This window comes from Alkaliphilus transvaalensis ATCC 700919 (assembly GCF_000621485.1).
Classification (GTDB): domain Bacteria; phylum Bacillota; class Clostridia; order Peptostreptococcales; family Natronincolaceae; genus Alkaliphilus; species Alkaliphilus transvaalensis.
This window is the reverse complement of the sequence record NZ_KK211288.1, coordinates 183,822-241,492: the sequence shown is the minus strand read 5'-3', so window position 1 is coordinate 241,492 and position 57,671 is coordinate 183,822. Positions and strand designations below refer to the sequence as shown.

Genomic DNA, 57,671 nt, shown 5'->3' with positions numbered 1-57,671 from the left:
TATAAGAGGGCTAAGTGGTGAACTTAGAGGTTTACTAGATCTAAGGGACGGTGACTCCGATAGTAGAAAGGGGGTCCCCTTCTATATTGGTGAATTAAACAAGTTTGTTACAAAATTTGCAGAAGAAATTAATGATATCCATAGAAGTGCCTATGGGTTAAATGGAGAATTTATTGCTGGAATAGGGAATGACACCGATGGGGGAGGATATCTGCTATTTACCAGTGGCAAGAAGTTTTCTTCTGAGATGTATGATGGGGGCGTTTTACAGAGCCATCTAATTACAGCAAAAAATATTCAAATTTCCCTAGACATCGATGCTGACTCAAATAAAATTGCCAGTGCAGCTAGAATAGATCTTTTGCCAGGTGATGGGTCTGTAGCATTAAAATTAGGGGAATTAAGACATAAGTCTAGTATGTTTGAACAAGGAAAACCAGAAGATTTCATTAAATCTTTAATATCAAACTTAGGGGTAGATACCCAAGAAGCTATTCGTATGACTACTAATCAGCAGTTTATGCTTCAACAAATAGATAATCAAAGACAATCAGTTTCAGGGGTGTCTATTGATGAAGAAATGTCTAATATGGTTAGATTCCAACATGCCTATAATGCTTCGGCAAGGATGATTACAACAATGGATGAAATGCTAGATGTAGTAATCAATCGAATTGGCTTAGTTGGTAGATAAGGGGTGTAAGAGATGAGAATAACAAACAATATGATGATTAATAAGATGATGCGAAATCTGAATGCTAATATTAATCGAATGGATAAATACCAGATGCAGGTAGCTACTTCAAAAAGAATTCATGCTCCTTCAGATGATCCTATTGGTATATCAAAGAGCATGAAAATTAGGGCTGACTTAAGTGAGTTAAAACAGTTTAAAGCCAACGTAGATGATGCAACATCTTTTTTAGAAACTACAGAATTAGCAGTTAAAAACATTGGTGATGCCCTACAAAGATTGAGGGAACTGACAGTGCAAGCCTCTAATGGGGTGCTAACTGATGAAGATACCCAGAAGATTATGGGAGAAGTTAAAGAGTTAAAAGAGCAAGTTATTAGTTTAGGAAACACCACTTATGCAGGAAAATATATATTCTCTGGTAAAAAGACAAACGAACCATTATTTAAATTTGATACCACTTTAGTGCCACCAGACTATGTGTATAATGTCTCTTTAAAGGATGAAGTAGACCCAAGTCTTGTTGATGATAAAATACAGTTTGAAGTGGGAATAAACGAAAAATTAGAAATTAATACCCTAGGCTTTGAAGCCTTTGATGATGTTGCAGGTAAAGAAGTAGGTGCTGATGATTCAATAGGCATGATAGAGATGATCAATAATATTATGATGCACCTAGAGGCAGGAGACACCGAAGCTTTATCCGCAGCTATTGGGGATGTTGACCATTACTTAAATCTTAACTTAACTGTACGTTCAGAAATTGGTGCTAAAGTAAACCGAATGGATTTAGTACAAAATCGTATCGCTGATGATACCATTAATTTTACTGATCTATTGACGAAGTTAGAAGGTGCAGACATGGGAGAGGCAATCATGAAACTTTTAAATGAAGAAAATATTTATCAGGCCTCCCTATCGGTTGGGGCAAGGATTATACAACCAACGCTGCTAGACCACTTAAGATAGGATAAAATTTTATAAACTAGTGAAGGTGGTGTTGGAGATGATTCGTATTGAAAGTCAAAATGCCTTAATTGGTATTGAACAGAGGGCAGGACAGCTAAATATTAGGCAAAATCATTCACCAATGAGACTTAACCAGACTTCGCCAAAGTTACAACTAGATCTAAAAGAAGCCGTTATTTATATAGACCAGCGTCAATGTTTTTCTGAGGCTGGTCTTAAAAGTAATTCAGAACTTTCAAGGTTAGCAGCTCAACGGGGAATCAGGGCAGCCCAACAGGCAACCGCCCGTATTGCAAGGGATGGTAGCGACATGACCAAAATCCATAGAGGTACAATTATTAGTATGCTTTCAAAAAGGCGTTCTAAACCTAAAATAAAACAATTCAATTTTGATATGGTTCCAAAGAGTAGGCCTAAAATTGATGTGGTGGAAGGTAAATTTTCTAGCTATCTAGAAAAAGGCAACATCAATATACACGTAGAGGATTTTTCACCTAAAATTGATTATAATCCTACAAAGGTGGATATTTATCTAAGACAGAAGAACAATATCCATATAGAATACATAGGTAATCATTTAGATTTATATGGCGGATAGAAGAATTGGAGGGTTTTAGATGATTTTGAACACAAAGAACTTTGGTGAAATACAAGTGAAGGAAGAAGAAATTATTCATTTTCCCGATGGTATACCTGGTTTTGAAGAATTAAATCAATATATCATTATTGAAAATCCAGATAAAGAAGTTCCCTTCCATTGGCTTCAGTCGGTGGAAGAAACAGATTTAGCCTTTGTTATCATTAATCCTTTTATATTCAAAAAAGATTATGATTTTAAAATTTCTCAAAATACAATTGATAAATTAGATATTAAAAAAACCGAAGATGTAACTGTCTATACTATTGTTGTTGTTCCAGAGGATCTTAGTAAGATGACGGCTAACTTAAGGGCTCCCCTTATCATTAATAGTCAAAACCGAAAAGGTAAACAAATTCTATTAGATAACGAGGAATACAAAGCTAGACATTATATTTTAGACGAAATGAAACAGGTCGGTTAGGGGGGAAGGCAATGCTGGTACTAACGAGAAAAACCGATGAGAGTATCATTTTAGGTAAGAATATAGAAGTTAAGATATTAGGAATTGAAGAAGGTAAAGTAAAGATAGGTATCGCTGCACCAAAGGATATAGAGATTTATCGTAAGGAGATCTACTTAGAGATTCAAGAAGAAAATAAGGTAGCAACTTCTTCAAAGGCCGATTTAGGAGGAATTAAAAATTTCTTCAAAAAAGAATAAAAAAAATTAAATTTCCCTATAAAGTTACATCTAAATCTACCGATATATTTAGTGTAGACAAAAAACATCAAAATCCTTAGGCCGGCGATGGGACAAGATGTTTTTCATATTAAAATTTTTCTAACCTAGACAAGGATGTCAAAGGTTAAATAAAAATTCAAGGAGGAATTTACAATGAGAATTAATAACAACATGATGGCTATGAATACCCACAGACAATTAGGTTTAGCTAATGCTGGTGGAGCAAAATCTATGGAGAAATTATCTTCAGGTTTTAGAATTAATAGAGCAGGAGATGATGCTGCTGGTCTTTCTATCTCTGAAAAAATGAGAGGACAAATTAGAGGTCTTAACCAAGCTTCTAGAAATGCTCAAGATGGTATTTCTTTAGTTCAAACTGCTGAGGGAGCATTAACTGAAACTCATGCGATGCTTCAAAGAATGAGAGAACTAGTTGTTCAAGCTGCAAATGATACAAATACTCCAGAAGATAGAGCTACTCTAAGAGATGAGTTAAATCAATTATCTGAAGAAATCACTGCAATTACAGAAAAAACTGAGTTCAACACTAAGAAATTACTTAATGGTGACTTTGCAGCAAGTACGACGAAAATCACACTACAAGTAGGTGCTAACTCAGCTCAATTTATCGAGTTTAATATTGGAGATATGTCTGCATCAGCTTTAGGTGTTACAACAGCATCTATTGGTGAAGTTGTAGCTAACTCTACTTCAACTGCAGCAGACATCAGTGCTTTACTAGATACTGTTGATAACGCTTTGAAGGCAGTTTCAGATCAAAGATCATTACTAGGAGCTACTCAAAACAGATTAGAGCATACTATTAAGAACTTAGATAATACATCTGAGAACTTACAAGCAGCTGAGTCTAGAATAAGAGACGTAGATATGGCTAAAGAAATGATGGAAATGACTCGCCAAAATATCTTACAGCAAGCATCTACTGCTATGTTAGCTCAAGCTAACCAAGCGCCACAAAATGTTCTTCAATTATTAAGATAATTGAGTTCATAAGGTAAAAAAATTGGCATAACATATTTCATCTAAACTTTTAGTAAATGAGAGGGTTGGCGGGATTATCCCCCAGCCCTTTTTGTTATTTTATACGCAAGGGATTAATATTGACTATTGACATTAATTCCTTGCCTATAAAATAAAAATACTAGCAATAAAAATGCAAGTTAAATCAAATAGATAAGGAGTTTTTTAGATGAAGTATAAAAAGAAGTTAAGTGTTTGTATGATGGTAAAAAATGAAGAAAAATATCTAGAACAATCATTGTTAAGTCTACAACCTCTATTTGATAGTATCGATGCAGAATTAATTATTGTAGATACAGGATCTGAAGATAATACAGTAGAGATTGCTAAGAAGTTTACACAACAGGTGTATTTCCATGGGTGGAATAATCATTTTGGAGACATGAGAAATAAAACTATTAATTATGCTAAAGGTGAATGGATTCTTGTTCTAGATGGAGATGAGGTTTTTCAAAATATTACTCCATTAATTAATTTTTTGAAGTCCAAAGGCAGCTCAAAATATAAAACTGGAACAATCACAATTAAGAGTATTACTAATGAGAAGGATACAGATATCCATCAATCAGTTGATATTTTACGTCTTTTTAAAAACTCAAAAGGTTTTTATTACAAAGGGTCTATTCATGAGCAACCACACTTTCAATTACCTGTATTCTTTACAAATGCCGAAGTCATTCACTATGGCTATGTTTCCACAGATAAAGAGTTAATGGAATATAAATTTAGAAGGAATGTTGAATTACTTGAAAAAGAACTGGAAGAAAATCCGAATGATATCTATAACTTATTTCAGTTGGCTCAATCCTATGGTATGTATAAAGACTTTAAAAAGTCTTTAGAATATATTTCTAAAGCCTATGAACTTGTTGAAAAATATAATATGGACCGTAAAGCTCATCTGTATGTATATAACTATTTAGCCCGTGCTTATCTTAATAATAATAAATTCTTTCAATTGGAAACGATTTGCTTAGAGGCTATTGAACTTGAAAAGGACTTTATTGATTTTTATTATTATTTAGGGGTAGCACAAAGTCGTATTAATAAGGATGAAGAGGCGCTAGAAAGTTTTCATAAATATCTTGAGTTGCTAGTAAAATATCAAAATGCTACTGAAGAAAAGTTTTTAACTTTAACGAAAGTTACTTTAGGCTTATACGAAGAGGTTTACTTCAATTTATGTATTTTATATAATAGGCTTGGTAATAAAGAAGTAGCGATAAATTTTGCTAATAAAATAACTAAAGATCATATGGAAAAAAGAAAGATTCCTATATTGGTTGAACTTTATTTAGGTTTAGAAAAGTATGAGGAACTAAAAATATTTTATAGAGAAACCTCTGATGATAACAAGGAAGTATTAAATATATTTTGGAATTCCCTTGAAAATATTATTGAAATGGATGAGTATTCAGAAAAGAAAGAAGAAGTTTTTCGTTTATTCAGCCAAGGTAGTTGTCAATATTCTTTATTAAACAAAGCAAGGTTAATTATTTTAGAAAATTGGTCTGATATTCCTCCTCAGTTGATTGAAGAAGCAAAAAGTTTAAAATATAATTCGTTGCCAATTTTCTTTGCAGATATGATATATCTTTTGTTAAAAAATAGAACAGTTAATATAGGAGAGTTATTTAGCCGTGTCAGAGAAGAGCTAATAGAAGGTTATATCCAATATCTAATTAAAAAGTACGATGATATTGTAACTGTGATGGATATCTATTTAAATAATATGGATCAAGAGCTTAGAAGCTTACAGGAAATTAAGTTTCAGAGATTGTTAAAGAAAAATATATTATTTTCAGATGATATTCAATCACCAAAGTATGAGGAGACATGGCATAGTTACTTAGTAGATGGCATTTATTATATTTCACAAGTTTATAAGGATGAAATAATTAAAAATGAAATGATATATGACGTAAAAAACGATGAGCACGCCTTTTTGCTTTATATGCTTATCGCTGATAAAAATAAGAAAAACAATACATTAGAATACGTCAAATATTTAAGGAAAGCACTAAAAATATATTACCCAATGAAAAAGGGGATAGAGATACTATTACAAGAAGTAAAAGATATTGAAAACAACAAGAATAACCAGTTAGATCAATATAAAAAGCAAGTTAAGAAAAATATAAAAGAGTTAATCAATAACGCATATTTAGAACAGGCATTGGAATTAATAAATGAATATGATTTGACTTTACCAGGGGATATAGAAGTTATCTCTATGAAAGCTGTTATTTTTATAATGCAAGGCAATTATAATGAGGCCCATAATGTATTATTGCAGGGTTTGGAAATCAAACCTAATCATTATGATCTCTTATACAACTTAAAATATGTCTATGAAATTCTTGGAGAAAGAAAAAAAGCCTTAGAAACAGAACGAAAGTTAGCTTTTTCAATGAATACCATGAGATATATTAATCCTGAAATCAGCATAGTTGAATTTTTTAGTGCTTTGAAAGAAGAAGGGATTAGGTACGTTGTATTGAGAGGGTTTGAAAATCTACCTACGATGAAGGAGGGTGAAGACTTAGATATATTAGTACATGATGAGGATATTGTAAAAATAAGTAAGTACTTCATCCCAAATAATGAAAAAGGTGCAGTACAGTGTGATATGTATACCCCTACTCCTTATTCTTGTAGTAGTTATGCAGGGTTGCCATATTATCCAAGAAAACTTGCTGACAAGATTTTAGCGAATAGGGTTATCTACAATGATATTGTTTATGTACCTTCTATGGAAGTGCATTTCTATAGCTTAATTTTCCATGTGGTATTTCATAAGGCTGAACGATCAATGATACCAGTTGATAGACAAAGTGCGTTAGGGGTTGATTTAAAGAATAATAAGTATTATAAAACTCTTTCTGCATTAGCGAAAGACTTAAATATAAAGGTTAATATTAACTTACAAGACTTAAAGATATTGCTAGACCAGAAGGATTGGAAGGCAGGCGTGGACCTAACTAGAAAGTTTAGTCTAGTTAATCGAAGTCCTTGGCTTCGTAAATTATATCAACCCAAAGGAATTGAAGAAATCAAAGATGGAGAATTGAACGTATTTTTCATTAGAGAGTGGGTTTACAAAAGAGGGATGAAGGATTATATAGTAAAATGGCTAGATGAATTTGGGTACGATATTATTCTTGTAAAAGAATTAGATGAACATCAACAAGAAGTAGGCACTCGTGATATAAGGGGCGGTAATTGGGATGAAGGAGTCATCTATCAAACGGGAGGAAAGCCTTGTGTTATGGTAGTCGTATACGACCACAATCCACAAAAACGCAGCGAAGATAAGAAATTACAATATCCCTTTGTTACTAATGGTAATGTGTTTAGAAAAGATGCTCTTAGAGCAGAAGTAAACAGAAATTTTAACAGCACCAACATTACTAATCCCGTTCACTCTGCAGATGATGAGATAGAAGCTTGGGAGTATATTGAGATTTTAGACAAGTCTTTAGTTCCAATAGTAAAAGAGAAAATCAAAACAAAAGTTGATAAATACAAGACAAAAGAGAAAATAATAGGCTCTCTTGGGGGCTTTAGACATAGAGCTAAAGCTGAAATCATTGAATATAAAGGAAAATGGGCTGTAAAAAAGACATTTAGAGAAGGTAAAGAACGTTTTTTAGAAAGAGAAAAGTTTGCTTATGGAATATTAAGTAAAGAAAATAGTTTGATTCCCCATTTAATAGAAGCAGGTGATAACTATATTATAACACCCTATTATAAAGATCTTCTTAGAGATAATGAGGCAGTTCGAAGTAAAGTGCTGAAAGAACATATTAAAGAAATAGGGTCATTTCTAAAGTATTTATATGATAGAGGATATGCTCATTTAGACTTCCACCCTGGTAATTTTATTTTTACAGAAGAGGAAGGCTTAAAGGCCATTGATTTTGAATATCTGTATCGATATGATAAAAAACCAAAAGATTTTTTAAAGAGTTATGATATAGTTGGAAAACCTTCTAAGTTTAATTCGGATTTTCCTAATTATGTTGGAGAAGGTCTGTTAAAAGCCTATGATAATCTTTGGAAGAATACAACCGGTTATAGTCTTTTAGAGATTGCCAAGCTAGCTCTTAAATAAGAATACATCTAGTTATAAACTATTAGCTAATATTATTTATAGAGGAGTTGAATAACATTAAAGATATCATCCCAGTAATTAACCACATTTTACCTTTACTAAGCACTATTGATGAAGCTATCCTTCATGTACAAAATCAGTTAGTAGAATTAAGGTATGAAGAATCCTTGACAATGTTATATGATGTATTAGAGGGGATAGCTAGTATAGAGACTGCGCTACATCTTATGGAAGAAAAATTCCAAATGAGCAGAATTAATGAAGAACTTGAATGTCTCAAAAATGGTTTGAGAAAGGTATTAAATAGTTATGAAAATAAGGAGCAAGCTAAATTAGAAAACTTAGTCGTAAAAGATGTATATCCCACTTTTAGTAGTTGGAAGGAAGAAATTGAAAGGTTGCTAAAGCCTTATGTTACCTCATAGGCTATTTCAATAATAAAAGTATAGATCGATAGACAAATTATATGGTTTGAAAGCAATTTAAGGGCTGTCTCAAAAATGATTCTTACAATCATTATAGGACAGCACCTTTTTGCATTCTAGAATTATGATAATTTAAAACTCTTATTTTGCTTTTTTAAGTAATTAAGAAAAACTCTTACATTTTTATTTTTTTTACCTTTTACAGCAGGAAAAAGCCAAAAATGGTAGAATTAAAACGTGATAGTTAATTTTTTGTATATATTTGTAAAATATAGGGGAAATAGAAATATTGATCCATTTTGGGGGAGAGTTTAGTTTATGGAGCACGTACTTAAGCATCAAATTGAAGAAATGGAAAGAACATTAAACTGCATACCAAGTGTGCTATACACAAAAATTGAAGCGATAGAACTTCAAGATGCTGATGGATCTTTTGATATAGAAGAAATAAATGTCGTATCAACTACGGAAAGAAATCCTAAGCAAATTTCTAGAGATGTCCAAGCAATTTTTAATGCGAAGTTTAAATTAGATATAGATCATAAAAAAATCAGTATAGCTCAAATTTTTTATCAAGAGTCAAATTCAATAAAGCATAGGGATAGAAGACTCAACATACAAGGAATTGATTATTCTATAACAGGAAATCAAATTAGAACTGAAGTGAAATTGAAATGGGATGATCACCTATTTACAGCAACCGATATAGGTCCTAATACACCAACAAATACCTATAGAGTTATTGCCAATGCTACTTTAGGGGCAATACATCAATTTATTGACCAAGATCACTTTTTTGCTGTTGAAGATATTCAAAAAATAAATATAGGGAAAAAAGAAGTTATCGTTGTTTGTATTAGTGTAGTTGCCTCAGAATATGAAGAGGTCCATATTGGTAATGCAATTGTTAAAGGTGACCTTAGGGAATCTATCGTAAGAGCTACTTTAGATGCTCTAAACCGTAGGCTTGCAAAAATTTGTTAATAATTTAGATCGACTAAAATAACCAGCCTTACCTAGCGTAGCGTATATGCCTATTGTACTAGCGTAGCAATAGAGAATATGCAAGGGGGCTAAATAAAATGACATTTTTAACAATGATATTAGATCTTTTTACAAGAACTATTGCATCTATTTCTTGGTGGTAGCAAGTATTTAGTCGATCTAAGTTATATATATATGGAGGGAATAATAGTGAAAGATTTACCTTCTCGTCTGAAAAAATATATATTAGGAATAATTACTGTTTCGCTATCTGTTGTGATCTACATGGTAATTTCATATGATGTACCTGATTTGAGTACGCTTTTATTATTCATTATACTGTCTATTACAATAGAATCGTTAGTTGTTGTTATACCAGGAGGTGGTGCAGTAACAGTTGGTTATGCAGTATGGTTAGCCTCTATGATTATTACAGGACCGTTAGGGGCAGCAATATGCTCATCTTTAGGTGTTATGTTAAGGTATGGTAGCAGTAGCAAGGAACCAACACGGCATATATTTAATACACCCTTCTATAAAACACTATTTAATGGGGCTCAAAGCTTTATTTCTATAGGGGTACCTGCTAGTATTTATTATAGTTTTGGTATGAAAATTAAAGACCCACTGTTTTATACAAACATTCTCCCATTAGTATTAACCATATGTATCTATTTATTATTGAATACTTTTATTATGACTAAACTCCTTTCAATGTTAAATAATCAATCATTTAAATATATGTTTATAAAAAACATGAAATGGCTACTACCAAACTGTTTTGTAATTGCATCTTTAGGAATATTTCTAAGCCTTCTATATTTAAATTATGGGGCTGCTATAATGTTGCTTTTCTTTGGTCCACTTTTACTAGCTCGTCATTCATTTAAGCTTTACTTAGAGATGAAACAAGTCTATTTTGAAACCGTATATGCCCTTACGAAAACTGTGGAAGCAAAGGATCCCTACACAGATGGGCATTCTAAAAGAGTAGCAGAATATGCTGAAAAAATAGCAAAAAAAATGGGTATAAATGAAATGAAAATTGATACTTTGAAAACAGCAGCTTTATTACACGATATAGGAAAGATCGGTATAAGCGATAATATATTAAATAAGCCTGATAAACTAACTTCAGAAGAATTTGATGTCATAAAACAACACCCTTCAATAGGAGTTGAAATCCTTAGTACGGTTGATTTTTTAAAGGAAGTTAAAGAGATTATCCTACAGCATCATGAAAAATATGATGGAAGTGGTTACCCCCATGGGTTAAGGGCGGATGAAATTTCTATCGAAGCATATATACTGGCTGTGGCCGATGCCTTTGATGCCATGACCAGTGACAGGTCCTATAGAAAAGGGATGACAAGAGAAAAGGCAATGAAAATCCTTCATGAAGATTCAGCTACTCATTTTCATCCTCAAGTAGTTAAATGTTTTATGGAAATATTACAGGAAGATATGAGTGTATTACAAAATGTGACAGAACAGCCCCTACCTCATCTTACCTCCTCCTAAAGCATAAATATTGATAATGGCCAGTAAATTGAAGTTTATAATTTTTGCTGGTTTCTTTTTTTAGACAGAATTCTCAGTGTAAATCCGATCAGATAGTCTACTAATGTCGAAATAGATAAAAAAATGTAGGTCTAAAGTCCTATTTTTTTTACAAATTAGGAAGGGAATAACTATTTAGTAGAGAATATATATATGGTAAATTTTATGTAAAAATAACCGTATTGTAGATGCATGAATAGACAGCGTGCTATGACTAAATTTTCGGAGGTAGGATCTATTTGAATAAAAAATATATTAAAGTCATGATCAGTGTATTAATTGTAATTTATTCAATTACTAAAGTTAAGTCTATTATTTTATTACTGCAAAATAGTATTGTTTTTTTGAATATTGTACTTTTGGTGTTATGCGGTCTAATGGTAACTGTTGTTTTATTATGGAAAAGTAGATACGAGTATAGAAAAATAGCCTATAAGGATACATTGACAGGAGTATATTCGAGGGCTTTTCTTGACTGGTGGTTATCTAATTACAAGTTAGATCCAAAGCTGGGGTTATCAACCGTAGTGATAATGGATATAGATAATTTTAAGGATATTAATGATACCCATGGGCATCTTGTAGGAGATCAGGTATTAATTAAAATTGCCGAAGTATTAAGGGATTCAATTAGAAAAAATGATTTTATCATTAGATATGGTGGAGATGAATTTTTATTAATATTGGCAGGGTGTAATGAAGCTACATCTTTAAACATTGTTAATCGGGCAATTGATACCTTTAAAGATGACCATGAGTTTGAGTTTGATATCGAGGTTTCCTATGGTATTGCTCAGATAACTAATAAGGAAAATTTTATTGATGTACTAAATTCAGCCGACGAAAAAATGTATAGTCATAAAAACCATAAAACTAAAACTTCTGTGCCATTACAATGGAATATATAAATGAGCTGCCCGTAACTAATCGTTACGGTCTTTTATTGTACATTATATTTACTATATGTGATTATGGTTGTGATTATTATCGGTATAATTGTTAAATAAATTCTGCACCACCCCTCTGTTGAAGTATAAAGAGTAATAAAAATTCAAATACATCAATATTTATAGGTAATTTTTAAAATATATAAAATATTTAAAAATAATTTTTTAGATAACAGGTAATAGCATTTTTTTGTCGAATAAATAAAAAGCATTAGATTCATTGTAAAAATCTACAGAAATATTCCTACTGCAACAGGATTCTACAAAGGAATGATAAGGAGGGAGTGAATGGACATTTTAAGTGAGACCCATAAAAAAAATAAGTTTATGCTAGTGTTAATGACAATAAGCGTAGTGTTAGGTATTATCGATAATATTTTAACCTCTAAGGGGTTAGAAGCACTTTTATTAATTGTAATTGTTGGTGGAGGATTTTTGGCGACAGTTACCTATTTAGTGGTGAAGAAAAAAGCGATAGAGTATGTGCCTTATGTATCGGTGGTGGGGATACAAGCCTTTATTTTAATGCTTTTAGTATTTACACCTGGTATATTTTCTTATTTAGTTATCTATATGTCGTTATTTTTAGTTTCCCTATATCAAAGATATAAACCTGTAATTTTATCAGGAATTTTAAGCATTTTGATATCAACCTATGCCCTAATGACTGCCAATGAGTACATCTTTCCTAACTATAATACAGCTCAAAGTATTTTTACATTTAACTTGTTTATTGGATTATTTACACTACTGATTGTTTTACAATGTAATCATAGTCAGAGGTTGAGGGATGAAATAGAAAAAAATAATCTACGTTTAGTGGAATCAAAAGAGAAGAATGAATCTATTGTACATCAAGTGAAGGATTCTATCGAAGTACTAGTTCCATTTAGTGAAAACTTGAAGGTCAATATTGACTCCACCATGGAAATAGCCAGTACACTAGAAATTTCTTATGATCAAATAAGTGATAGCATAGAAAAAGAATCCACCAGTCTTGGAGAAATTAATCAATCGATGCATGTAAATAAGGATCAATTAGGTGATCTTTTAAATGCCTCAAATATTATGAAGAATCTCTCCCAAAACACTTTAAATATCTCTTTAAATGGAAATGAGAAAATGAAGATTCTTAATGAAAAAATGAATGATGTTGAACTGCAAATAAATAATTCAGTACAATTAACTACTGGTCTATTAGAACGGGTAAAGAAGATTGAAGAAATTTTAACTACAGTTAATAATATTGCTGAGCAAACAAATCTTTTGGCCTTAAATGCTTCAATAGAAAGTGCAAGGGCTGGTGAAGCAGGAAAAGGTTTTGCAGTTGTAGCAGATGAAATAAGGAAACTAGCAGAACACTCAAAGGAATCAAATAAAACAATTAGTAACATACTGCAAGAAATTCAAGAAGAGACAAGCAATGTAGCAAATAGAATCAATTCTTGCCATAGGTCTGTAGCTAACAGTAAAGCAGAAACAGATAGTGTTAAAGAAATTATAAAGCATATAGAAGATAATACAAAAGATGTTGTTCAACAATCTAACGGATTAGATGGTATGATTGGTAGACTATCAGAATCTTTTATGCTTATTGGGAATCAGATAGAATCAATTCTTGGAATAACCCAAGAAAACCTTGCATCAGTTGAAGAGGTGGTTACAGGCTCCCATCAACAAACTAATAACGTCAATGAAATTTTAGATGGTTATAATAAGTTAAATCATTTAATTAATGAGTTAGATAGTATTTCAAGAGAATAGTATAGTTTTAATGATTAAGGTCCCAACTGAAGACCACCAGTTGGGCCTTTTATAATTTTCAATACAAATATAAAAAATATGGTATAATTTGTAGTATAATGAAGAAAAACTAATGGGAGTTGATTATGGTGACCAAAACTTTAGAAAATTGTATTGTGTGTGGTAAGCTATTCAGAAGTAATGAAGGAGTCATTTGTCAATCCTGTTTAGAAGATAAAGAGAGCCCCTATCAAAAAGTTAAAGATTACCTATTCTTTCATAGAGGTGCTAGTGTCTTTGAAGTTTCTGAGGCTACAGGGGTAGAGGTTAAATTAATATTAAAATACTTAAAAGAGGGTAGGATCACAGTACTCTAAATAATTTTATTAAGGGCTTTAGGAGGACGACCTATGAAAATCATCATTTCACCAAGTAAAACTCAAAACTTTTCAAACTCTTTTAATAATAAAGAAGCTAACAAACCAACCTTCATTAATGAAAGTCATAGATTAATAGAGGAAATACTAAAGTTTACTATAGAGGATCTAGGAAGGATCATGAGTTTGAAAGAACCTCTCCTTACATTAACCTATGAAAGCTACAGACACTTTCATAAAGCAAAAGAAAATCATTGTATAGCCAGTTACACTGGTATGGTGTTTAAAGAAATTCAGCTGGATGATTACGATGAAGAAGAAGTTGAGTTCATGAAAAATCATTTAAGAATACTATCGGCTTTGTATGGGCTTTTAAAGCCATTAGATGGAATTAAACCCTATAGGTTAGATATGAAAATGAAGGTTATAGAAGGAGGTTTATATCAGTTTTGGCAAGATAAAATTACTGAAGAATTAAAAAAGGAGGACTTAATTATAAATTTAGCCTCCGGTGAATTTAGTAAGATGGTAAAGCTACCTATGGTCACCATCGATTTTAAAGAAAAACAATCTAATAATACCTATAAAGTAGTTGCAAGTTATGCTAAAAAAGCTAGAGGTAAAATGGTGAATTACTTAATTAAAAATAAAATTACATCCATAGAAAATCTAATAGGTTATCAATTGGATGGATATCAATACAATCCCAAGTTATCTAAATCTGACCTAATCATTTTTAGTAGGTAAAGGTAGGTAAAGGTTACAAAGTATCATAATGTTGATTTATTTAAAAAGTTGTAGATACTCGCCATAGCCTTCTTCTATTAAGTCGTTAATGGGAATAAACCTTAAGGAAGCGCCATTAATACAATATCTCACACCACCTTTATCAGGGGGACCATCATTAAAAACATGCCCAAGGTGAGAGTCACCGTGCTTACTTTTTACTTCTGTTCTAATCATCCCATGGCTCAAATCTCTTCGATTAACAAGGTTTTCTTTTTCAAGAGGTTTAGTGAAACTAGGCCAGCCACATCCGGCATCATATTTATCTAAAGAGCTAAATAAGGGTTCGCCAGTAACTATATCAACATAAATACCTGCTTCATTATTAAGGTTATATTCGCTAGAGTAGGGTTTTTCAGTTGCACACTCTTGGGTAACCTTGTATTGAAGAGGTGTTAGTTTCTTAGCTATTTCTTCTTTTGTAGGTTTGATGTAATGTTGTTTTTCTGATCTTTCTTCCCTTTTCATAAAAAACCTCCTTATCGTTATTCCTATATAATTTAACCACATAAAAATTAAAATATGATTTGTCATGTAAATAAAGCTACTTACTGTTGATACCCATTTATGTATTGCAAGATCAGTTCATCATAAGCCTTCATTAACTTTAGAATAATAGGGTTATTGGCAGAACCATATTTACTTTCATCTATTTGAGAGATGGGTAAAACCTTAGGTGAAGTTCCTGTTAAAAAGATACCATCAGCTCCTTTTAAAAGTTCTGTCGAGATTTTTTTCTCATTAACAATAATTTCAAGATTTTTACATAAGTTAATTACTCTTGAACGGGTGATACCAATAAGTACATCAGATGCAGATGCAGTATAAAGACTGTTTTCTTTTACAATAAAAATATTCGAACGACTTCCTTCAGTTATTTCATTGTTTTCGTTAACTAAAATTGCTTCGTAGGCTTCATGTTTAGAAATGGTAGTGTTAATTCTATCTCGTTGTGATTGAACAATGGTCTTAATATTAGGGTTATGTCTTACATCTGAATATAAAATTGATTTAACACCTTCTTGGTATTGAGAGACCGTGGGATAGCTGCTAGAAATAAAAAATAGATAAAGGTTAGGTAAATCGGAGGTTAAGTTATTAATAATAATTTTGATGTTTTGATCAGGGGTATTATTTAATTCAATCAATTGTTGGACTTGTGTTTTCAGTAGATGGACATCAGCTCTATATGTTTCGCCTGATAATTTTATTGAAGTATTTAACCTTTCTAAGTGCTCTTCTAAAAATAATGGTACACCATTCATCACTCTGATAACTTCATATATAGAAGAACCATTGGTAGCCTCTAATTGAAAGTCAGAGGTTTTAAGTATTTTACCATCTTTAAGAAAATAATTTAGCTTTGCATCATTATTTAAAGTTCTATTACCCATTGTTTATACCTCCATTAAGTTATTGTGCCTCTATCTATTATTGTATCACTAATTAGAATTCCATATAAATAGCATTAAACTTTTTTTATTTTTTACCGATATAATTAGTAGAGGAAAATTGAATATACAGGAGGGAGCCTGAATGAAAATTGATGGTATACAAGGGGGAAATAATTATCCGATTCAAACCAGTGGTATAGGGCAAGGAAGCCAAAAACAACCAATGGTTACAGGTCAAGGACAAGAAAAGCAAGCTAATGAGAGGCAGTTCTCAGAAGAAAAGGTGATCAAGGCTGTAGAGAAGGCCAATAAGAGCTTTGAACCCTTTGATAGAAGGTTTGAAATTTCTATCCATGAAAAAACAAAAAATATTATGGTAAAAGTAATTGATTCAGCTAGAGATGAAGTAATTAGGGAAATTCCATCAGAAAAATTATTAGATATGGTTGCCCATATGTTAGAGGTAGCGGGTATTTTAGTGGATCAAAGGGTATAAAGATTTGTTACATATTTGTTTAATTTTATTGATATTTAACTAAGAAATAATGGGGTGATGTAATGAGAATAGGTGGACTTGCATCAGGTATGGATACTGAGCAAATGGTCAGAGACTTGATGAGAGCAGAACGTATGAGAATGAATAAGTTTTTAAGGCAAGAGCAAACCTTGAAATGGCGTCAAGAAAGCTATAATGACGTAAACCGAGTTATGGCGAATTTTATCTTAAATACTAGAAAGGATTTTGGCATAACTCAAATTTCGCCAAATGGTACATTAAGGCAGAATGCCACTAACAATTTAAATTGGATTAAGGCAGCTAACTCTAGTAATGAAGCCATTGTGTCGGCTACAGCTAGAGGAGATGCCATGAACGGGAATCATACGGTTGAAGTTAAACAACTGGCCAACAATGCTGCTTTTACAAGTGATAATTTAATTACCAGCGGTATTCTTAAGGCGGATTCAACTTTCAATGAAGAGTTTACTATAACTATACAGAATAAGAACGGTACAAGTAAAGAGATAACAGCCCTCGAAGGAGAATCTATTTCAACTTTTGTAAATCGAATAAATAATTCTGTTATTGATGGTACTGAAAAAAGTATGGGTCTACGAGCTGCATTTGATATTAATTTAGGTCAATTAATGATTAGAAATCGAGATACTGGAGAGGATACGATAGTTGTTAATGGACTGAATGGTTCAACTGTAGAGGGGACAAATGCAGAGATTGAATTTAATGGAACAACTTTAGTTAGACCGACTAATAACTTTACTGTGTTTGGTATCGAATTAAATTTAAGATCTGCTGAGGTAGATACACTTGTCAATATCCATGTAGATACCAATGTTGATGGTATATTTAATCAAATAAAATCCTTTGTTGACAGCTATAATAGTATGCTTGATACACTGAATGGGAAAGTTAATGAGAACCAATATAGAAGCTTCCAGCCTTTAACTCAAGAAGAAAAGGATACTATGTCCGATAAAGATATTGAGTTATGGGAGGAAAGAGCCAAAAGTGGGCTATTGAGAAATGATGAAGTCCTTATACGAACTGTACAAAATCTTAGAGGGGACTTATATAAAACAGTAGATGCTTCTGGTGTATATAAACATATAACCGAAATAGGAATTACAACTGGAAATTATAGAGATGGTGGTAAACTAGTTATTAATGAAGATAAATTAAGAGAAGCCATAAGCAATGACCCAGAAGGGGTAATGGATCTCTTCTTTAAAGCCCCTGCTTCAGATAAGACTGGGCAGGATAGAGTTAATGATTCTGGTTTAGTTCAAAGGTTATACGATGGTTTAGTAACGGGAATGAAGGACGTTGTAAGACGTTCAGGTACAGGGGATGATGCATCTCTTTTAAGAAGTGTTCAAAGCAATATTTTAATTGATTTTGTTACTTCCCATAGCTCCATCAGCGTACTAGATAAAGACTTAATGAATCTTAATACTCGTATCGTAAGAGAAGAGCGTATATTAACTCAAAGGGAAGATAGATACTGGCGACAGTTTTCAGCAATGGAAAAGGCATTAGGCCAAATGCAACAGCAAAGCAACTGGTTATATGCACAAATGTTTGGTGGTTAGGTAAAACTGAGGAGGAAATAGTTATGGCAATGCAAAATCCCTATAGTCAATATAAAGAAAACAGCATAAAAACAGCAAGTCCTCAAGAATTAACGTTAATGCTCTATAATGGAGCTTTAAAGTTTATTAATCAAGGAAAGTTATTTATCGAACAGAAGAATTTTGCTAGTGCCAATGAGGCTCTAAAACGTGCGCAAGATGTTATTACAGAATTAAATATCACTCTAGACATGAACTATGAAATTTCCCAAAATTTAAGAGGGCTATACACCTACTTATTAGATCAAGTGATTGAAGCTAATATTACAAAAAATATAGCTCCTTTAGATGAGGCGGCAAGTATGGTAACGGAGCTTAGGGACACGTGGAAAGAAGCCATGAAGTTGGCTAAATTGGGGAAATAGATATGGAAGTAAAAGTAGAAGAACTTGTAGATTATTTAATTAGGGTTAGTGAAGGGAAGCTACAACTAGTAAAAAAATTGCTGGATCTAACGATACAACAAAGGGACGCCCTTAAGGCAGTTGAGGACGATGATATTGATATATTAAATAATCTTATACAAGGGAAACAAGAAACCATGAACAAGATTGATATTTTAGATCAGGAGTTTCTTGGAAAGTTTATAAAAGTAAAAGAAATACTTGGAATTGAAAACTTCGCCGATCTTAAAGAGGAACCCATAGCAGGAGTAAAGATCTTAAAGGAAAAAATTCAAGAAATCATGGTGGTAACTGAGGAAATCAGTAGTGTTGATAAAGAAAACACCATGAAGGCTCAGGAAAACTTAGATGAAATAAAGAAACAGTTGAAGTTGGTTAAAATAGGTAAGAAGACTAACCACGGTTACGGTAAAAAATTTACTGAAAATACATCTATACTCATTGATAAGAAAAAGTAAATGAGGTATAATATAATGTATGCATGAAGGTCTGTGGTTGTAAGTCCATGCCAGTCGCAGGCAAAAGGACCCACGTAAGATAACAAAAAATGTGTTATTGATCATGGTGCGGCTTAGATGTAAGACCTGCCGGTAAAACCGAGAGAGGTAGTAGTGAAGGCAACCCCGAGCCAACCCTCCAGCAGGCGAGTGTGGGGGCAAAAACCAGGTCAGCTTCATGGAACTTAAATAGTCTTTGATATCATATCAAAGACTATTTTTTCTTTTTAAAAAATTAATTGAAAATTTCAAAATGAAAGTTTACAATCTAATTTAAATATTATATAATGAAACCCATAGTGAAGATTAAAAATTCAGATATTTTTTTAGTGCAATTTGTTAACGTGTGCAATGCAGAACACTAGCATTTGGTTGTGAGAATATCAAAGCTGAAGAGTGTTAAAAAGCGAGTGTAAACGAGTGTAGAAAACTTCTTAATCAGCTGTATTTTTCATCATTAAATGTTAACGTTTGCAGGATATTTTTTTTCGTAAAAATGTTAACGTTTGCATAGTGGAGGTGAGTTGAAGCAGTAGAGATGTAGCTAGGCAAAGGATCCTCAGTGGGGATAGGGGGTCTTGAGAAATTCAATGATTAAAAGAATTTTATGGGGAGGTCTAAAGAATGAAACTAAGGCGTTTTTTAGCAATGATGTTAACATTAACTTTATTACTGACTACCATCAACATATCTGGGTTTGCAGCCGTTGATGAAGCTTTTCAAGGAATGATTAATCTTAAAGAAGATAGTAACTGGCAGGGAAGTGTTTTTGGAGATGTTGGTGGACAAGATAAAATCGTTAAAGAAAACTTCGAGATTACTGAAAATCAAGATGATACGGTAATGATTAAAACAGCTAATAATAGAGGGAAATTAGCAGGTGAGTCTGAAGGGATTGCTTATTATTTTAGAGAAGCCCCCACTGATGTAAACTTCACCATTAGTGCAACTGTTCATGTAGATACTTGGACAGCTAACAATCAAGTAAGTTTTGGAATTATGCTAAGGGATGAGGTCTTAATTAACGAGCATACAGGTAACGTTAATTTTGGCTCCTATGTTGCAGTAGGTGCTGTTGGCCAAGAGATGCGTGCTTTTTATAAAGATAATACGACAGGTAGTGGAATAAAAGTTGATTATGACCCATTTGCTAATGTTGTGCAACCAACCGTGGGAAGAACTTATGACCTAAGTATTCAAAAAATGGGAGACCTATTAATATTGTCAGTCGATGGTGAAACAGAAATTATTAATACAACTACATATCAAGGAGAAAACAACTACGTCGGCTTGTTTGCTTCTAGAAACACGACGGTAACCTTCAGTAATATAGAATTAAACATAGAAGGTCAAATCGAATTAGGAGATTGGAAGGATAGTTTCTTTGGAGACAATGGTGGAGATGCAGTTATATTAGACCCGAATAACTACGGGTTTACACAAAATCCTGATGGCTCTATGACAATAAAAGTTGCTAACAATAGAGGTAAGATAGCAGGAGAAACAGAAGGGATCGCTTATTACTTTAAAGAAATACCTGCGGATGTAAATTTTGAAATCAAGACTAGAGCTAAAGTAGATGCCTGGACAGGCAATAATCAAGTGGCTTTTGGTTTGATGTTGAGAAGTAACGTTTTAGATTACCAAAACTTGGGTAGCTTTACTGGAGATTATGTAGCAGTGGGTGCGCTAGACCAAGTGATGAAGGGCTTTTATAAATATGCTGGATCTGGTATTCAAAAAGCAGATCATTTATTTAGTGATGCAATAAACCCTGCAGCAGGTCAAGAATATGATTTGAGCCTTCAGAAATCTGGTGACTTATATGTATTAAAGGTGGGTGATGAAACACAAATTCTTCAAGACTATACGGGAGAAATAAACTATGCAGGACTGTTTGTTTCTAGAAATGCTACAGTGACCTTCAGTGATTTTGAAATAATTGTAGATAATAGAAAAATTGAAGAATTAAATGTTGACTATAGTGGAATGAAGACCGATTATTTAGTGGGCGAAAGTCTAGATTTATCTGGTCTATTAATCACTGCATTATATGATGACGGTAGTGAAGCGTTAATTGATCCATCGGATGTTATCGTAACTGGCTTTAATAGTAGTGAAGTAGGCAGTAATAGAATTACAATTAATTATAGTGGGGTAACAGTTACAATTGATCTGCAAATTGTACCATTGACTGTTTCTGAGTTAAGTATTAAATATCTACCAGCCAAAACTGATTATTATAAGCTAGATGTCTTTAATCCATTAGGAATGGTTGTTTTAGCTAACTATAATAATGGTTATACAATAGAAGAAATATCTAGTGATGATTACACAATATTAATTAATAATCAGCCATCAACATTAGAAAACCCATATGTATTCACTACAGAGGGAGAGATGACAGTAGTAATTGAAGCTGCCAATGGAGTAACTACAGATTTTAAAGTTAATGTTAAGGCAGCAAATTTAGAGAGTCTTGAGATCAGACAAAACCCAGAAGTAATGCAATACTTCATAGGTGACGAGTTAGATTTAGATGGTATCGTTGTCTATGCTAAATATGATGATGGTTCTGAAGTTAGATTAACTAGAGACGAGTTTGAAGTAACAGGCTTTGACTCTACTATAGCTTCAGACATAGAACTAACAATCACCCATAAAGGGATAGAGATTAAGCTTACTGTGAATGTAAAGGTTAAAGATTCTCAAGGGATTGAAGTTACTAACTATCCAAAAACAACCTATTTTATAGGGGATTCTTTTGATAACAGCGGGTTAGTTGTTTCAGAGGTATTTGATAATGGTGATCGTACACCAGTAAGTGGATACCAGATGGATACTAGTCACTTCGATAGTAGCCAACCAGGAGTATACGAGATTTTAATCACTTATGGAGATGATACAACTACGTTAAGGGTTACAGTAAGGGAAAAGGTTGAATATCAATGGAACAAAGTGATATTTGGACAGTCAATTAGTTCTTCAAGAAACTTTATTAATGAAAGAAACGACCATATAGAAATTATTGCCTTAGAAGGTGGTGGGAAAGTTACTGGAGACCACGACGGTATTTCCTTCTATTATATTGAATTAGATGCGGAAGAAGATAATTTTACCCTATCAGCAGACATTAAGGTGGTTGACTATGCTAAACCTAACCACGATGGACAAGAGTCTTTTGGGATTATGGCAAGAGACGCAATAGATGGTCATTTAAAATCTGATGTTTTCTCAAGCAATATAGCTGCTATTGGGGGTTATAGTGGTGGAACTAGAAACCCTAACGGTACGCAACTATTTGCAAGAACCGGGGTACTGGGGTCAGATGGTGAAGGTGGTAAGGGTATTAAAGCCGTAATGCTTCAAGAAGGTAGACCTACAGCTTCTATTACATACCCTGTTCAAAATTACAGATTAACGCTATCAAAAACCAATAGTGGTTTTACAGGTAAGATTAATGATGGGGCTGAAGCTATCATTTTTGAACCTGAAATATTAAAGGTTCAAGATGGAAAGATGTATGTTGGTTTCTATTCGGCAAGATTAGCTACAATAGAAGTTTATAATATTGAGCTAGATGTTACTGCTGCGGCTACCGATGCGCAAAAGGTAGAACCTCCAAAAGAGCCGGTTGTACCAGGTGTAAGATTTGAGTCTCTTGGTAGATACTCGTTAGAGAACTATAATGTGATGATAGACGCAAATGTTGATGGGACAGTTTCGGTTAGACAAGGAAGCACGACAATTGTTTCAAATGTAGCAGTTAATGGTGGAGAAATTCTTTCAATACCAACAACTATTACTAAAAATAGTACAACTAATTTTAGCTTGACCTTTATACCCGATGATACACAGTTATTAACCTCATATGATGTTATCGTTAGAAACTTTACAGTTGATATGAGAACTTATCAAGAGGGTGGAGATATTTATGTGTCGCCAACAGGAACACCAAGTGGCGATGGATCGAGACAAAACCCACTAGATCTTGATACAGCAATCGATTTTGTAATGCCTGGGCAAAGGATTGTTGTATTAGATGGTCATTACTTAAGAAATAAACCATTAGAAATAAAGAAATATAACGATGGTACTGCCGATGCAAGGAAATACTTAGTTGCAGAAGAAGGAACAAGACCAGTTATTGACTTTGATCAAAGGTCAGAGGGAGTAATTCATAGTGGCCACTATTGGCATGTTAAGGGGTTGGACTTTGCTAGGTCTGCAGGAAACACTAAAGGTTATACCGTGGGAGGTAGTTATAACATTATTGAGCTGGTTACCCTTTACGAGCATGGTGATACAGGCTTGCAAATAAGCCGTACAGATACTACAGAAAATGACCCAGCAAAATGGCCTTCTTATAACCTTATATTAAATAGTACATCCTTTAATAATAGTGATCCGTCACAAAACAATGCCGATGGTTTTGCTGCTAAACTTACCTCAGGTGAAGGAAATATATTTGATGGATGTATCGCCTATAATAATATTGATGATGGTTGGGACTTGTATGCTAAGGTAGGGACAGGGGCAATTGGAGCCGTTACCATTAGAAACAGTATCGCCTATAATAACGGATTTTTAAAAGGGCAAGCACCAGGGGCAGGAGACGGTAATGGATTTAAGCTAGGTGGAGAGGGGATTCATGTACCCCATGTAATTGAAAATAGTGTAGCTTTTGGAAACGTTGCTGATGGATTCTCGAGTAATAGTAACCCTGCAGTAATCGTTAGGGGTGAAAATATTGCACTAAATAATACAACTAACTTAAATTTATACACTTATTCCAACATAACACCAGATTTTCAGTTAGATGGATTTGTTTCATTCCACTACAATAACCCAAGGGCAGTTAGGGATAGATTACCTGCTAGTCAAGAAGCTCAATTAAGATCAGATTCTAACTTCTTATTTGATGGATCTAAATCTGTCAATGCATCAGGTAGTGAATTAACCACAAGTCATTTTAGTAATCTTGTGATGCCAGAAGAGATTAATCGATTAGCTGACGGAAGCATCGATTGGAGTTTCTTAGTTTATGACCCTACTGGTTCTCAAACACCAATTTTACCTGAAGAGCCTAGTAACCCTACAGATCCAATTGAAATGCCAGAAGGTGCAATTACAGATGGAACAGTAAGACCTGATGCTAAAATGACTAGAGAAGAGGTCTTAACATTAATCTTTAAGTTAGTTATAAAGGAAGATGAAGGAACTAAAAACACTAATACTATCTTTACTGATGTTGACCCTAATTCATGGTCAGCCGAAGCAATTCTTTATTTCCTAGATCACGGATTAGTAAATGGATATCAAGATGGTAGTTTCAGACCTAAAGATCAAATTACTAGAGCCGAATTTATTACAATTTTGGCTAACTTTATTCCAGTTGATGCTCCTGCTGTTTCTAGTCGAGTTTTACAGGATACTAATGATAGCTGGGCAAAGGAATCAATTGAAAGGGCAGTAGCAGCGGGATGGATACAAGGATACCCAGATGGTACCTTTAGACCAAATGAAGCAATTAGCCGTGCCGAAGTAATTGTAATCATGAACAGAGTTTTAGGTAGAGTACCAAGCCAAAGTGAGTTGCAAGATGCAGGTTTCTCAGATTTACCAGAAACCCACTGGGCATATGAAGACATATTAGAAGCAACTAGATAAAAAAAGACTATTGGCGGCATAAATATGGTGTTGAACTGGAACTGATGCCGCCTTTAATCTATATTCCTTTGTTATTGAAAAGTAGATAAATGTGTATAATTGCATACAAAAAAATATTGGAGCCAACACTCCAATATTTTTTTACTTAATTTATACTTTTTACTTTATTTATTTTTTTAATTACTTTATATTTTTTTTAGAACTTTTATAAGTCGTTACTATCTCCTTTTCTTGTTCTTTTTCTTTTTCTTGTTTTTTAACTTCTTCATTAGCTTTTTTAACTAAAAATGCAGAACCTATGCAGAAACCAATAAAAACCAGTAAAACAGCTATCACATCTAATTGTAGTTCCATTGATTAACCCTCCTAATATTATACGATTAGCTACATTTAAACCGAATATTTAATATTGAGGGAAATCTTATACTTACTGGTATTTTGTCTTGGTATAAGTAATCTTTCAAGAAATAAAAACAGCTTTGAAATGTGGAGATATTGGTAAGTTGCATATCTATTATCAAGGATAAAATAATGATTATAAACGATACCAAGTTCAGATGGATTAGTAACCCTATTTAATATGCTAAAGTAATCCTTACTTCTGGATGCCTGTTCGAAAACTAAATCTTCTGTTGGGTATTGTGGAGCTAAAATTTGTGGAAGATCTAAGTTATTAATGTTGTACTGAATATTGGACATTTCAATTGTAGTAAAGAAATTCAGTAATATTACTGCAAAGATAATGTAAATAACAAATATTTTTGATTGATTTTTATGCATTAAATAAGACATTTGCCTCTATGCTCCCATCGTAATATATGATTAGATCTTACTTCATAATAACATATAACTGAGGGTTAGTTAAGTTAAACTATTTTGCTTATAATTGGTATTTATAGGTATCTAAAAAAAATAATAACAAATATGCAGTTTACCCTATTTTTCTTCCTAATTAAACACTAGAATTTGCTAATTATTTGAATAAATTTAATTTAGCCCAGTAAACATCAGTAAAAGATTATTTATTTACATAATGGGTATACATAAATGTTGAAGAGGTTTTCAACGGGTTATACACATCCTATACACACCCTTGTCCTATTGAAAAATAAGTTATCAACAAAACTATACACATTATCCACAGGTAGACTATAAACATATACACAACGGAAAATTAGATTATCCACAAGAAAAATGTCGAAGAAAATTGAAAATTCAATAGATTGGAGGATAAATGTCTATAGGTATTTTAGCCCACTTTTGTATAGAATTTTGGTAGCAAATTATTCTTCTTACTCTTTTATAATGCCTTTACAGGAATAATTTGGTCTTTTAAAAGAGGAAAAGGAATATAATAATAACCATAGTATTTAACTTTTCTTTCATGTGGAAAGACTAATATCTTTGTAATTAAAAAACACTAAACAGTGAAAGTGTATTTTGGGAAATATAAATGAGGAAATTGCATAACACTATAAATCTGAATTTATATTCCGTCTATGCAAATATGAAAGCTAAGTCGTGCATTGTGAAATGAGTAACTTCCTTAATAAAATAATATAGTACTCATTGAACACTAAACAGCGAAGTTTTCATTTTGCATTAATATAAACTTAATATTAATTATGCAATTTCCTCAAATATAAAATTAATTAAGCAATCAATTTATAATATGATTAAGTCTTGTGTTAAACATTGTCTTAAACATAATTTGATAAAAATAGGGCTGAAAGACATTAAAAGGCTTACATATTTAATCCCATAGGGGAGGAATATAAAAAGTGTACAACCTTTTGTTTAAAGGACAAATATAGGGGTAAAAAATGGATAACAATTTAAATTAATCCAAAGCAATATTTAACTAGTTATTTTTAAACTGATAAAATCGTCAGTTTAAAACTTATAGAAGTGAAGGGAGCTGAACATATGAGAGTAATTGTCAGTGGAAAAAATATTGATGTGACAGATGCATTAAGGGACCAAATCGAATCAAAAATGATTAAGCTAGAAAAGTTCTTTAATCAGGAAGTGGAGGCTAAAGCTACCCTATCAGTACAAAAAGCAAGGCAAAAAATAGAAGTGACTATTCCTATAAACGGTACTATTTTGAGAGCCGAAGAAGCCACTGAGGATATGTATTCTTCTATTGATAAAGTAGTTGATAAACTAACAAGACAGTTAAGAAAGCATAAAACAAAAATGGAAAATCGTAAAGTCAGCTATGAAACAATAAGGTTTGAGAATATTCCTTTACCCCAAAAAGATGAAGAAGAACTAGACTCCAAAATAGTGAAGACAAAACGCTTCGCCATCAAGCCGATGACTTCTGAAGAAGCAGTGCTACAAATGGAGCTAGTAGGCCATAACTTCTTTGTTTATACTAACGCAGATACTGAAGAAGTAAATGTTGTATATAAAAGAAAAGATGGAAACTATGGGTTAATTGAGCCAGAGTTTTAAAAAATAATCAAAATGACAAAAAATAGCAGTCCTTAAAGGGGCTGCTTTTCTAATGCACAATAAAAAATTACCTAAAATGAGTTGTTACTTATTTTTACTTCTTTAATTAAATGGAGAATCAATAGATCTACCTCAAATATTAAAAATCTATTAAAAGGAAGGAAATTGAAAAAGAATAGAGAAACTTATAATAAAGGTAAAAATAATGTTTAAAAGGAGTAGATAATATGATATTTGAAGCATTATTGCTGGGAATAATAATCGGTAAAATTAGAGGTGGTCAGATTAAACGACTAGGATATCTAACCTTGCGATTTCCTTTTATGGTGGTGTTATCCTTTTTAATTATGCTTACTACTTCTATTATGATCTCATTGGGTCATGAAACCTTTATTCAATTTAAAATGCTTCTATATATTATTGCCTATTGTCTTCTCTTTTTTGTTTTATTTTTAAACCTACATAATCGATCACTTTGGTTTATCTTAATTGGTGCTATCTTAAACTTTGCAGCCATTGTTTTAAACCAGGGAAGAATGCCCATCGATTTAATTCTTTTAGAAGAAGCAGGATTTTTAAATATGCTTCAATCCATTAACATAGGAGCCTTACCCAACTATATTCCAATGGCAGAAGCAGAGGCCATTACTACTTATTTAGGGAAACGCTTTGTTACACCTAGTATATATCCTTTAAAACAAATTTTCTCTGTAGGTGATATCTTTATTGCTTTAGGTTTAACAATTTATGTACAAGCCATTATGCAGTCTAAATTACATCGAAAAGCAGTAGGTGTAATTCGTTTTGATCATCATGGGCAAATAAGAAGATAACTTATAGAAATCTACTTGTATTATTAATAATTTATGGTGGATTATGATAAAATAAGCTATAGTGGTATACATATGCTTATTGATTTAATGATTTGTTATTGTTAAAATGTAGATTAAAGAATTTATGAAAAATAAAATTAGAGGTGCTAATATGAAAAAGATATTTGAAAAGGTATTTGGAACCCACAGTGAGCGGGAGCTAAAACGAGTTAAAAAGATTGTTGACCAAGTTTTAGCATTAGAATCAGAATATGAAAGATTAAGTGATGAACAATTAAAAGACAAGACCAGACAATTTAAAGATAGACTTTCGAAGAATGAAACATTAGATGATATTATGCCAGAAGCCTTTGCTACTATTAGAGAAGCTGCTTGGAGAATTTTAGGGATGAAGCATTATCCTGTACAGCTTTATGGAGGAATCATCCTACATCAAGGTCGTATAGCTGAAATGAAAACTGGTGAAGGTAAAACTTTGGTTGCTACTTTGCCAGTGTACTTAAACGCCCTAGAAGGTAAAGGGGTACATGTTATTACAGTTAATGACTACTTAGCTCGAAGAGATATGGAATGGATGGGAAAAGTATATAACTTCCTTGGTTTATCGACAGGGGTAGTGGTTCATGGAGTTACGCCTAAAGAGAGAAAGGTTGCCTATGAAGCAGATATCACCTATGGAACAAATAATGAATTTGGATTTGACTATCTAAGAGATAACATGGTAATCCATAAACATGAAATGACCCAAAGGGAGCTTAACTTTGCTATTGTCGATGAGGTTGACAGTATTTTAATTGATGAAGCAAGGACACCATTAATTATTTCTGGACAAGGTGAAAAATCTACTAAAATGTACTTTGTTGTAAATCAATTTGTTAGAACCCTTAAGAATGAAGTCGACTTCACAATTGATGAAAAGGCAAACTCGATTTCATTAACCGAAGAAGGTGTAGAGAAGACTGAAAAATTCTTTGGGATTGAAAATCTTTCAGATATTACAAATATGGAAACGTCCCACCATGTTAATCAAGCCCTTAAGGCCATTAACCTAATGAAGCTTGATAAAGACTATGTTGTTAAGGATGGAGAAGTAGTCATTGTTGATGAATTTACTGGAAGATTAATGTTTGGACGTCGTTACAGCGAAGGTCTGCATCAAGCAATTGAAGCAAAGGAAGGCTTAGATGTTCAAAGAGAATCTAAGACCCTAGCTACAATTACCTTCCAAAACTACTTTAGAATGTATAAAAAAATAGCCGGGATGACGGGTACTGCTAAAACAGAAGAAGAAGAATTTATGGCGATTTATGGCATGGATGTAATTGAGATGCCCACAAATAAACCTGTTGTAAGGATGGACAATTCTGACAGTATTTATAAAACTGAAAATGGTAAGTTCTTGGCCCTAGCAAAGGATATAGAGGAAAAGCATAGTAAGCTACAACCAGTCCTTGTTGGTACAATTTCAATAGAAAAGTCTGAAGAACTTTCTAGATTATTAAAAAAGAGAGGCGTACCCCATGAAGTCCTAAATGCAAAGCAGCATGAAAGAGAAGCTGAAATTGTTGCTCAGGCAGGGCGTAAAGGCGCTGTGACCATTGCTACAAATATGGCGGGTCGTGGTACAGATATTATCCTTGGCGGAAACCCAGAATTTTTAGCAAAACGTGAAATGAAAAAACGAGGCTTTAGTGATGATATATTAGCTATGGTAACAAGTCATGCTGAAACAGATGATGCAGAAATCGAAGAAGCTAAAAGAGTGTATCAAGAATTATATAAGGAAATTAAGAAGGATACTGACCGAGAACATGAAGAAGTAACTCAAATAGGAGGTCTTCATATAATCGGTACAGAAAGACACGAATCTAGGCGTATAGATAATCAGTTAAGAGGTCGTGCGGGTAGACAAGGTGACCCTGGATCAAGTCGTTTCTATATTTCCTTAGAAGATGACTTAATGCGTCTATTCGGCGGAGAAAAAATGCAAGGTTTAGTGGAGAAAATGGGTCTTGCAGAAGATGAGGCAATAGAGCACGGACTACTTACTAGAACAATTGAAAACGCTCAAAAGAAAGTGGAGGGCCGTAACTTTGGTATTCGTAAACATGTATTACAGTATGATGATGTAATGAATAAGCAAAGGGAAGTAATCTACGGAGAGCGTAGAAAAGTGTTAGCTGGAGAAAGTATGTTTGAACAAGTGTTTAACATGCTGGAAGGTATTGTTGATGGTGCTATCTCAATCTATACAGCTGACGCAAAATATCCAGAAGACTGGGATATCGAAGGTTTAATGGAATATTTACATGGCATTTTCCTTCCACAAGATGCTCTAGAATTAGGGGATGTAATGGAGTTAACGGAAGAAACCTTAAAGGACAAAATTTTAGATGTAGCTAGAACTTTATATGCAGAAAAAGAGGCTGAGTTTACATCTGACAGAATGAGAGAAATTGAAAGAATTATCATGTTACAAGTTATTGATTCAAAATGGATGGACCATATCGATGCAATGGATCAGTTAAGACAAGGTATTGGTTTAAGAGCAATTGGACAAGAAGATCCTGTTAGGGCATATCAGCTAGAAGGTTTTGATATGTTCCAAGAGATGATTAAAAATATTCAAGAAGATACTGTTAGATATCTGTTCCATATCCAAAAGGAATCTGTAATCGAGAGAAAACAAGTAGCAAAGCCAATCGAAGCAACCCATGGTGGCGGAAATACCCCATCACCAGTGGTTAAGGAAGATGAGGTTGGAAGAAACGAGCCATGTCCATGTGGCAGTGGTAAAAAATACAAAAAGTGTTGTGGACAATAAACGAGGTGAAGAAATGATTAATTTAGACATCTATAAGCAGCAACTTTCTAAGTTGTCAGAAGAAATAAAGGAAATGAGGGCTTCTCTTTGACATAGAACAGTTAAGTCAATTGGTATCAGACTATGAAGCCAAGATGTCAGAAGAAGGCTTTTGGGATAATCCCCAAGAGGCACAAGAAGTATTGAAAAAAGCAAAATCCTTTAAAGATCGTATTGATTCCTATGAAGGACTTTTAAACTTTCATGAAGAGCTAGAAACAATAGTAGCCTTTATTGAAGAAGGGGATGCTACCTTTGAAAATGAATTATTACAAGGAGTTTCCAAATTGGAATCGACTATAGAGGAATTAAGATTATCTACTTTGTTAAAGGGTGAATATGATGGAAATAATGCCATTCTTTCTATTCATGCAGGAACAGGTGGATTAGATGCTCAAGACTGGGCGAAGATGCTGATGAGAATGTACAGTCGTTGGGCTGAATCTAGAGGGTTTAAAGTTAAGATTCTTGATTTATTGCAGGACCCAGAAGCAGGAATTAAAAGCGCAACCCTGTTGATAGAGGGGATTAATGCCTATGGGTTTCTTAGGTCAGAAAAAGGGGTACACCGTTTAGTCAGGGTGTCTCCCTTCGATTCATCTGGAAAACGACATACATCCTTTGCCTCAGTTGATATAATGCCTGAAATTGATGAAAATGTAGAAATTGATATCAAGGCATCTGATTTAAAAATAGACACCTATCGGGCAAGTGGAGCTGGTGGACAACATGTTAATAAAACCGATTCTGCTGTTAGGATTACCCATTTACCAACGGGAATAGTTGTTCAATGTCAGAATGAAAGATCTCAGCATAGCAATCGAGAAACAGCAATGGCTGTTTTAAAAGCTAAGTTAGTGGAATTAAAAGAACGTGAAAATAAAGAAAAAATTGAAGACCTACAGGGGGAATATAGTCAAATCGCCTGGGGTAGTCAAATCCGTTCTTATGTATTTAATCCCTACAATCTTGTTAAGGATCATCGCACCAATGCAGAAATAGGAAATACCCAAGCTGTTATGGATGGTGAAATAGATTTATTTATTAACGAATACTTGAAACAGAATTTAGGACATTAGTCCTGAATTCTGTTTTTTTTAAAATGAATATAAGTGTTCTACTTTAATTATTTTTATATACAAGTACATTACGTAATGAGTTGAAACTAAGCCACCCTATAAATTTTACGAAGAAAGGTTTTGCTGTTACTCCTCTAAATATCAGTAGCTAGAAATGATTCATATTTAAACAGATATCATAAAAATTACGTCAATCTATAGGCGATATTTGTAGAAGGTTGTCTAAAAACATTCGAAAAAGAAATTTTATATAAGAAAAGGTATTTTTGTTTATTTATAGAATAATTATAAAATACATAGTGTTATGAATTTTTACTACAAATGTTTTGTCCTGATCATAAGATTTCGACAGATCATAGGACGAGCTAAGAAGGGGGAAGAATATGAAAGGAAAAAGCGTAAATCCTATAGAGAAACTTCTAGGAGGAAAGAAAAGCATTAAAAGACAACTGATGAGTATAACATGCTTGCTTATTTTGGTATCAATCGTAGTAACTACTGCTATTAGTTATTACATTGATTCTAGAAGTATAATACAATCATCAGAGCAAAATAATAAATCGATAGCAGAATCCGTAGCAATGCAGTTAGATGTCTATATGGAGACGATTTTAGGAACAATCAACCTTTTAGCTCTAACTCAAGACTATGAAAGAATGGAAAGCTTCCATATAAATACAATGTTTAATCAATTTATAAATCAAAATAGAGAGATTAAGTCAATTTATTTGATGGATACCACTGGAATTGTAAGGGCTACTAATACTAATAGAGCAAACTTAGATGTTTCTAACGAAGATTGGTTTAAGGCAGCAATGGGAGGAAGGACTCATATATCTCAAACAATAGTTGACCCCCATGTTAATACAGTAGGGGTTAGGGTTTCGGTGCCTATCAGAAACAGGTCTAATGAACGGACAGGTGTAATATCTGTACTTTTAGGCTTCGACAAAATTAATCAAATTATAAGGGATGTAAGCGTAGGAGAAACAGGATATGCTTACGTCATTGATGATGGAGGATTTATTATAGGCCATCGCCAAGCAGGACAGTATGTACAAAATCGATTTAATGTTTTAGAGGCAGATTCAGAAGTTGTAAAACAGATTGCCTTAGCTGAAACAGATGGGGCAGAAGGAATTAATAACGATGGAATTGAAATGATTATATCTGGTTCTTCTTTAGCAGGGCATGACTGGAGGGTAATTGTAGAGCAAGAAAAGAGTGAAATATTAGATTTAACAAGACGCTCCTTAATAAGAAGTATAGGAATTGCTGCGGCAATGTTAATTATAGCACTTATTATGACTACTATATTTGCCCAATATTTTGTTAAGCCCATAGCAAATCTTGTAATGAGCGCTAATAAAATTAAAGATGGAGACTTAACAGAACAAATTGCCATCGATGCCGTAAGTGGGCAGAATGAAATTGGTCAATTACAGCAGGCTTTCAAGGAAATGTCAAATTCAATTGTAGGAATTTTACATCAAATAACAAGCACAACTCAACTAGTAAGCGAATCCATTGAAGATCTTCAGAACAATTCACAATTAACCACTACTGCGGCTTCAGAAATTTCTAAGACCATTGAGCATGTGGCCACTGGAACATCGGAGCAGATGGAAAGTATAGATCAGTCAGCAGCAGGGTTAAATCAAATGGTAGAAGGGGTTAACAATGCTAAAGCCAGTACTACTGAAGTTGTTGCTTCAGCTGAATATACCTCAAACCTTGCAGAAGGTGGCGTTAAGAATATAGAAGAAATAAAAAATACAATGGTTCAAGTTAGTGAGCTAGTAGGTAATACTGCAAAAGTAATAACTAATTTAAATAAGCAAATTACTGAAATAGATAGAGCGGGACAATTGATTACCGATATTTCTAATCAAACTAACCTTTTAGCTTTAAATGCGGCAATTGAAGCTGCAAGAGCAGGAGAACATGGAAGAGGATTCACGGTAGTTGCAGAAGAAGTTAGAAAATTAGCAGAGCAATCTAGAGGAGCATCTACAGAAATTATAACGCTTATTTCTAAAATTCAAGGGGAAACAACAAAGGCTGTAAAGTCTATGGAAGAAGGTATTAAGGGAGTAGAAGCAGGGAATGCCGTTGTTAATCGTACCGCAAGCTCCTTTAATAATATTTTAGAAGAAGCTAATGGTGTTACAGCATCTATGAAGAAGCTAGAAGGAACGATGGAAAAAATGGCTGAAAAAGCTGTGACAGCAGAAGAAACAATGCATCAAGTAGCAAGTGTTGCCCAATCAACCGCAGCATCGGCAGAAGAAGTTTTAGCCAGCGTAGAAGAACAAGATGCAGCGCTTCAACATATGACCGCCCTAGCTGGTAATTTGCGAGATATGGTGTTTGACTTAAAGGCGACAACAAAGCGATTTAAAATAAGCGCAGAAGAAAAACACGCGGTACAACAAGAACTACAACAAGAATTACAACAAGAATTACAACAAGAACTACAGCAGGTACAAGAAGTACAAGTTCAAGGAGCAACGATAGAAGCGGTAGAACCAATAGAAGCAATTGACGTGTCGGTAATGGATGACGCAGATCATGGGGAAGTGATGGATGGTGAGAAGGTACTAACCGAGGAGAAAGAGTCACAAGAAGTTATTGAAGACGCTATTTATGACGAAGTAGCTGCCACCACAGAACTTTCCAATAAGGAAAAGCATGTAGAAAATCAAGCAATCATTAAGGAATTAAATAAGGATATCAATAAGAAAAAAGGATTTAGGTTTAATCCCTTCAGAAAACTGAGTAAGAAAACTTGGTTTAAAAGAAAGTAATTAAAAAATGTCTCTTAATCAATAGATGGGGTAGGTTTATTCTTGATCCTACTCCATTATTGCATGAGGGGCTTTTTAATTTAGTCATAGCCTTAAGGGGGACTGTTTATGATGAGTAAGGGGGGAGAAGTATTTATGATAAAAAGGTTAGTTTTAATCTTTTTAGTCGTCTTTATTTTAGTAGGATGTAATGCGAATAATAATAATTTAAAATTAACAGATAACAAATCCTATACCTTTGAACCCATGACTGAAGACTTAGCTGTTAAAGTGTTTCAAGAATTCTTAGATGCTCAGTTTAAAGAATATGATGGGGATATTATTAAAAAATATTCTTATCAGTATCATGATAAGTTCCAAGGTACGGAAGAGGAAAAAGGGTTTTTTAATAGAATAAATAAGCATATTAAATCTGCTGAAATTACTGCTATTTCATTTCCTAACAATGATGAAGGAACTGAAAAAAAAGAGGTTGAGGTTGATGTCGTAATAGAAATTTATACAGATGGATCACAAGAAATTAGGAAATATTATGACGAAGTAATTTTATTAGACGATCATACAAAATGGGAAAATCGATACAGACTTCACTTTTCAGATCAAAAAGGATGGCAATTTCAGTTGTTAGGACAGACCATTTTATTTAACTAAAGAAGCTTTAAGTTTTTTTATTAAGAATGATAAAAAGAACCCTGAAAAATCAGGGTTCTTTTTAGTAGTTGATATATATATAAAATATTATTTATATTCTATTATAATCTACTAACGTTAGCTGCTTGAAGACCTCTGTCGCCTTCAACAACTTCGAATTGAACTTGTTGTCCTTCTTCTAATGTCTTGAAACCGTCTCCTTGGATAGCTGAGAAATGTACAAATACATCGTCTCCACCTTCAACTGAGATAAATCCGAAACCTTTTTCGCTGTTGAACCATTTAACTACGCCTGTTTTCATTAAAAAAAACCTCCAAATAATTGTATTCTGTAACTATGTTACCTTATTAGAATAACACTATTATTTTGTCTTGTCAAACAATTTTTTACAATTTATTAAAGGTTTGCTACATCATCACGTCTAACAACATGCCACGAATATCATCAAGCCTTTTTATGATAGAAATACGGTCTTTTTCATCTTTAAGAAATTCTTTAGTTAATTGATCTAATTCTCGATCAACACTTTTTACAATGGAATACACCCGATGGCGGCCCCTTCGATCTAAAAAGTTTTGTTTTGAGAATTGGTGAGAATTTTTAGTAGCTACATCTAAAAACTCCCTTACTAAAGTTTTATATTTAATCACTTCGCTTAGGTGGAGTTTATCTCCAATTCTTTCCGACTGACTAACAATCTTTTCGTAAAGTCCCTGAAGATGTTCTCTTACTTGATCTGACTTAATTTCTTGGAACTTGGCAATGAAGTTTTCCTTGTTTTTTTCTACTTTATTAGTGGGAGCCTTCATTAAGTCCTTATAGTCAACTGGACTTAGATGATCAATTCTGTTCATGGAGTTCCCCTCCTTTGTACTATCTCTATTATAATATATCGACACAATTAAGAAAAGTTTTAGGGAAAAATTAAAAATTATCATCCATGAACAAAATTAAAGAAAAGAAGCATACATGACGATATATGATTAGAAGGATAAAGGCGGTGTTGTAATGGATAATGGTATTAGAAAACCAATTAACATATTATTTAATCAAGTTTATGGAAATGGAATGACCTCTCTAAAAAGAAGAGGTAATAATGGAGTCCAAAATCAAGAAGCACCTTTAAATAATTTACTACAAGATAAAAAAGTAGCTATACTTCCAGAGGAAGAAGGAAAATATAATAAACTTTTAAAAAGTTTTAATATGCCAGTAAAAGAGGATTTAGTTCAAGCTTTAAAAATTTTAGATATTCATGGCTTAAATCTATCAAAAGATAATTTAACACAATATATATCAGCTAAAAATCAGTTAGAAGAGTTAGTGAAGGGTCTAGACTACAATACTGCCCTAGAGCTAATTAAAGATGACGTGGACTTAGAAAATGAATCGCTAGAAGAAGTTGTTGAAAAGTTAGAAGACGCAAAGAAGGAAGAAAAGAGCTTTTCTTTAAGAAATTTATTAAAGGGATTTAAATCCCTGTCAACTGACGAAGCAGAGGAAATTGCTTACAAGCTTTTTGGGAACAAGCAAGGAAAAGATATTACCGATATTATTAAGGCCCTACACAAGGCTGGTATGGAAATCAGTAGAAAGAACATTAATCGTGTAAATGATGTCTTTAATAAGTTACATAATATTAAAGACTATAGCGACGAAGGGCTAGTAGAGGTCGTTAAAAATAAAATTGAAACTAATATTGATCACTTGTACAAGATGAAAAACTCTATAAAAAGAGGTGCAATTGCTATTGAAGAGAAGCTAAGTCATTATGCTTCTAAAATTTATGATAATTTTAATGCATCCCGTAGTAAACCTACTGAAAAAGATTTGAGACTGTTAGAAGAAGACATTAAAGGTTTACTAGAACGAGAAGGGGTAGAGACTACAAATGAAAGTGTTGCTTTATCGAAAAAATTAATTAAACATGATATGGAAGTATCAAAGGAAAATATTAATAAGGTTTATCAGCTTAAGGAAAATCTAGAGGTGTTAGTTAAGGTTTTAGATAAAGAAAAATTAGCCCTACTCATTAAGGCTGGTTACGATGTTGAAAAAGAAGGGATAGCAAACTTAGTAAAATTGATTCAAGAGTTGGATTCAGTAGCTTTAGAGGCGCAATTACCTAATGAATCACCTTTAACAGAAGAAGCTAAAATAAATGAAATACTAGAGAAAGTTATCAAATTAGGTGAGATTAAAGACGAAGAGCTCTTATTATTATTGAACAAAGGCGAGGATTTTAAGCTTAAGGATCTTCAACATATTAAAATGACAGGTGGATACATGGCATCATCTGAAATAGAAGGAAATTTAACCTATAATGGAACAGTAAAGATGATTAGCTTGTTAAATCAAATAGGTTCAGGAGATATAAACACCATTGGGCAACATATTAGAAATAATATCCCCATCACCATTGAAAGTTTGGCTTATAAGGATTCTACCAATAAAGGTCAGGCTGATACGATCGTAAATAAATTAGCTTCCGTGATGGGCACTAATAACGAGGTGCAACAGGTTTTTAGAGAGATGAATTTTATCCGTTCAAATTTAACGGCATCTATGGTAGCATCAGGTATTGAAAAAGGTCTTCAACTTGAAAAGATGGAGCTAGGTAAAGTGACGAACTTTATTAACGACTATCAGATGACAAAAGGTAATTGGGAGCTTATTGAGACTCTACCTCAAATACAAAAACAAGGCGAAAACCTTTTAGCAATACTGATGAAAAATAATATGCCAACTAATTTAAAGGATTTACAACAAGTGTCTCACTTTCTTAAAAATGAACATCAGATAGGTCATCAATTACAGGATATTTTTGATAGACTACAAAGAGAAGGCAAAGAATCCTTAAAAAATGAAGTGACGGAAATGAAGCTAAAAATTAAAGAAATGACCGACGAACTGAAAAATGGTAAGGTTGACCTACGTAAATATAACCAAGAATTTTCTAGAATTATTAAGAGCTTAGAGAACATGGGTTCTCAATTAGATAGTAAAGCAAGGGAAGAATTGGCTAAGGGTCTTAATAAATTGTCAGAGACAATAGAAACCCAGAATCAATTGAATGAAAAAGATACAGCAATACAAATGCCAATTATGATGGATCATCAAATAAAGAATCTTCAAATCTATGTTATGAAGGAAAAACAAGGTAGTAAAAAAATAGATCCTAAAAACATGTCGGTTTTATTAAATATGGATACTAATAGCATGGGTAATATTAATGTGTATTTAGGTGTAAATTATAAGCAATTGACTTTAAAAGTAGGGGTAAATTACAAAGAAAACCAAGAGCTTATGGAAGAAAATTTACCAACCTTAAAGACGATGCTATCTAATTTAGGTTATGAAATTAAAGAAATTTCCTTTAAAGTCGAAGAAGATTTACATTTAATGAGTATGATAGAAGAAATTGCCGAGAAGCAAAAGACAGTAAAACATTCTATCGATATGATGATTTAGGGGGGGCCTATGGAGCATAAAGAAATTAAGCAAGCAGTTGCCTTAAGCTATGACATGGAAAAAGATCAAGTCCCCGTAATTACGGCTGTAGGTCGAGGCATTGTTGCAGAAAAAATCATGGAAAAAGCTGAAGAGAAGGAAATACCTATTCATCACAATGAGAAACTTGTTAAGGAACTTATCCAGTTGAAGGTAGGAACAGAGATCCCTCAAGAACTATATGAAATTGTGGCTCAGGTCCTAATCTTTGTGGAAGAGTTAGATCGTAAGAAGACAGGGTAAAGTTTTTAGCTCATCTGTCGATAATATTAAAGTAGGATAGATAAGAAATATCCATAGTGATTGTAAAATAGTTTTTAAATACAGAAATTGTATAATCCATAACTATAAATTTATAGTTTAGTTATGTAGTTTCGTAAAAATAAAAAGAATCTAATTTAAGGGGGAAACAAAATGCGTATTAACCATAACATACCTGCTTTAAATGCCCATAGATTATTAACCCAGAACTCTAATGCAACTGCAAAAACCTTAGAGAGACTATCTTCTGGAAAAAGGATTAATAGAGCTTCTGATGATGCTGCAGGTTTAGCAATTGCAGAAAAAATGAGAGCCCAGTCAAAGGGGTTACACGTTGCTTCAAGAAACTCATTAGATGGTGTGTCCCTTGTTCAAACTGCAGAGGGTGCCATGAACGAAATCCATGCAATGCTTCAAAGAATGAGGGAACTGGCAGTACAGGCTAGCAATGGTACATACAATGATGAGGATAAGCAAACAATTCAAAATGAGGTTGATGAACTGTTGGCTGAAATCGACAATATTGTAAAAACAACTAATTTCAATGAGAAAAAATTAATTGATGGTTCATTAGATGGAAATGACCCAGACCCAGACATTGCAGCTACTAAGAAAATAGTCCTTCAAATTGGTGCAAATGCTAATGAAAATATGAGTTTTACAATTGATAATTTAGATACCTTTGCTTTAGGGATTGGTGATGAGGTTGATGAAGATGGAACAATTATTACACCGAATAAAGTCGATTTCATTAATGAACCAACTCAAGCTATTATTAAATTAGACGAAGCAATTAAACGAGTATCAGAAGTTAGATCTAAACTAGGTGCCATTCAAAATCGACTAGAGCATACCATTGCCAATGTTGACAATACGGCAGAAAACTTAACAGCAGCCCTATCTCGTATTGAAGATGTAGATATGGCTTTAGAGATGTCTACATTTACTAAATTAAATATCTTAACTCAAGCGGGAACAGCTATGCTTGCCCAAGCTAACCAAAGGCCTCAATCTATTCTACAGCTATTAAGCTAATGGTGGTGATTAATTATGGATAAAGAGTACTTATTCAATCGTGTTACTACTGCCAACGGCCCACAACTGGTGGCTATTCTATTAGAAGAGTTGATAGATTCTTTAAAGAAGGCTGCAAAATCAACAGAGCTGAAGGACGAAGAGGAAGCAAAGGTGTATATCGCTAAAGGGAAGGATATTTTGGCAGAGTTAATGTCTACTTTAGAGGGAACATCTGAAATTGCAGTAAACTTAAGAAGTCTATATCTTTTTGTAAATAGACTGATGACAGAGGGTATCAATAATAAATCTTCTGTTAAATTTGAAGAAGCAATTAAGGTATTAGGTCCACTATTAGAAGGGTGGCAACAGTTAGGTGAAGATGTTTCTAAAACTGCTTCCCCTCAACAACAAAGAGCGAAAGTTACAGGTTTAACCTATGGGAAAAATCAGTTAAACGAGTATATTCTTGATGATGATAATAAGTGGAAAAAAGGCTAGTTAAAGGCCTAAATAAAAGTTAATGGTTGGTAATACCCAGTAGCATATGACCTGTTACTGGGTATATTTATGTTAATTAAGTAATATTCTTACTTGGCTATTTTACATTAATATAAGGCTTAAATTACTTATGAAATTTCATCACTATAATTTTATCAAAATAATTTCATTACTATAATGAATGGTATACTTTCGAAATAATTGTGGAAAAATAGGATGCAATTTTAAAATTGTAAGGGGCTATGATATAATATTCTGTGAAAAAGAAATTTTAAATCTAAAATATAAATATAGGGGAGACGTGTGGATGAAGATCATTAACCAGTTATCGAAGGAATTTAATATTAAGGCTAATCAGATCCAACAAACAATTAGTTTAATAGATGAAGGGAACACAATCCCCTTTATAGCTAGATATAGAAAGGAAATGACAGGGGGATTAAGTGACGAAATATTAAGGGACCTTTATGACAGACTTACATATCTCAGAAACTTAGAAGCAAGGAAAGAAGAGGTTATTCGATTAATAGAAGAACAGGGGAAATTAACCGAAGAATTAAAGCAAGAAATATTAGAAGCTAGTGTGTTACAAAAGATTGAAGACCTCTATAGACCCTATAAACAAAAAAGAAGAACCCGGGCAACAGTGGCTAAAGAAAAAGGACTAGAGCCATTGGCAGAATTAATGCTCAAACAAGATATCTTAGAAGGATCAATTGAAGAATTAGCAGCTCCCTTTATTAATGAGGAACTTGAAGTCAATACTATTGAAGATGCCATTAATGGGGCGATGGATATTATTGCTGAAGTCATTTCTGATGATGCTGAATATAGAGAAAAAATAAGGGATTTAAATATGCAGAAGGGGACAATTAATAGTACAGCAGTAGACCCTGAAGAAAAAACTGTATATGAAATGTATTATGACTTTAACGAAGGCGTTAATAAAATTGCTAACCATAGAATTTTAGCAGTAAATAGAGGAGAAAAAGAGAAAAAATTAAAGATAAAACTAATTAGTCCCGATGAGGAAATTCTTCTTTATTTATCTAAAAAAATTATTACAAATGAGAAAGCTATTACAACCACTGCATTACAAGAAGCTATTGAAGATTCTTACAAGCGATTAATAGCGCCATCGATAGAAAGAGAGATTAGAAATATATTAACCGAAAGGGCAGAAGAAGAGGCTATTAAAGTATTTGGTAAGAACACAAAGCCCCTCTTATTGATACCACCTGTAAAAGATGTGAGGGTGTTAGCCATAGATCCTAGTTATCGAACAGGATGTAAATTAGCTGTTTTAGATGAAACTGGTAAGCTTCTCCACTATACTACCATCTACCCTAATGCCCCTCAAAACAAGGTGGAAGAAGCCAAAAAAGTAATGAAGGAATTAATAGATCAATATGATATAGATATTATTCCTATTGGTAATGGTACAGCTTCAAGGGAGACAGAATTTCTAGTGGCGGAAATGCTTAAAGAAATCGAAAAAACGGTTTATTATACTATTGTTAGTGAGGCAGGAGCATCGGTATACTCAGCTTCAAAACTGGCTACAGAAGAATATCCTGATATTGATGTATCTATTAGAGGGGCTATATCAATAGGTCGCCGATTACAGGACCCTTTAGCAGAGTTAGTTAAAATTGACCCCAAAAGTATTGGTGTAGGTCAATATCAACATGACTTAAATCAAAGCAAGTTAGGGGAAACCCTAAAAAATGTTGTAGAAGACTGTGTAAACACTGTAGGAGTAGACTTAAACACCGCTACTCCCTCGCTACTACAATACGTTGCAGGGATCTCATCTACTGTAGCAAAGAACGTTGTTCAATTTAGAGAAGAAAATGGCAAATTTGTAGATCGTAGTCAACTTAAAAAGGTAAAAAGACTAGGGCCTAAGGTTTATGAACAATGTGCAGGTTTCTTAAGAATTTCTAATGGAAAAAACCCTTTAGATAATACTTCTGTTCATCCAGAATCTTATGATACAACCATGAGGCTAGTTGAAAAATTAGGATATAATAAAGAGGACATTAAGAAGGGTGAACTTAGAAATATAGAAGAAAGAATATTAAAGTACAATGAAGGCCTTGCGTTAAGGTTAGAAGATCAATTAAAGAATCTAGCAGAAGAACTAGAAGTTGGACTACCTACCCTAAAGGATATTGTTCAGGAAATTAAAAAGCCTGGAAGAGACCCAAGGGAAGAAATGCCAAAACCAATCTTTAGAAGTGATGTTCTTAAAATGGAAGACCTTCAGTTAGATATGATTATGACAGGGACAGTAAGAAATGTTGTGGATTTTGGAGCCTTTGTAGATATCGGGGTAAAACAGGATGGACTTGTTCATATATCAGAGTTAACGAATAAATTTGTAAAAAATCCAATGGATGTTGTTTCGGTTGGAGATGAGGTACAGGTTAAAATTATTGGGCTAGATATTGAAAGAGGAAAGATATCTTTAAGTATGAAGCAAGTGCAACAATAAAAATAACAATAAAAATAACAGTAAAAAAACAATAAAAAAACAATAAAAAAATTAATAAAAAAATTAATAAAAATATTAAAAATAACAATAATTAAGTACAACAATAATTATAAAATAACCGTAGAATCAATCATCGTGATCAATCATCCCCCCAAGATTATTTTCTGATAAACTAATCTTGGGGGGATTTTAACTACAAAGACACTTTAACTACAAAGACACTTATAATTACATAATAAGGCATATATATTATTTTGTTTTCGAATAAATTACCCATTACACAATACACGATGCAGCATTCATTTTTACATAAAAGGAATATAATCCCAGGGTTATGCTAGTTATGGCATTATGCAACTCTCTAAAAAATAAATTTCTGGATTGAAAATTGCATAAATATTTTATAAAGAATTATTTTTATATTGACTACCTTTGTTAATACTAATATAATATTAGGAATTATGTTAGTGTAACATAGAAGGGAGGCTAGAATAAATGCAAGAGAGTCAAGTAAAAAAAATGATGTCATATCGTTGGCTAGTATGGGGAACATTGGCTTTATCCTATGTAATTGTATTTTTTCACCGTTTAGCTATAGGAGTTGTGAGGGAGGACCTAGTTAATACCTTTGGAATTACTGGGACCACCTTTGCTAATATTGGTTCTACCTATTTTTATGCTTATATGGTGATGCAGATTCCATCTGGAATTTTAGCAGATTCTCTGGGAGCTAGAAAAACAGTAAGTATAGGTACTTTAATGGCGGGGATAGGATCAATTATTTTTGGCCTTGCACCTAATCTATTTATGGTTTTCTTTGGACGGCTTTTAGTTGGTATCGGTGTATCGGTGGCTTTTATAGCGATATTAAAGGTACTGTCCCAATGGTTTAAGGAAAGTGAGTTTGCAACCATGGCTGGAATAACCTCCTTTGTAGGAAATATGGGGGGAATTATGGCCCAAACGCCATTAGCATTAATGGTAGCTTACTTTACATGGAGAAACACTTTTGCCGCCATCGGAGTGATCAGTATAATCATTGCTATTTTATGCTACATCATTGTTAGAAACTCTCCTCAAGAGATGGGACTACCAACCATTGACGAAATAGAAGGGACGGTTAAAAAAACACCAGTAGCCGAAAGACCTCCATTGATGAAGAGTTTAATTCAAGCACTGTCTAATCCTTATACATGGCCAGGATTCTTCACTTTTGCAGGTTTCTTTGGAGCCCATGTATCCCTAACTGGTACTTGGGGAAATAGTTACTTAGTTGATGTGTATGGTTTAGCACCAGAGGTAGCTCCAAACTATTTAATGGTGTCGGTATTAGGTTTGGCTATCGGAAGTATCGTAGTGGGAAAAGTATCCGACAGTATGAAACTAAGAAAATTACCAATGATCATTTTTGGTGGGATCTATGTTTTATGTTGGGCAATTCTTGTCTTTATGGGGGGTGGAAAGCCACCAATCGGTATCCTATATCCACTATTATTTGTGTTAGGTTTCACTTGTGCAGCCTTTACCCTTGGATGGTCTTGTGGAAAAGAAGTAAATCACCCTGCTATTGCAGGAATCTCCACATCTATTGTTAATATCGGGGGCTTCTTTGGTGGAGCAGTATTGCCACCTATTTTAGGTAGGGTATTTGATACCTACGGAGGAACATTAGAGGCTGTTCAGCTTTATCAAAAAGCCTTTATGTATTGCTTTATTTTTGCAGTAGTGGGGTATTTATTTACCTTCCTTGTAAAGGAAACAAGGTGTAAAAATATTTTTATGATAAATGAAAATTCATAAGCAGGATTTTTAAGTTTTATAAAGAAGTTATGATGATAGTTGAATTAGATATTGAATTGAGGAAATTCCGTAATTAATATGGTACTATACAATTTCATCAATTAACTTAGAATCAATTAAAATTAGAGACTTTTTTAATTTTTAATTAGAGAAATATAGGTGCCCATAAGGGAGAATAGGGAATGAAGTGAAAGTCTTCAACGGTCCCACCACTGTAAAGGGGAGCACTACATTAATGCCACTGGAACTTCTGGGAAGGTATGTAGGGTGATGAAACTGAGTCAGGAGACCTGCCTATATTTCATAGTTTAATCCTGAATGATGGTAAAGTTCATGGTATGTTTGTATTATACAAATATACTATGGGCTTTTTTGTATTTTTGTATACAGTTTTCATCAGTATGTAATTGAGGAAATTGCATAATACATAACTATGAGTTTATATACGGTTTATGCAAATCATTTTTAATTAATATAAATTTAAAATTAATTATGCAATTTCCTCAGTTATAAAAATAATCAAACTGATTATATGCAATCAAAAAAGGAGGAAAAGAAATGGATCTATTAAAAGAAACAGTAAAGAAAATTGGTTTATTGGATCATAGGACAATGGAGGTGGCAAAAGAAAGAATTGATGCCTTAGTAAAACCACCTGGCAGCTTAGGTCGGTTGGAAGAGCTAGCAATTCAACTGTCTGGAATTACTGGAGAACTTTATCCAAATGTAGATAAAAAGGTAGTTATTGTTATGGCAGCAGACCACGGAGTATATCATGAAGGGGTGGCCCCAAATCCTCAAATAATAACAGCTATACAGACCCCAAACTTTGTAAAAGGAGTTACAGGTGTATGTGCCTTTGCAAAGCAGACAAAAAGTGATGTTGTTGTTGTAGATATAGGAATAGCCGTAGATGTAGACTATTCTGGAGTTATCAATAAAAAAATTAGATATGGGACAGATAATATGGCTAAAGGCCCTGCCATGACAAGGGAGGAAGCTGTAAAATCACTAGAAATTGGAATCGAAATAGCAACTGAAGAAATTAAAAAAGGTAAAAATTTGGTAGCTACTGGTGAAATGGGTATCTCTAATACAACTGCTAGTACTGCTATTATTTCCGCTATCGGGGGGCTAGACCCTATGGAGATTGTAGGGGTAGGTGCTGGCTTGCCTGTTGAAAAATTAAGCCATAAGGGGGCAGTAATTAAGAGGGCACTTGAAATCAATAGGCCTAATCCTCAAGATGGTGTTGATGTACTAGCAAAGGTGGGAGGTTTTGAAATTGGAGGAATGGCAGGAGTAATGCTGGCTGCTGCTGCCAACAACATACCTATAGTGGTTGATGGTGTCATTGCTACTGCCGCCGCCCTAGTAGCTTCAAAGATAGAGCCGAAGGTAAAACAGTACCTTATTCCCTCCCACTCTTCGGCAGAAAAAGTAGGCAAGCAGGCATTAGAACTGTTGGGCCTAGAACCATTATTTGACTTAGGTCTCAGATTAGGAGAAGGCTCGGGGGCGGTATTGGCATTCAATTTTGTAGAAGCCGCCACCTATATGGTAAAAGAGATGATTACATTAGAGGAGTCGGGGATTATTTTGTAAATTAAAAATTATAATTAAAAGTTCTCAAATTTTGGGAACTTTTTTGTTCTTTAAGGAGTCTTATATAAGGGGAGACTGATGCTTCAAAAAAATATTAATATATTTCAATTATCGAAATTTTTTTAATAAAATAAAAAGGAATTAACTGTAATCCCGTTGAATATAGAACTAACTGAAATATCAGGAGGGGATTAAAATGATCTTAATAAAAAATGCCAAAATTTATACGATGGCAGGAAAGATTCTTGACAAGGGATGTCTGTTAATTGCAGATGGAAAAATTAAAGAAATTGCAGAGACAATTTCAGCTCCAGAAGGTGCAGAGGTAATAGATGCAACAGGAAAGATGGTTTTTCCTGGGATGATAGATGCCCACACTCATTTAGGGTTATGGGAAGATGCTATTGGGTTTGAAGGGGCAGATGGAAATGAAATGACAGACCCTATTACACCACATCTTAGAAGTATTGATGCTATTAATCCAATGGACAGAACTTTTGAAGAAGCCTATCAGGGAGGAATTACTGCTACGGCCGCTGGTCCAGGAAGCGCCAATGTTATAGGGGGACAGTTTGCCATAATTAAAACCTATGGAAAAAGAATTGATGATATGATTATGGTAGAGAATGCAGCTTTAAAGGTTGCCTTTGGAGAGAATCCGAAACGGGTTTATAATGAGAAAAAGCGAACACCTATGACTCGGATGGGAACTGCTGCTCTTCTTAGAGAAACGATCATGGCCGCTAAACGCTATCATGAAAAAAAGAAGGCGGCAAATGGGGATGTGTCAAAGTATCCGGTCTTTGATATCAAGATGGAATCAATGTTACCCTTATTAGAAGGTAGTGTTCCTCTTAAGGCCCACGCCCACAGAGCGGATGATATATTTACAGCCATTAGAATTGCAAAAGAATTTGGATTAAAGATTACTTTAGAACATTGTACAGAGGGGCATCTTATTGCTGATGAGTTAGCTAAAGAAGAGATACCAGTTGTAGTAGGACCTACCTTTGGCGATCGATCTAAATTTGAATTGAAAAATAAGACCTTTGATACACCAGGAATCTTAAATAAAGCTGGGGTAAAGGTGGCCATTATGACAGATCACCCGGTTATACCTTTACAACACTTACCAATGTGTGCAGCCCTATCTATGAAATCAGGTATGGAGGAAGAAGAAGCATTAAAGGCCATTACCATTTATCCTGCAGAAATTTTAGGGGTAGATGACAGGATAGGTAGCTTAGAAGTAGGTAAAGATGCCGATGTGGTTATTTGGGATAGGCATCCTTTTGATTTACAAGCTTCTGTGGGGTGTACCATTATCGACGGTAGAATCGTATACCGTAAATAATTGAGTTATTGGTGTTGAGGGGGATAAGGGGAGATTATAAAGTAATGGATATGTTGCCAATTAGTTTCGTTATTTTTATTACTATACCAGAAGTAATCGTAAAAATCTTCTTAGGACTCCAATTAATAGGCGTAAAACCACCTATTAAAAGAGTCATTATTGCAGGAATTCTACAGGGAATTGCAGTATATTTCATTAGAAATTACTATGAATATGATCTTAGTTTTATCCTTCAAACAATAATTGCTATTTTTCTTACATTTACAATCGTTAGAGTGAGGTTACTATGTAGTCTGCTGGTTAATTTAATTGGTACGGCCATTGCTATACTGGTAGAAACCGCATATCTAATCATATTTTTAAAAGTAACCCAATTAACTTATGTTGAAATAATCTCAAGGGAATGGCTAAGAGTAGCCTCATTAGCACCTAAAATAGTGATCTTATTACTCATATTGATCATGGTAATTAAATCTAAAATTACCATAGAAGAAGAAATAAGTTTTCTTGGGAAAATAAATAAACATATAAAGATGTAATTTAAAAGGGTAGCCATAAATAAAAAAATGTTGCTTAATTTTTAGTAATAATGACTTGCCAATAAAAGCAAATAGCGTTATAATGTAAGTAATTAAATATTAATCTATTCTTCAGGGCAGGGTGAAATTCCCGACCGGCGGTAACGTGATAAACGAAGCCCGCGAGCCAATTTGGTTGATCTGGTGAGATTCCAGAGCCGACAGTACAGTCTGGATGGGAGAAGATAGTTTGGTAATTGTTGTGCATTAAACTATGCCTTATTTCACCTGGAGATTATTTCTTCAGGTGTTTTTTATTCTTAAATAATCCTTGAAGAAAAGAGAGAATAAAAAATGAGGAGGATGCTTCAATGCAAAATACAAGTAATGTTTTTAGTATGGAAAAAAAGAAAAGGATTTCTACCAAAACCTTAGTAAAAATCTCGATTTTAGCAGTATTGGCATATGTACTTATGCTTCTAGAACTTCCTATACCAATCTTTCCAACATTCCTTAAAATTGACTTAAGTGATGTGCCAGCACTAGTAGGGGGCTTTGCATTAGGACCAGTGGCAGGGGTATTTATTCAGTTGATTAAAGTCTTACTTCACTTTATTACCAACTCGTCTACTGGTGGTGTAGGTTCATTAGCTAACTTTATAGTTGGTAGTGCCTATGTTGTTCCTGCTTCAATTATTTATCATCGTAAGAAAGATAAGGTTCATGCTCTACTTGGAGTCATTGCTGGAACAATTTCAATGTGTATTGTTGGTGTAATAGCAAATATTTATATTCTGATACCATTTTATTCAAACTTTATGCCAATAGAAGCTATTGTGAATATGGGAACAGTTGTAAATCGAAATATAGTTGATGTAAGAACATTGGTACTTTATGGAGTTACCCCCTTTAATTTAGTAAAGGGAATTGTAATTGGGTTAGTTACAATGTTAATTTATAAAAAAGTATCACCTATTATTAAAAATAATTAAGATTCCAGAAATAAATTATGACAAGAGGCTCTTAGGAGTCTCTTTTTTTACCACCAATTTTACAAAAGGACTAATCAGCTTTAATTTACATCAATGGAATAAGTCCTATAGTGATGATTATATGGGCAATATTTGGGGCTATAAAGCTTACTTATATACTATAAAGTTTTCCTTTAAGCTAAGTAGTAACATAGCGGGCTTAACTATGGTATAATTTTATCAAAGTTAGTTAAATAATCCCCAAGGAGGAATTAGTATGTTTGGAAGATTAGGTGGACCAGAATTGATTTTAATATTAATTATTGCTTTAGTTGTATTTGGGCCAAGCAAGCTTCCTGAAATTGGTAAAGCGTTAGGGAAGGGGATCAAAGAATTTAAAGCCCATACCTCTAGTGTTACTTCTGAAGTTATGTCTGATGAACAAGAGACAAAATAATGATAAGCTGGTGAAAATTTATGGATGAAAAAAGGCTTACATTGGTGGAGCATTTAGAAGAGCTAAGAAAAAGAATTATTATGATCGGTATTGTGATTATCCTAGGCACAGCTTTAAGTTATTTCTTTATTGATAGAATTGTTGAGTTTATTATTCAGCCAGCCGGAACCTTAAATTTTATTTATCTAAGTCCGGCAGATTTATTTATAGCATATATTAAAATTGCAGTGGTTGTTGGGGTCGTTATAACCTTACCAATTATTTTATATCATATTTGGAGATTTATATTACCAAGCATGGACCCTAAGCAAAGGGTGCAAGTTTTGGTGGTAAACTTTTTATCAATGGTTTTCTTTCTCCTAGGGGCAGCCTTTGCCTATTATGTTATTACGCCCCTAACCTTAGAATTTTTTGTAAAAATGTCGAGGGAGCAGATTGAACCATTATTCTCTTTTTCAAGCTATATGGGCTTTGTGGGTTCGTTACTTTTATCCTTTGGAGTTACTTTTCAATTGCCAAATTTAGTTATGCTTCTAACTAAATTTAATATAGTAACACCAAAACTTTTAAAAAAATCTAGAAAGTTTATTATGCTAGGAATTTTTGTGTTGGCAGCTTTTTTGACACCACCAGATATTATTTCCCAGACATTATTGGCGGTACCAATGCTGCTATTGCTTGAGTTAAGCATTATTATTTCTACAATAATTTATAATAAAAAGCAAAGTTAGGGAAAGAATTAATTAGCTTTGTATCGTATACAAAAAATACCCTCGGTCAATAGGGTATTTTTTTTGGTATAATGATATTGTTAAAAAAGTAATTATGTATTGCATTTTACGATGAATTTGATTATAAGGAGGGATAAAATGACTGCTACATCAAGTAAGATTGAAGCCCTTAAAAGGCAAAGGGAGATGGAAGTTAAGAAAAAGAAGAATCAAAGCCCCTTTGGTATCATAATAACAGGAATGGTTATTACTATTTATTTGGCACTCATTAATTATAACTTGGACTTTAGTAGTTATTGGATTATAGGCATATTGATGGGGATTACCCTCCAACGTTCTAGATTCTGTTTTGCAGCTAGCTTTAGGGACCCTATTATGGTAGGGAGCACATCCCTTCTAAAAGCCGTGTTACTGGCCTTTATCGTATCTACCATTGGATTCTTTATTATCCAGCTACGAGCTTCTGTGGCTAATCCAGACTACCTAATTACAGAACTACCCGGTCAATTCAACCCTGTAGGGCTCCACACCGCATTAGGAGCAATTCTTTTTGGTACGGGAATGGTGGTGGCAGGGGGTTGTGCTTCAGGGGTTTTAATAAGGATTGGAGAAGGACATGCCATGCAGTTAGTGGTTTTAATAGGGTTTATTATAGGTGCAACTTTAGGTGCTGCTCATTTTCCTTTTTGGGATGGTGTTTTAATATCTAAAACTCCTGTGGTCCATTTTCCAAATCATATTGGATTTTTTCCTTCTTTGATTCTACAATTACTATTACTTTGTGGCTTATATTTTATTGCAGATTGGTACGATAAAAAGAACAATATTATGACGACATGATAGGAGGATGGTTATGGCAGAATATAAACTTGACTGTTTATTTGAAGCATGTCCCATTCCATTATTAAAGGCATTAAAGCAATTAAATAAGATGGAAATAGGCGATGTTTTAATTATGCATACAGATCATAATTGCTCTATTAAAAATGTAGTAGAATGGACTAAAAAACAAGGGCACCTCATTGATTATATTGAAATTGCAGATGGAGAATGGGAAATATACATTGAAAAGGCTAAATAGGTATAGAAAGGATGATTTAGCTTGAAACTTTATGAAAAAGTAATTAAAAACCCATGGCCCTATTGGGTAGGGGGAATCCTTTTAGGCATTTTAAACATCCTATTGCTATTTTTAACAGGATCTACTTGGAAAATCACCACTGGTTTTTTATATTGGGGAGCTGTTGTTTTAGAAAAAATAGGTCTGAATCCTGCAGATTGGTACTACTATAGTACTTATGACCATGGGTTAAAAGAGGGTCAAACTTTTTTCCTAAATAGCTATACTGTGTTAAATATAGCTGTAATCGTAGGAGCTTTATTGGCGGTTTTATGGGCAAAGGAGTTTAAGTGGAAGAAAATTAAAAACTTTAAACAATTCAGTTTTGCTTTACTTGGTGGAATCCTAATGGGCTATGGGACAAGATTAAGTTTTGGTTGTAATATAGGAGCCTACTTTAGTGCCATTCCTTCCTTTTCCCTACAAGGCTGGGTTTTTGCGGCTTTTATGTTTGTAGGGGCATGGATTGGGAGTAAAATTTTGTTTAAGTATATCTTATAGATATATAAAAAAATAATATAAGAAATATAAAAAAAATATAAAAAGGCACCTTAAATATTAGACTCTAGCGACATCTTTAGATCTAATATTTATAGGTGCTCTTTTATATAAATAACTAATTTTAGCAAAACCCTCAGTTTTAGCAAAATCCTCTTTTTGAAGATTTAATAAACTCAATAAACTGACTTTCATAGCTAGTAAATTGATGATCATCTCGATAAGCGATATAGAAATCGCTTTTCATATTAATCCCTTCAATTTCAATTTCTCTTAAAACCCCATCTCGAAGCTCTCTTTTAATTGTAAGTTCAGGAATAAATGAAATACCTTTGCCTGAAATCACTGATGTTTTTATCGCCTCCATAGAGTTTAATTCATATATGATATTTAAATCTTTAAGTTTTAAGTTCCCCATACTTAAATATTTTTCTATCGTGACTCTAGTTCCAGAACCCTCCTCCCTAAAGATTAAGGGAAGGGTTTTAAGTTCATCAAGGGTAATTTTATTTTTTAATAAAGGAAGGGAGGTTGTTAGAATTAGTCTATCAGAGGTTATTTTTTCTGTTATTATATTCTTTCTTTCCATAGAACCATGGATAATGCCGATATTTATTGTTCTGTCTGCAAGATTATTCATAACACCTACAGAATTACAGATGTCGTAGTTTATATCAACATCTTGATGGTCTTGTTTGTAGATGTATATACTACAGGGAAGGGCATATTCACCAACAGCCTTACAAGAGCCGATTATTAGGTCCTTCTTATTAGATTTAAGGTTGGCTAAATCCCGTTCAATATTATCCTGCATAGAAAGAATTGTATTAGCGTAATCGAAAACCACTGTGCCAGCTTCAGTAAGTTCTACACCTTTGTTACTTCTAGTTAAAAGGGTAACCCCTAAGTCTTTTTCTAAAGATTGAATCTGCATACTGAGACCTGGTTGGGTTAAATGAAGGTTCTTAGCAGCTTTAGAAATGCTATTTAGCTTAACAGTGACATAAAAGGCCTTTAGATATTGGAGGTTCATAAAATTCACTCCTCTTTAGTATGGTTAAATATTCATCCTTAAAATATAAGGGGTTGTTTCTATCTATTATTATAACATGATGATAGCCTTCAAGACAGACTTTGATGTTAAATTATAAACAATTATAAGTCATCTTTATACATCATAAACAAGTCTTATTATCGATATAAAAGGAGATATATTATAATGTTTACATAGGAAACACCCATTAACATATAGTTCAGTGTTAATATTTTATCATTTATCTTATAAAGGAGGAGAATATTTTAATGACTATCGAAAAAAAAGATAAGCAAATATCAAGAAAAGATTTCATTAAAGGGGTTGGAAAATCCTTGGCTGGTGTTACGATTCTTGGTGGAGTGGGAGGAATATTGACTGCCTGTTCAGACGAAGCTAATGTTGCGCCACAACCAATGTCTGGAGGTACAGATACTCCCCAATGGCCTTTTACTTATGTAAAATTAGATGCAGATAAAGCCGCTGAAAGAGCATATGATGCTTATAAGACAGGCGCTGGCTGAGGTTACGGAGTAGCCGAAGGGTTCTTCGGTACATTAGCAGATCAAGTAGGTTATCCTTTCAATCAAATTCCAACAAATGCCTTTGTAAATGCCGCTGGTGGATATGCGGGTTTAGCTACACTATGTGGCTGTTTAGGGGTAGCTGCTACTTGTATTGGATCAGTTTGTGATAGCGATACACAAAAGAAATTAGTTGCTGAGCTATGGAGCTGGTATGGAAAGGCAGAGTTTCCAGAATATCAACCTGCTGGATTAAATCTTCCAACAACAATTGCAGAATCCCCCTTATGTATTGATTCAGTTGGTAAATTTATGGCTGTTCAAGGTTGTGCCTATGGTGATCCAGAGCGTAAAGAACGTTGTGCTGGTGTAACTGCAGACACAGTAAAGAAGTTAGTAGAAATGTTAAATGAAACACTATAGTTTGTAGTGGGAAAAGCAGATGCCTTCATGGTATCTGCTTTTCCAATAGATGATAGTATTAAATATATGGCTACGTTTTTAAACTTATATTCAAAATAATTGTAGCAGGTTTTCCTGTAGTAGCTTTGTATACTCCCATTGATATATAAAAAAAGGAGTCATAAAAAATGAAAGAGAACATTACCCTTAAAATTACTGGAATGCAGTGTCATAAATGCAGTGAAAAGATATACAATGAAGTTAAAAAATTATCGGTGGAAGAACTGAAGGTATCCTATGAAGAAGGAAGTTTAAGCTGTAGAACAGATGTTATAAAAGAAATTATTTGTGTCATTGAGGGATTAGGTTACAGGACAGAGCTTAATGTAGTAGAGAAAGAAAAATATAAAGGTATACTGATGGCAGTAATGCTTTTACTTGGATTATATCTTATTATAAAAAATACCATTGGCTTTAATCGGATTCCCCAATTACAGAATCAAGGGAGCTATGCCATTTTATTTGTCCTAGGATTAATAACATCCCTTCATTGCTTGTCAATGTGTGGAGGAATCGTCATCTCCCAGAGCGTTGCTTACAATAATCCTATTAAATCTTCAATTCTCTATAATTGTGGTAGAGTATTGGCCTACACCTTTGTTGGCGGTATTGTAGGAGCCCTTGGAACTGTCATGAGCTTTTCACCACTATTAAAGGGATATATCACTATTTTTACTGGGGCTTTTATGATGCTATTAGGATTAAGTATGCTACAGCCCTTCTCTTTTCTAAAGAAATATATCAAACTTCCTAAAGGTTTAAATAATATAAAGATTCTCAAACATAGCAAAGCGCCTTTTTTCATTGGATTAGCTACAGGTTTGATGCCTTGTGGTCCTCTTCAAACAATGCAGTTATATGCTCTTGGTACAGGTAGCCCCATAAAGGGGGCTTTAGCAATGTTTATTTTCAGTTTAGGTACTGTTCCACTAATGATGGGTTTTGGTACCTTAAGCGGATATATAAGTAGCAATTTAAATAGACAATTATTAAAGGTAAGTGGTATTTTAGTTATGGTACTTGGCTTAATTATTATCAATAGGGGGTTGGTACTACAAGGACGAAGCACTTTAGATAAATTACTTAACCCAATAACAGTCAGCACTGAAGCTATGATGCCAGAGATGATCAATGGGTACCAAGTAATTAGAAGTTCTGCAAATGACAAGGGATATGAACCCAATTTGTTTATAGTAGAAAAAGGGAGAACTGTTAAATGGTTTATTAGAGGAGATGAAGTTAATGGTTGTAATAATGAAATTATCATTCCTACACTAAATATAGCCCAAACCCTTCTAGAGGGTCATAATATAATCGAATTTACTCCCTTAGAAGAAGGTGAACTAGGGTTTAGTTGTTGGATGGGTATGTTAAACGGGCGGTTTATAATAGTGGATGATCTAGAAAACATACCTAAACATATTAATACAACTCCTCCAGAAACAACAGAATGTTGTACTCGACCTTAGAAATAGTAGTTAGCAAGCCCTTAACATAGTCGTTAAAACTACTGTTAAGGGCTAATTTTAATTATTCTACACTACCTATTTTTTTGTACTTTTTTTGCTGCATTATGATTTGTTGACTGGTTATTTTTCTGCTCCTTTTTTAGAGACTTTCTCTCTGCTTGTAGAATTTTTTTCTCTTTTTTTAAATCATTTCTTTCTTCTTTGAGGACCTTTCTTTCTTCCTTTAACTCATCCCTTAGCTCCTTTATTGTTGTTTTATACTCATTTTTAAGCTCTTGACTAAGGGTCTTATATTCCTCCTTAGTAGCTTTATACTCTTCTTTAGCCCCAATGTATTTTTCTTGTTTTTTGATGGCTTCATCTTCTACTTCATTGTTCTCTATTTTATTATAGTCGTTATCGTACCCTGAGGTTAACAAGATGCCCCCATCTTTATTAGCAAGGGGAAAGTCGTTTATTATAATAGGATCGTCATATAAGTGAATATGTCCCTTAGCAGAATCAGAAGGGGAGTCTGAAACAATGATGGCCTTTGTAGAGTCAGTAGTATTAATCGTAGCATTTACTGTTGCAAAACCTGTAATAGTAACTAAAGCCGTAAGGGCTATTGCCGATATTTTTTTCAAGTGAATACCTCCTAAAGTTTTTTACATCATAAAGATACGTCAATAAAGGCTTATTTAGGGTCTTACTTTATAAATTCATTTTTATAATGATGACTTATTGCACCTAGAATATTTAAGTTTTAATAAATTATGTTAAAATAGAGTATAGTAAGGAAAATATGGTTAAATTGATGATAGAAAAGAAATTATGAACAGTAGGTGCTAAAGATGAAATGTAAAATCATAAATAACCAAACAGAGACCGAAGCATTGGCTAAAAAATTGGCTACTTTAGTAGATAGAGGAAATGTAATCTGCCTTACAGGGGATCTTGGCGCAGGAAAAACAACCTTTACCCAAGCATTTGCAAAAGGACTGGGAATCCAAGAACCTGTAACGAGTCCAACCTTTACAATTTTGCAGGAATACGAAGATGGAAGAATCCCTCTATATCATTTTGATGTATATCGTATTAGTGACCCTATGGAGATGGCGGATATTGGGTTTGATGAATATGTTTTTGGTAATGGTGTGTGTGTAATTGAATGGGCATCAATTATTGAAGAAATATTACCATCAGACCACTTATGGATTGATCTTAAGGTAGAGGGAATAAAGGAGAGGAAATTTTGCGTAAAAGGTACTAACGAATACTATCAGAATATAGTTGAGGAGTTGTTAAAGTAATGAGACTATTAGCATTAGATACTTCTTCATCAGTGGCAACAGTGGCTGTGATGGAAGATGAGAAGCTTATTGTTGAAACGATTATTAATTATAAAAAAACCCATTCTGAAAAACTAATGCCTCTAATAGAAGAGGTATTGGGACATTGTGATCTGAAGCCAAAAGACATCGATCTATTTGCTGCTTCATTGGGGCCTGGATCTTTTACAGGTTTGAGAATTGGTATAACAACCATTAAAGCTATGGCTCAAGCTTTGGACAAACCAGTTGTAGGTGTATCAGCTCTAGA

Annotated in this window: 52 protein-coding genes and 2 riboswitches (2 of these 54 cut by a window edge); of the genes, 44 read left to right on the top strand and 8 right to left on the bottom strand. The window is 33.5% G+C overall.

All coding sequences use genetic code 11. The annotated features are described in order from the left end of the window. The 14 genes from flgK to T335_RS0119340 form a co-directional block, all read left to right on the top strand. Nucleotides 1-694: the 3' portion of a flagellar hook-associated protein FlgK gene (gene flgK, locus T335_RS0119405; RefSeq protein ID WP_026479003.1), read on the top strand. It extends 851 nt beyond the left edge of the window; the window shows 694 of its 1,545 coding nt (coding positions 852-1,545); the start codon falls outside the window, past its left edge; its stop codon occupies nucleotides 692-694. A gap of 12 nt (nucleotides 695-706) precedes the next feature. Beyond that, nucleotides 707-1,663, top strand: a complete 957-nt coding sequence (gene flgL, locus T335_RS0119400; RefSeq protein ID WP_026479002.1) for a flagellar hook-associated protein FlgL — start codon at nucleotides 707-709, stop codon at nucleotides 1,661-1,663. Between the two features lie 37 nt (nucleotides 1,664-1,700). Next, complete coding sequence (locus tag T335_RS0119395; RefSeq protein WP_026479001.1) at nucleotides 1,701-2,261, top strand: DUF6470 family protein; 561 nt, start codon at nucleotides 1,701-1,703, stop codon at nucleotides 2,259-2,261. Between the two features lie 19 nt (nucleotides 2,262-2,280). Next, entirely contained in the window at nucleotides 2,281-2,724 is a 444-nt protein-coding gene (gene fliW / locus T335_RS0119390; protein WP_026479000.1) for a flagellar assembly protein FliW, read from the top strand. Nucleotides 2,725-2,735: 11 nt separating this feature from the next. Further along, nucleotides 2,736-2,963 (top strand): carbon storage regulator CsrA, encoded by a 228-nt coding sequence (gene csrA, locus T335_RS0119385; protein ID WP_026478999.1) that lies wholly within the window; start codon nucleotides 2,736-2,738, stop codon nucleotides 2,961-2,963. 174 nt (nucleotides 2,964-3,137) lie between these two features. Continuing rightward, a complete protein-coding gene (gene hag / locus T335_RS0119380) occupies nucleotides 3,138-3,986 on the top strand; it encodes a flagellin Hag (protein ID WP_026478998.1) in 849 nt (282 codons plus the stop codon). A 208-nt stretch (nucleotides 3,987-4,194) separates the two neighbouring features. Beyond that, nucleotides 4,195-8,139 (top strand): glycosyltransferase, encoded by a 3,945-nt coding sequence (locus T335_RS0119375; protein ID WP_026478997.1) that lies wholly within the window; start codon nucleotides 4,195-4,197, stop codon nucleotides 8,137-8,139. A 47-nt stretch (nucleotides 8,140-8,186) separates the two neighbouring features. Continuing rightward, nucleotides 8,187-8,564: a hypothetical protein gene (locus T335_RS0119370; RefSeq protein ID WP_026478996.1), complete on the top strand. Its 378-nt coding sequence runs from the start codon at nucleotides 8,187-8,189 to the stop codon at nucleotides 8,562-8,564. 318 nt (nucleotides 8,565-8,882) lie between these two features. Next, nucleotides 8,883-9,548, top strand: a complete 666-nt coding sequence (locus T335_RS0119365) for a hypothetical protein (RefSeq protein ID WP_026478995.1) — start codon at nucleotides 8,883-8,885, stop codon at nucleotides 9,546-9,548. 210 nt (nucleotides 9,549-9,758) lie between these two features. Further along, nucleotides 9,759-11,069 (top strand): HD-GYP domain-containing protein, encoded by a 1,311-nt coding sequence (locus tag T335_RS21405; protein ID WP_051569432.1) that lies wholly within the window; start codon nucleotides 9,759-9,761, stop codon nucleotides 11,067-11,069. A gap of 278 nt (nucleotides 11,070-11,347) precedes the next feature. After that, nucleotides 11,348-12,016, top strand: coding sequence for a GGDEF domain-containing protein (locus T335_RS0119355; RefSeq protein WP_026478994.1), 669 nt, complete (start codon nucleotides 11,348-11,350; stop codon nucleotides 12,014-12,016). A gap of 327 nt (nucleotides 12,017-12,343) precedes the next feature. Beyond that, nucleotides 12,344-13,819, top strand: a complete 1,476-nt coding sequence (locus tag T335_RS0119350; RefSeq protein WP_026478993.1) for a methyl-accepting chemotaxis protein — start codon at nucleotides 12,344-12,346, stop codon at nucleotides 13,817-13,819. Between the two features lie 128 nt (nucleotides 13,820-13,947). Beyond that, on the top strand, nucleotides 13,948-14,175 hold the full coding sequence (locus tag T335_RS21400; protein ID WP_156943737.1) for a hypothetical protein: 228 nt from the start codon (nucleotides 13,948-13,950) through the stop codon (nucleotides 14,173-14,175). Nucleotides 14,176-14,208: 33 nt separating this feature from the next. Then, nucleotides 14,209-14,922: a YaaA family protein gene (locus T335_RS0119340; RefSeq protein ID WP_026478992.1), complete on the top strand. Its 714-nt coding sequence runs from the start codon at nucleotides 14,209-14,211 to the stop codon at nucleotides 14,920-14,922. 36 nt (nucleotides 14,923-14,958) lie between these two features. Here T335_RS0119340 and msrB read toward each other — a convergent pair whose 3' ends face one another. Together msrB and T335_RS0119330 are read right to left on the bottom strand one after the other, a co-directional pair. Beyond that, nucleotides 14,959-15,429, bottom strand: a complete 471-nt coding sequence (msrB, locus tag T335_RS0119335) for a peptide-methionine (R)-S-oxide reductase MsrB (protein WP_051569430.1) — start codon at nucleotides 15,427-15,429, stop codon at nucleotides 14,959-14,961. Between the two features lie 80 nt (nucleotides 15,430-15,509). Beyond that, entirely contained in the window at nucleotides 15,510-16,355 is an 846-nt protein-coding gene (locus T335_RS0119330) for an aminotransferase class IV (protein ID WP_026478990.1), read from the bottom strand. Between the two features lie 142 nt (nucleotides 16,356-16,497). On the opposite strand from T335_RS0119330, the gene T335_RS21830 reads away from it, so the two are divergent. From T335_RS21830 to T335_RS21390, 5 genes are all read left to right on the top strand, one after another. Next, entirely contained in the window at nucleotides 16,498-16,851 is a 354-nt protein-coding gene (locus T335_RS21830; protein WP_051569429.1) for a flagellar protein FlaG, read from the top strand. Nucleotides 16,852-16,913: 62 nt separating this feature from the next. Beyond that, a complete protein-coding gene (gene fliD / locus T335_RS0119320) occupies nucleotides 16,914-18,461 on the top strand; it encodes a flagellar filament capping protein FliD (protein ID WP_026478989.1) in 1,548 nt (515 codons plus the stop codon). 23 nt (nucleotides 18,462-18,484) lie between these two features. Next, on the top strand, nucleotides 18,485-18,865 hold the full coding sequence (fliS, locus tag T335_RS0119315; RefSeq protein WP_207640701.1) for a flagellar export chaperone FliS: 381 nt from the start codon (nucleotides 18,485-18,487) through the stop codon (nucleotides 18,863-18,865). A 2-nt stretch (nucleotides 18,866-18,867) separates the two neighbouring features. Next, nucleotides 18,868-19,362 carry a flagellar export chaperone FlgN gene (gene flgN, locus T335_RS0119310; protein ID WP_026478987.1) on the top strand — a complete coding sequence of 165 codons (495 nt, stop codon included), beginning with the start codon at nucleotides 18,868-18,870 and terminating at the stop codon, nucleotides 19,360-19,362. A gap of 663 nt (nucleotides 19,363-20,025) precedes the next feature. Continuing rightward, on the top strand, nucleotides 20,026-25,071 hold the full coding sequence (locus T335_RS21390) for a bacterial Ig-like domain-containing protein (RefSeq protein ID WP_051569428.1): 5,046 nt from the start codon (nucleotides 20,026-20,028) through the stop codon (nucleotides 25,069-25,071). Between the two features lie 180 nt (nucleotides 25,072-25,251). Here the strand turns inward: T335_RS21390 and T335_RS22440 are convergent, their stop codons facing one another. Then, a complete protein-coding gene (locus T335_RS22440; RefSeq protein WP_156943735.1) occupies nucleotides 25,252-25,425 on the bottom strand; it encodes a hypothetical protein in 174 nt (57 codons plus the stop codon). 36 nt (nucleotides 25,426-25,461) lie between these two features. Continuing rightward, complete coding sequence (locus tag T335_RS0119295; protein WP_026478986.1) at nucleotides 25,462-25,863, bottom strand: hypothetical protein; 402 nt, start codon at nucleotides 25,861-25,863, stop codon at nucleotides 25,462-25,464. A gap of 1,134 nt (nucleotides 25,864-26,997) precedes the next feature. Here T335_RS0119295 and hpf point away from each other — a divergent pair. From hpf to T335_RS0119265, 6 genes are all read left to right on the top strand, one after another. Then, the gene (gene hpf / locus T335_RS0119290) at nucleotides 26,998-27,531 is read left to right on the top strand and encodes a ribosome hibernation-promoting factor, HPF/YfiA family (RefSeq protein WP_026478985.1); all 534 of its coding nucleotides are present in this window, start codon (nucleotides 26,998-27,000) and stop codon (nucleotides 27,529-27,531) included. A gap of 227 nt (nucleotides 27,532-27,758) precedes the next feature. Next, complete coding sequence (locus T335_RS0119285) at nucleotides 27,759-28,364, top strand: DUF5317 domain-containing protein (RefSeq protein WP_026478984.1); 606 nt, start codon at nucleotides 27,759-27,761, stop codon at nucleotides 28,362-28,364. Between the two features lie 151 nt (nucleotides 28,365-28,515). Beyond that, complete coding sequence (gene secA, locus T335_RS0119280; protein ID WP_026478983.1) at nucleotides 28,516-31,188, top strand: preprotein translocase subunit SecA; 2,673 nt, start codon at nucleotides 28,516-28,518, stop codon at nucleotides 31,186-31,188. Nucleotides 31,189-31,201: 13 nt separating this feature from the next. Next, nucleotides 31,202-32,306 (top strand): peptide chain release factor 2 gene (prfB, locus tag T335_RS0119275; RefSeq protein WP_207640707.1). Its coding sequence is split into 2 segments (ribosomal slippage): nucleotides 31,202-31,276 and nucleotides 31,278-32,306, totalling 1,104 coding nucleotides; the frame shifts between segments, so codons are not numbered across the junction. Between the two features lie 383 nt (nucleotides 32,307-32,689). Continuing rightward, nucleotides 32,690-35,113: a methyl-accepting chemotaxis protein gene (locus tag T335_RS0119270; protein WP_026478981.1), complete on the top strand. Its 2,424-nt coding sequence runs from the start codon at nucleotides 32,690-32,692 to the stop codon at nucleotides 35,111-35,113. Nucleotides 35,114-35,221: 108 nt separating this feature from the next. Further along, a complete protein-coding gene (locus T335_RS0119265; protein ID WP_026478980.1) occupies nucleotides 35,222-35,764 on the top strand; it encodes a hypothetical protein in 543 nt (180 codons plus the stop codon). Between the two features lie 101 nt (nucleotides 35,765-35,865). Here the strand turns inward: T335_RS0119265 and T335_RS0119260 are convergent, their stop codons facing one another. Together T335_RS0119260 and T335_RS0119255 are read right to left on the bottom strand one after the other, a co-directional pair. Then, nucleotides 35,866-36,066: a cold-shock protein gene (locus T335_RS0119260; RefSeq protein ID WP_026478979.1), complete on the bottom strand. Its 201-nt coding sequence runs from the start codon at nucleotides 36,064-36,066 to the stop codon at nucleotides 35,866-35,868. Between the two features lie 106 nt (nucleotides 36,067-36,172). After that, complete coding sequence (locus tag T335_RS0119255; protein WP_026478978.1) at nucleotides 36,173-36,619, bottom strand: YaaR family protein; 447 nt, start codon at nucleotides 36,617-36,619, stop codon at nucleotides 36,173-36,175. A gap of 154 nt (nucleotides 36,620-36,773) precedes the next feature. Between T335_RS0119255 and T335_RS0119250 the strand changes: the two genes are divergently transcribed. The 15 genes from T335_RS0119250 to T335_RS0119180 all read left to right on the top strand — a co-directional run bounded on the left by T335_RS0119250 (nucleotide 36,774) and on the right by T335_RS0119180 (nucleotide 52,605). After that, nucleotides 36,774-39,236: a DUF6240 domain-containing protein gene (locus tag T335_RS0119250; protein ID WP_026478977.1), complete on the top strand. Its 2,463-nt coding sequence runs from the start codon at nucleotides 36,774-36,776 to the stop codon at nucleotides 39,234-39,236. A 9-nt stretch (nucleotides 39,237-39,245) separates the two neighbouring features. Further along, the gene (locus T335_RS0119245; RefSeq protein WP_026478976.1) at nucleotides 39,246-39,518 is read left to right on the top strand and encodes an EscU/YscU/HrcU family type III secretion system export apparatus switch protein; all 273 of its coding nucleotides are present in this window, start codon (nucleotides 39,246-39,248) and stop codon (nucleotides 39,516-39,518) included. A 171-nt stretch (nucleotides 39,519-39,689) separates the two neighbouring features. Then, nucleotides 39,690-40,571 (top strand): flagellin N-terminal helical domain-containing protein, encoded by an 882-nt coding sequence (locus T335_RS0119240; RefSeq protein ID WP_026478975.1) that lies wholly within the window; start codon nucleotides 39,690-39,692, stop codon nucleotides 40,569-40,571. A gap of 15 nt (nucleotides 40,572-40,586) precedes the next feature. Next, entirely contained in the window at nucleotides 40,587-41,051 is a 465-nt protein-coding gene (locus T335_RS0119235; RefSeq protein WP_026478974.1) for a flagellar export chaperone FliS, read from the top strand. A gap of 307 nt (nucleotides 41,052-41,358) precedes the next feature. Then, nucleotides 41,359-43,548 (top strand): Tex family protein, encoded by a 2,190-nt coding sequence (locus tag T335_RS0119230; protein ID WP_026478973.1) that lies wholly within the window; start codon nucleotides 41,359-41,361, stop codon nucleotides 43,546-43,548. 495 nt (nucleotides 43,549-44,043) lie between these two features. Continuing rightward, nucleotides 44,044-45,348 (top strand): MFS transporter, encoded by a 1,305-nt coding sequence (locus tag T335_RS0119225; RefSeq protein WP_026478972.1) that lies wholly within the window; start codon nucleotides 44,044-44,046, stop codon nucleotides 45,346-45,348. Between the two features lie 140 nt (nucleotides 45,349-45,488). After that, nucleotides 45,489-45,660, top strand: a riboswitch (cobalamin riboswitch). Nucleotides 45,661-45,906: 246 nt separating this feature from the next. Continuing rightward, nucleotides 45,907-46,953 carry a nicotinate-nucleotide--dimethylbenzimidazole phosphoribosyltransferase gene (gene cobT, locus T335_RS0119220; protein WP_026478971.1) on the top strand — a complete coding sequence of 349 codons (1,047 nt, stop codon included), beginning with the start codon at nucleotides 45,907-45,909 and terminating at the stop codon, nucleotides 46,951-46,953. Between the two features lie 196 nt (nucleotides 46,954-47,149). After that, nucleotides 47,150-48,307 carry an amidohydrolase gene (locus T335_RS0119215; protein WP_026478970.1) on the top strand — a complete coding sequence of 386 codons (1,158 nt, stop codon included), beginning with the start codon at nucleotides 47,150-47,152 and terminating at the stop codon, nucleotides 48,305-48,307. Between the two features lie 44 nt (nucleotides 48,308-48,351). Beyond that, complete coding sequence (locus T335_RS0119210; protein WP_026478969.1) at nucleotides 48,352-48,846, top strand: hypothetical protein; 495 nt, start codon at nucleotides 48,352-48,354, stop codon at nucleotides 48,844-48,846. 103 nt (nucleotides 48,847-48,949) lie between these two features. Further along, nucleotides 48,950-49,076: riboswitch (FMN riboswitch) on the top strand. A gap of 120 nt (nucleotides 49,077-49,196) precedes the next feature. After that, complete coding sequence (locus tag T335_RS0119205) at nucleotides 49,197-49,817, top strand: ECF transporter S component (protein WP_026478968.1); 621 nt, start codon at nucleotides 49,197-49,199, stop codon at nucleotides 49,815-49,817. A gap of 256 nt (nucleotides 49,818-50,073) precedes the next feature. Further along, the gene (gene tatA / locus T335_RS0119200) at nucleotides 50,074-50,253 is read left to right on the top strand and encodes a twin-arginine translocase TatA/TatE family subunit (protein ID WP_026478967.1); all 180 of its coding nucleotides are present in this window, start codon (nucleotides 50,074-50,076) and stop codon (nucleotides 50,251-50,253) included. Between the two features lie 20 nt (nucleotides 50,254-50,273). Next, nucleotides 50,274-50,984: a twin-arginine translocase subunit TatC gene (tatC, locus tag T335_RS0119195; protein WP_026478966.1), complete on the top strand. Its 711-nt coding sequence runs from the start codon at nucleotides 50,274-50,276 to the stop codon at nucleotides 50,982-50,984. A gap of 138 nt (nucleotides 50,985-51,122) precedes the next feature. Beyond that, nucleotides 51,123-51,824, top strand: coding sequence for a YeeE/YedE thiosulfate transporter family protein (locus tag T335_RS0119190; RefSeq protein ID WP_051569427.1), 702 nt, complete (start codon nucleotides 51,123-51,125; stop codon nucleotides 51,822-51,824). Nucleotides 51,825-51,837: 13 nt separating this feature from the next. Next, nucleotides 51,838-52,065: a sulfurtransferase TusA family protein gene (locus T335_RS0119185; RefSeq protein WP_026478964.1), complete on the top strand. Its 228-nt coding sequence runs from the start codon at nucleotides 51,838-51,840 to the stop codon at nucleotides 52,063-52,065. Between the two features lie 21 nt (nucleotides 52,066-52,086). Further along, entirely contained in the window at nucleotides 52,087-52,605 is a 519-nt protein-coding gene (locus T335_RS0119180; RefSeq protein WP_026478963.1) for a YeeE/YedE thiosulfate transporter family protein, read from the top strand. 139 nt (nucleotides 52,606-52,744) lie between these two features. Here the strand turns inward: T335_RS0119180 and T335_RS0119175 are convergent, their stop codons facing one another. Continuing rightward, on the bottom strand, nucleotides 52,745-53,635 hold the full coding sequence (locus T335_RS0119175; RefSeq protein ID WP_026478962.1) for a LysR family transcriptional regulator: 891 nt from the start codon (nucleotides 53,633-53,635) through the stop codon (nucleotides 52,745-52,747). Nucleotides 53,636-53,904: 269 nt separating this feature from the next. Between T335_RS0119175 and T335_RS22945 the strand changes: the two genes are divergently transcribed. After that, nucleotides 53,905-54,582, top strand: coding sequence for a C-GCAxxG-C-C family (seleno)protein (locus T335_RS22945; protein ID WP_084281508.1), 678 nt, complete (start codon nucleotides 53,905-53,907; stop codon nucleotides 54,580-54,582). Between the two features lie 167 nt (nucleotides 54,583-54,749). Then, on the top strand, nucleotides 54,750-56,090 hold the full coding sequence (locus tag T335_RS21385; RefSeq protein WP_051569426.1) for an urease accessory protein UreH domain-containing protein: 1,341 nt from the start codon (nucleotides 54,750-54,752) through the stop codon (nucleotides 56,088-56,090). A 71-nt stretch (nucleotides 56,091-56,161) separates the two neighbouring features. Here the strand turns inward: T335_RS21385 and T335_RS0119155 are convergent, their stop codons facing one another. Continuing rightward, the gene (locus T335_RS0119155; protein ID WP_026478960.1) at nucleotides 56,162-56,716 is read right to left on the bottom strand and encodes a hypothetical protein; all 555 of its coding nucleotides are present in this window, start codon (nucleotides 56,714-56,716) and stop codon (nucleotides 56,162-56,164) included. A gap of 207 nt (nucleotides 56,717-56,923) precedes the next feature. On the opposite strand from T335_RS0119155, the gene tsaE reads away from it, so the two are divergent. Continuing rightward, on the top strand, nucleotides 56,924-57,382 hold the full coding sequence (gene tsaE / locus T335_RS0119150; protein WP_026478959.1) for a tRNA (adenosine(37)-N6)-threonylcarbamoyltransferase complex ATPase subunit type 1 TsaE: 459 nt from the start codon (nucleotides 56,924-56,926) through the stop codon (nucleotides 57,380-57,382). After that, nucleotides 57,382-57,671, top strand: partial view of a tRNA (adenosine(37)-N6)-threonylcarbamoyltransferase complex dimerization subunit type 1 TsaB gene (gene tsaB / locus T335_RS0119145; protein ID WP_026478958.1) — the start only. The gene runs 427 nt beyond the window's last position; the window shows 290 of its 717 coding nt (coding positions 1-290); its start codon is at nucleotides 57,382-57,384; its stop codon lies beyond the right edge, outside the window. Before tsaE ends, tsaB begins: the two co-directional genes overlap by 1 nt.

What these genes read in the sequence shown, in the direction of transcription:
- flgL (WP_026479002.1), top strand. Translation starts at nt 707, where the DNA reads ATGAGAATAACAAACAATATGATGATTAATAAGATGATGCGAAATCTG.
- T335_RS0119395 (WP_026479001.1), top strand. Translation starts at nt 1,701, where the DNA reads ATGATTCGTATTGAAAGTCAAAATGCCTTAATTGGTATTGAACAGAGG.
- fliW (WP_026479000.1), top strand. Translation starts at nt 2,281, where the DNA reads ATGATTTTGAACACAAAGAACTTTGGTGAAATACAAGTGAAGGAAGAA.
- csrA (WP_026478999.1), top strand. Translation starts at nt 2,736, where the DNA reads ATGCTGGTACTAACGAGAAAAACCGATGAGAGTATCATTTTAGGTAAG.
- hag (WP_026478998.1), top strand. Translation starts at nt 3,138, where the DNA reads ATGAGAATTAATAACAACATGATGGCTATGAATACCCACAGACAATTA.
- T335_RS0119375 (WP_026478997.1), top strand. Translation starts at nt 4,195, where the DNA reads ATGAAGTATAAAAAGAAGTTAAGTGTTTGTATGATGGTAAAAAATGAA.
- T335_RS0119365 (WP_026478995.1), top strand. Translation starts at nt 8,883, where the DNA reads ATGGAGCACGTACTTAAGCATCAAATTGAAGAAATGGAAAGAACATTA.
- T335_RS0119350 (WP_026478993.1), top strand. Translation starts at nt 12,344, where the DNA reads ATGGACATTTTAAGTGAGACCCATAAAAAAAATAAGTTTATGCTAGTG.
- T335_RS0119340 (WP_026478992.1), top strand. Translation starts at nt 14,209, where the DNA reads ATGAAAATCATCATTTCACCAAGTAAAACTCAAAACTTTTCAAACTCT.
- msrB (WP_051569430.1), bottom strand. Translation starts at nt 15,429, where the DNA reads ATGAAAAGGGAAGAAAGATCAGAAAAACAACATTACATCAAACCTACA.
- T335_RS0119330 (WP_026478990.1), bottom strand. Translation starts at nt 16,355, where the DNA reads ATGGGTAATAGAACTTTAAATAATGATGCAAAGCTAAATTATTTTCTT.
- T335_RS21830 (WP_051569429.1), top strand. Translation starts at nt 16,498, where the DNA reads ATGAAAATTGATGGTATACAAGGGGGAAATAATTATCCGATTCAAACC.
- fliD (WP_026478989.1), top strand. Translation starts at nt 16,914, where the DNA reads ATGAGAATAGGTGGACTTGCATCAGGTATGGATACTGAGCAAATGGTC.
- fliS (WP_207640701.1), top strand. Translation starts at nt 18,485, where the DNA reads ATGGCAATGCAAAATCCCTATAGTCAATATAAAGAAAACAGCATAAAA.
- flgN (WP_026478987.1), top strand. Translation starts at nt 18,868, where the DNA reads ATGGAAGTAAAAGTAGAAGAACTTGTAGATTATTTAATTAGGGTTAGT.
- T335_RS21390 (WP_051569428.1), top strand. Translation starts at nt 20,026, where the DNA reads ATGAAACTAAGGCGTTTTTTAGCAATGATGTTAACATTAACTTTATTA.
- T335_RS22440 (WP_156943735.1), bottom strand. Translation starts at nt 25,425, where the DNA reads ATGGAACTACAATTAGATGTGATAGCTGTTTTACTGGTTTTTATTGGT.
- T335_RS0119295 (WP_026478986.1), bottom strand. Translation starts at nt 25,863, where the DNA reads ATGTCTTATTTAATGCATAAAAATCAATCAAAAATATTTGTTATTTAC.
- hpf (WP_026478985.1), top strand. Translation starts at nt 26,998, where the DNA reads ATGAGAGTAATTGTCAGTGGAAAAAATATTGATGTGACAGATGCATTA.
- T335_RS0119285 (WP_026478984.1), top strand. Translation starts at nt 27,759, where the DNA reads ATGATATTTGAAGCATTATTGCTGGGAATAATAATCGGTAAAATTAGA.
- secA (WP_026478983.1), top strand. Translation starts at nt 28,516, where the DNA reads ATGAAAAAGATATTTGAAAAGGTATTTGGAACCCACAGTGAGCGGGAG.
- T335_RS0119270 (WP_026478981.1), top strand. Translation starts at nt 32,690, where the DNA reads ATGAAAGGAAAAAGCGTAAATCCTATAGAGAAACTTCTAGGAGGAAAG.
- T335_RS0119265 (WP_026478980.1), top strand. Translation starts at nt 35,222, where the DNA reads ATGATGAGTAAGGGGGGAGAAGTATTTATGATAAAAAGGTTAGTTTTA.
- T335_RS0119260 (WP_026478979.1), bottom strand. Translation starts at nt 36,066, where the DNA reads ATGAAAACAGGCGTAGTTAAATGGTTCAACAGCGAAAAAGGTTTCGGA.
- T335_RS0119255 (WP_026478978.1), bottom strand. Translation starts at nt 36,619, where the DNA reads ATGAACAGAATTGATCATCTAAGTCCAGTTGACTATAAGGACTTAATG.
- T335_RS0119250 (WP_026478977.1), top strand. Translation starts at nt 36,774, where the DNA reads ATGGATAATGGTATTAGAAAACCAATTAACATATTATTTAATCAAGTT.
- T335_RS0119245 (WP_026478976.1), top strand. Translation starts at nt 39,246, where the DNA reads ATGGAGCATAAAGAAATTAAGCAAGCAGTTGCCTTAAGCTATGACATG.
- T335_RS0119240 (WP_026478975.1), top strand. Translation starts at nt 39,690, where the DNA reads ATGCGTATTAACCATAACATACCTGCTTTAAATGCCCATAGATTATTA.
- T335_RS0119235 (WP_026478974.1), top strand. Translation starts at nt 40,587, where the DNA reads ATGGATAAAGAGTACTTATTCAATCGTGTTACTACTGCCAACGGCCCA.
- T335_RS0119230 (WP_026478973.1), top strand. Translation starts at nt 41,359, where the DNA reads ATGAAGATCATTAACCAGTTATCGAAGGAATTTAATATTAAGGCTAAT.
- T335_RS0119225 (WP_026478972.1), top strand. Translation starts at nt 44,044, where the DNA reads ATGCAAGAGAGTCAAGTAAAAAAAATGATGTCATATCGTTGGCTAGTA.
- cobT (WP_026478971.1), top strand. Translation starts at nt 45,907, where the DNA reads ATGGATCTATTAAAAGAAACAGTAAAGAAAATTGGTTTATTGGATCAT.
- T335_RS0119215 (WP_026478970.1), top strand. Translation starts at nt 47,150, where the DNA reads ATGATCTTAATAAAAAATGCCAAAATTTATACGATGGCAGGAAAGATT.
- T335_RS0119210 (WP_026478969.1), top strand. Translation starts at nt 48,352, where the DNA reads ATGGATATGTTGCCAATTAGTTTCGTTATTTTTATTACTATACCAGAA.
- T335_RS0119205 (WP_026478968.1), top strand. Translation starts at nt 49,197, where the DNA reads ATGCAAAATACAAGTAATGTTTTTAGTATGGAAAAAAAGAAAAGGATT.
- tatA (WP_026478967.1), top strand. Translation starts at nt 50,074, where the DNA reads ATGTTTGGAAGATTAGGTGGACCAGAATTGATTTTAATATTAATTATT.
- tatC (WP_026478966.1), top strand. Translation starts at nt 50,274, where the DNA reads ATGGATGAAAAAAGGCTTACATTGGTGGAGCATTTAGAAGAGCTAAGA.
- T335_RS0119190 (WP_051569427.1), top strand. Translation starts at nt 51,123, where the DNA reads ATGACTGCTACATCAAGTAAGATTGAAGCCCTTAAAAGGCAAAGGGAG.
- T335_RS0119185 (WP_026478964.1), top strand. Translation starts at nt 51,838, where the DNA reads ATGGCAGAATATAAACTTGACTGTTTATTTGAAGCATGTCCCATTCCA.
- T335_RS0119175 (WP_026478962.1), bottom strand. Translation starts at nt 53,635, where the DNA reads ATGAACCTCCAATATCTAAAGGCCTTTTATGTCACTGTTAAGCTAAAT.
- T335_RS21385 (WP_051569426.1), top strand. Translation starts at nt 54,750, where the DNA reads ATGAAAGAGAACATTACCCTTAAAATTACTGGAATGCAGTGTCATAAA.
- tsaE (WP_026478959.1), top strand. Translation starts at nt 56,924, where the DNA reads ATGAAATGTAAAATCATAAATAACCAAACAGAGACCGAAGCATTGGCT.